The organism is Nonomuraea sp. MTCD27 (genome assembly GCF_041950495.1).
Classification (GTDB): domain Bacteria; phylum Actinomycetota; class Actinomycetes; order Streptosporangiales; family Streptosporangiaceae; genus Nonomuraea.
This window is the reverse complement of record NZ_JBGNUW010000042.1, coordinates 1-56,237: the sequence shown is the minus strand read 5'-3', so window position 1 is coordinate 56,237 and position 56,237 is coordinate 1. Positions and strand designations below refer to the sequence as shown.

Sequence of the window (56,237 nt, the reverse complement as noted above, 5' to 3'; positions counted from 1 at the left end):
TTTCGTCGGCGCCGTCGACCAGGGCACCACCAGCACCCGCTTCATGATCTTCGATCACGAGGGCGCCGAGTACGCCAAGTTCCAGCTCGAGCACGAGCAGATCCTGCCCCGGGCCGGCTGGGTGGAGCACAACCCGATCGAGATCTGGACCAGGACCGCCGCCGTCGTCCAGACGACGCTGCAGCGCACGGGGCTGCACGACAACGACCTGGCCGCGCTGGGGGTGACCAACCAGCGGGAGACCACGGTGGTGTGGAACCCGCGCACCGGACGCCCGTACTACAACGCGATCGTGTGGCAGGACACCCGCACCGACCAGATCGCCGCCGCCCTCGACCGGGACGGCCGAGGCCAGGTCATCCGCGACCGTACGGGCCTGCGGCCGGAGGCGTACTTCTCCGGTGGCAAGATCCAGTGGATCCTGGAGAACGTCGACGGCGTCCGCGAGGCGGCCGGCCGGGGCGAGGCCGTCTTCGGCAACACCGACACCTGGACCCTGTGGAACCTCACCGGCGGCGTCAACGGCGGCGTGCACGTCACCGACGTGACCAACGCCAGCCGCACCATGCTGATGGACCTCGACACGCTGGACTGGGACGACGAGCTCCTGTCGTACTTCGGCATCCCGCGCGAGATGCTGCCCGAGATCCGCCCGTCCGCCGACCCCACCGGCTACGGCGCCACCGTCCGGTACGGTCCGTTCGGCGGCGAGGTGCCCGTCACCGCCATCCTCGGCGACCAGCAGGCCGCCACCGTCGGCCAGGTCTGCTTCGCGCCCGGCAAGGCCAAGAACACCTACGGCACCGGCAACTTCCTGCTGCTCAACACCGGCACCGACCGCGTGCGCTCCGAGAGCGGCCTGCTCACCACCGTGGCCTACAAGTTCGGCGACGAGCCGGCGGTGTTCGCGCTGGAGGGCTCGATCGCGGTGACCGGCTCGGCCGTGCAGTGGCTGCGCGACCAGCTCCACCTGATCACGTCCGCGGCCCAGAGCGAGCCGCTGGCCCGGCAGGTGGAGGACTCCGGGGGCATGTACTTCGTGCCGGCGTTCTCCGGCCTGTTCGCCCCCTACTGGCGCGCCGACGCCCGCGGCGCCATCGTCGGCCTGTCCCGCTACAACAACGAGGCCCACCTCGCCCGCGCCACCCTGGAGGCCATCTGCTACCAGAGCCGGGACGTGGTGGAGGCCATGCAGCAGGACTCAGGGGTCGTCCTGGACGTGCTCAAGGTGGACGGCGGGGTCACGGCCAACAACCTGTGCATGCAACTCCAGTCCGACATCCTCGGCGTGCCCGTCAGCCGCCCGGTCGTCGCCGAGACCACGGCGCTCGGGGCCGCGTACGCGGCCGGGCTGGCCGTGGGCTACTGGCGGGACACCGACGAGCTGCGCGCCCACTGGGCGGAGGACCGCCGCTGGGAGCCGGGGTGGAGCGAGGAGCAGCGGGAGCGGGGGTACGCGGGCTGGAAGAAGGCCGTGACCAAGGCCTTCGACTGGACGAACTGACCTCGCCACGGCCGAGGACCGTGGTACAGACGGCGCCGGTCAAGGCGTGGGCGGTGTGGCGCAGGGTCGAGGCCGACCCACGTCCGGACCTGGGCCCCCGTCCGGGCCCGGACGACCATCCGGGCCCGGATTCCCCGCCGACGCCCTAACTGACCACGTCCTTGTGGCGGAAGCGCCGGAACGCGATCGCGATCAGAACGGCCGCATACGTGATCGAGACCGAGGCGCCCTTGGCCATCCCGCTCCAGTCCAGTTCCGGCGCCAGGGCATCCAGCCAGGCGTTGTTCCAGAACGTCGGCAGGAACTCGCGCAGCACCCCCAGGGCCTCGACGGCCTGCAGGATGTTGCACACGATCCACAGGCCGACCGCCCCGCCCACGGCCCCCAGCGGGGAGTCGGTCATCGTGGAGACGAGGAAGGCGAGGCCGGCGACCACGAGCTGGCTGACCAGGGCGTACCCGATCACGATCCCGAAGCGCGGCAGCACGTCGAGCGCCGGGATGGTCTCACCCGTCCCGGGCACCTGGATGTCGTCCCAGCCGAACGCCAGCGTGCCCGCGAGCAGCGCCATCAGCGGCAGGCAGATCACCGCCGCCGCCGAGTAGCCGAGCGCCACGATCAGCTTCTGCCGCAGCAGCCGGTCACGGGGGACCGGTGCCGCCAGCAGGTAGCGCAGTGACGACCAGTTGGCCTCGCTGGCCACGGTGTCCCCGCAGAACAGCGCGACCGCCACCACCAGCAGGAAGCTGGCCGACACCGACAGGGCGAAGGCGGCGAAGTTCAGGCCGCTCGCCGTGGCCAGGTCCGAGATGCGCAGCGCCGACTGTCCCTGCCCGCTCGACTGCGGCCCGAACTGGAACGCGATCACGAGGATCCACGGCAGCGCCAGCAGCAGCCCGAACATGACCAGCGTCCGCCGCCGCTTGAACTGCCTGACGATCTCCACCCGCAACGGCAGCGTGCGGTTCGGCGCGTAGCCGGTCGCGGCGGTCATGACTTGTCTCCGATGAGGTCGAGGAACACGTCTTCCAGGCGCGGCCCGTGCCCGTTGGCGCCGGCGGCCGAGCTGAGCAGCAACGACACCGGACCGGTCGAGACGAGCTGCCCGCGCCGCATGACCACGACGTGGCTGCAGGTCTGCTCCACCTCGGCCAGCATGTGGCTGGAGACGATCACGGTACGGCCGTCGCGCGCGTAGCGCTTGAGCACCTCGCGCATCTCCCGGATCTGGGGTGGGTCGAGCCCGTTCGTGGGCTCGTCGAGCACGAGCAGGTCCGGCAGCCCGAGCATGGCCTGGGCGATGGCCAGTCGCTGGCGCATGCCCTGCGAGTAGGTGCGTACGGCTCGTTCCAGGGCCTTGCCCAGGTTCGCGATCTCCAACGCCTCGTCGAAGCGCGCGTCCGCCGTGGGCCGGCCGGTGGCGGCCCAGTAGAGCTCGATGTTGTCGCGTCCGGACAGGTGCGGCAGGAAGCCGGGCCCTTCGACGAACGACCCGAGCCTGGACAGTACGGGGGCGCCCGGGGTGACGCGCTCGCCGAAGATGCGGATCTCGCCGGCGTCCGGCTGGATGAGACCCATCATCATCCGCATCGTCGTCGTCTTGCCCGCGCCGTTGGGCCCGAGCAGGCCCAGGACCTGACCCTGCTCGACCCGGAACGACAGGCCGTCGACGGCCAGCTCGCCGTTGCGGTACGCCTTCGTCAGGCCACTGATCTCCAGCGGCACCTCGTCGGGTCGGGAGCCGAGCCCGTCGCGGCTCGTCCCACCATCCGACCGCAGCCCCGAGGCACCGTCGCCACCTCCGTGGCTGCCGTTCGCGCCGGTGGCACCGGCGCGGACGGCCCCGACGCCGATGGCGGTGGTGGAACCGGTGCCGGCGGCGGTGGTGGAACGCGTGCCGGTGGCCTCGGTTGCGGCGGCCTCGGTGACGGTGGAGTCGGTGGCGGCGGACACGAGGGCCGGGGAGTCCTGCGGCTGCCCGAGCTCCTGGCCTGCCGTGACCACGGTGGGGCGGCGGCGCAGGCGGGAGCGGCCCGTGGAGCGGCCCGTGGCCAGCAGGATGGCGGCGGCCACCACGGCGGCCAGCGGCATCGCCCACACCCACCACGCCACGCCCGTCGGAGCGGCGGCCAGGGTGCGGACCGTGGGGACCGTGAGGGTGGGAGAGGCCAGCGCGACCTGGTACGTGGCCGGCTCGGCAGGGGTCGCGAACCCCATGTCGGTCGTGGTCACGACCAGGCGCAGCCGGTGGCCCACGGCGAAGCGGTAGTCCACGGCGGGCAGGTTGACCGTGGCCTCCGCGCTGCCCGCCCCCTCGGGGATCGTCACCCGGATGGGCGCCACCAGCCCGGCGGGCAGGATGGGCATCTGGGTGCTGTCCGCCACGTCGTACAGCTTGGCGAACAGCGTCGCCTCGCCCTTGCCCGACACCTTGACCTTGACGGTGGAGCTGCCGGTGAGCTGGAGCGGGGCGGTGAGCGGGCCGGACTCGAACGTGGCGCTCTGGCCCGGCATGTCGATCGAGACACCGCCGGTGCTCTGGCCACCCAGCAGGCCGCCGATGCCCGGCACGGTCGAGATGGAGGCGGGGGCACCGCCGGGCGGGTTGACGATGTTCTGCGCGGGGCCGCTCAGCTCCACGTCGGAGGTGTCGGTCCCGGCGAGGCCCGGATAGGAGGTGGCCTCCGGGTGGAGACGGATGCGCTGGCGGGTGCCGGGGTCGCGGCCGCCGTCACGTGTCACCGTGAACGCGCTCACCGGCGGCGCCGCCTCGGCCGAGCCCTCACCCTTCAGGTAGCGGGCGAACCAGGCCGAGGACTGGTCGAAGAGCCAGTCGACCTCGCCGTTGCCGCCGTCGTGCCCGCCGTCGAACCAGGCCAGGCTCACCGGCGTGCCGGCGGCCGCGATGGCCTTGGCGTTGGCGTCGGCGTGGCCGAGCGGGAACAGCGAGTCGCGCTGGCCCTGGATCAGCAGGGTCGGCGCCTTGATCTGGCCGGCCACGGTGATCGGGCTCGACTTGCGCAGCAGCTCGACGGCCTCCGGCGTGGCCCTGCCGTCCTTGGCGACCTGCTGGTAGATGTCGCAGATCGCGGGCAGGAACCGGCCGCACCGCGCCTGCTCGGGCGTCAGCGGAGCGCCGGCCTCCCGCCGGCCCAGCAGCGACATGGTGTCCAGCGAGACGCCCTGGCCGAAGAAGATGCCGGCCCACATGCGCTTGAAGACCCCGCTCGCGGCACCGGAACCCTGACCGGCCGGGGCGGCGGCGCCGGAATCGGTGCCAGTGGTGGTGCCGGTAGTGGTGCCGGTGCTGTCAGCGGTGGTGCCGTCGGCGGTGGTGCCGTCTGTGGCGGTGGCCTGGGTGGAGGCGTTGGGGAACAGCGCGTCGGCCAGGTCGGACCAGGTGATCTGCGGCACGATCGCGTCGACCCGCTGGTCGTGGGCCGCCGTCATCAGGGCGATGGCGCCGCCGTACGAGCCGCCCGCGATGCCGACGCGCGGGTCGTTCGAGGCGTCGAGCTGGACCTCCGGCCGCTTGGCCAGCCAGTCGATCAGCTGCTTGACGTCCTTGACCTCGTAGTCGGGCGAGTTGAGCGCGATCTCGCCGGTCGAACGGCCGAAGCCGCGCGCCGACCACGTCATCACGGCATAGCCCTGCTGGGCCAGGCGGACCGCTTGATCCCTCATGCTCTGCTTGCTGCCGCCGAAACCGTGGGCGAGCAATACGGCAGGTGCCTTCCCGCCGTCGGGCGGCGGGAAGAACGTCGTATCGAGCTCGACCCGTTGGTCGTCGGCTGGTCCGTCGACGACGGTTATCTTCTGGTCCTGGCCCCGCACCGCAGGAGCCGACGGCCACACGAGCCACGTCGTCACCCCGATGAGGGCGAGTGCCACAACCAGTGCGGCCACACGCTTCATGCGGTGAGCCTACTTTCCGCACCTGAGAGATCCCTGAGACGGCGCTTTCGCCGGACCTGCGAAGAGGTGCTCTAGGGGGCTGAACTGGGCGATCTTGGAACCGGCTGATCGGGTAACCGGCGGATCACGACGCCTGCCGCTCGTCCTCGTCCGTGCCCGAGAGGGCCCGGGCCACGGTGAGGCTGTCCTCGTAGATGTGGTAGCGGGTGATCCGGCCGTTCTCGACCGTGAGGTGCAGGGCGAAGGGGGAGGTGTAGGCGGCACCGGTGGCCTTCACGGTCTGGACGATGTCGCCGAGGACGACCGCGTCGTCCCCGTCGGCGAGGATCCGCGTCACCGACGTGCCGTTCAGCTCACCCACGTGGTACGCGTCCAGCATGCGGAAATGCTCTGCCACGTCATGGCGGGTCGAACGGGGCCGGATCCACGGCACGGACGGGTGCCCTTCGGCGGGCCAGTTGAACCGCCAGTCACTCCGCTCCGCGAACAGCTCGGCGATCCGGTCGAAGTCGCCCTCACCCATACGGCGCAGCAGCTCTTGCACGGTCTCGCGAGTCGTCATGATTCGTCCTTGAAGTCTGTTTCGGTGGGCGTTGCTGCCACAGTCTCCTCTGGATCGCGCGGGTTGACGATTACCCGCGAGATAAGGGGCATGCCTATCTCGCCTGCCCGGTCAGGCCAGGATCGCGTAGACAGTCGTGGCGTGGGCCGCTGTTTCGGGGCTGCCCTCGGGCGTGAGGGTGATCTCCGAGAAGGCCAGCGTGCGGCCCAGCTTCGTGATGCGTACGTCGAGCAGGACGTCCTTGCCCACCACCGGGCGCTGGAACGTCGTTGACTGCTGAACCGTGGTCATCGGCACGAACTCACCGCGCGCCGAGGCGATGGCGATGGCCGTGGCCGTGTCGGCGGCTGCCATCATCGCCTGGCCGGACAGCCCGCCGCCCTCTCTGGCCAGGTCGTCGGACCAGGGCAGCCGCACGATCGCGTGGCGGTCGCCCACCTCCTCGACCCGCAGGCCGAGCTGCTGGATCCAGGGGGCGAAGTATTCCTGGAGGATCGCCTCTGCGTCTTCTGGAGTCACGCGGCCATCATGCACGCTGGAGTTCGTGCGCGGGCGGCCGTGCGAGAGAGCGGGAGGGTGAGATGTCGGAGATCGACGGCGGTCACCAGGCGGCAGGGCGGTCGGTGGTGGAGGTCTTCATCCCGGCCACCTACGACAGAGCCGTACCGTACGAGCTGTTCGCCCGGCTACGAGCCGAATCCCCCGTCTGCTGGATCCCCGAACCACCGCTGGGCCCCTGGCGGGAGGGGCCCGGTTACTGGGCGGTCTTCCGGCATCCCGACGTCAAGCACGTCCTCCGCAGCCCGCAGGACTTCTCCTCGCACCTCGGCGCCACCCAGATCCGCGACCCCGACACCCCTGCCGACCTCGAGTTCGTCCAGGTCCAGATGCTGAACATGGACCCGCCCGACCACTCCAGGCTGCGCAGGATCGTGGCGGCGGCGTTCACCCCGCGGGCCGTGCGCGCCCTGGAGCGGACGATCGCCGAGCGGGCGGCGGCGCTGTTCGATGAGGGCGAGTGCGACTTCGTGGAAGTGGCCGCCGACCTGCCCGTATGGACGCTGGCCCACGTCATGGGCGTCCCGGCGCAGGACAAGCGGCTGCTGTACGACTGGGCGTCGCGCGTGATCGGCTACCAGGACGACGACTACGCGGGCCTGTCCACGGCGGACGTCGAGTCCCTCAGCCCCATGGGCCGGCTCGCCCTCGCGGCCAGGCCCGAGCTCCGGCCGGGTGTCAACCCGCGATCGAGGGCGGCCCTGACCGACATGTTCGCGTACGCCCACGCCCTGGCCGAGACCCCCGCGGACGGCGAATCCGTCATGTCGGCCATGCGGAAGGGCGGCCTGACGGAGGCCGAGTTCGAGAACATGTTCTTCCTCTTCGCCGTCGCCGGCAACGAGACCCTGCGCAACGGCATCCCGGGTGGCCTGCTCACGCTCCTCCAGCACCCCGCCGAGCTGGCCCGCCTGCGCGAGAACCCCTCCCTGCTGGACTCCGCCATCGAGGAGATGCTCCGCTTCTGGCCCCCGGTCATGCACTTCAGGCGTACGGCGGCCCGCGACCTCACCCTCGCCGGGCAACCCGTCCGGGCAGGCGACAAGGTGGTCGTCTACCACGCCTCCGCCAACCGCGACCCGTCCGTCTTCCCCGATCCGGACCGCTTCGACATCGCCCGCACTCCGAACGACCACGTCAGCTTCGGCTTCGGCCCGCACTTCTGCCTGGGCGCCCACCTGGCCCGCGCCCAGTTCCGCTCGGTCTTCAGGGAACTGCTCGCCTGGGACGTCGAGCTCGCCGGCAGCCCGCGACGGCTCACCTCCAACTTCCAGAACGGCCTCAAACACCTCCCCGTACGACTCCGCCGCCGCCGCTGAAGAGGCCGCCGAGAAGCCGGTGAAGGAGACCGTGGGACACGTGGAAATGCTGGTGCGCCGACGCCGGTCGCGTGCCTACGATCACGGCCATGGACGACTACCTGCAGGTCAACCGGGCCAACTGGAACGCCCGCGTCCCCATCCACGTGAGCAGCGCCTTCTACGACGTCGACGGTTTCAAGGCGGGCCGGAGCAGGCTGCGGGAGTTCGAGGTCGAAGAGGTCGGTGAGGTGGCGGGGCGCCGCCTGGTGCACCTGCAGTGCCATTTCGGGCTCGACACCCTCTCATGGGCCAGGCTCGGCGCCGAGGTGACCGGCCTCGACTTCTCCGACCCCGCCATCGAGCAGGCCAGGAAGATCGCCGGCGAATGCGGCATTCCGGCGAAGTTCGTCACCGCCGACGTGTACGACGCCCCGGAGGCGCTCGGTGAGACCTACGACATCGTCTACACGGGCATCGGCGCCCTCGTCTGGCTGCCGGACCTCACCCGCTGGGCCGAGACGGTCACCGCCCTCCTCAAGCCGGGCGGATTCCTCTATGTCGCCGAATTTCACCCGTTCGCCGACATCCTGGATGGCGAAACGGGCACCACCGTCACGTACGACTACTTCCACCGCGGCCCCCACCTCTGGGAAGTGCCGTACACCTACACCGGTGGCGAGCCCCTCGAACACCGGACCACGATGGAGTTCCGGCACGGCCTCGGCGAGATCGTCAGCGCCGTCGCGGCCGCCGGGCTGCGGGTGGAGTTCCTGCACGAGCACGACCACACGCTGTTCCGCCGCTTCGCCACTCTCGTCGAGGACGGAGGCGCGTACCGCCCGCCCGGCGAGGCCCCCGGAATCCCGCTCATGTTCTCCCTGCGAGCCTCAGCCGATAGTGCACCTCCTCCAGCGGCGGATCCGGCAACATCTTCGCCCGCCCCGACCACGTGAACCCGTACCGCTCGTAGAACCGCCGCGCCCGGGCGTTGTCCGCCGTACCCACAGCCTGGCCTCCGCCATCGCCTCTATGGTGGCGGCCATCAAGGCCCGTTCCATGCCGGTCGAGAACTCCGCCGGCAGCACGTAAATGGCGTACACCTCCATGCCCGGAACGGCCCCGCACCACCTCGGGCCGCACCTCAAGCCCTGCCAGGTACGCCTCCGGCATGACCCCGCTGTAGGCCACGCGCCAGGTGGCGATCCGCACCGCCTCGACGGCCGCGGAGTCCTGGGGGAGGGCGGGGCGGATTTCGAATGACATGGGTGGCGTTGTGGCGACCACAGCGGCCCATGGGGCAGGGGACCGGGTCGTCGCGGGTCAGGGGGACGGTAGACCGTAAGATTCTCTGCCGTGAAGTCTCCAGCATCGTTCAAGAAGGCCGCCGCGTGGGCCCTGCCGTACTGGACCAGAGGCCAGGCAGGCCGCGAGACGCCGCAAGACCTGTTCAGGGTGCTCTATTACGGCTGGCTGCTGGCGCTCACGCTCAAGCTGCTCGGCTCCGCCTGGGACGTCTCGTGGCACTTCAAGTGGCTGCGCGACGACCTGGCGCCGCCCCACCTGCTCAACTCCGCCGGCACGGCCCTCGCCGTCGCCCTGACCCTCGTCCACGGCTACACCGGTTACGGCGTGGACAAGGCGGCGCTCAGGCTCATCCAGTGGGGCACCGGGATCTTCCTCGTCGCGGTGCCGCTCGACCTGATCAACCACCGCGTCAACGGGCTCGACATCACCTCGTGGAGCCCGTCGCACATCATGCTCTACGTTGGAACGTTCTTCATGATCGCGGGCGTCATCCGCGGCTGGTTCATGGGCGCGCCGCCGGGCCGCGAGCGGACGGTCGTGCTGGGCGCGCTCCTGGCGTTCTTCCTGGAGAACGTGCACTTCCCCGAGCAGCACCAGGAGTACGGCATCCTGTCCCTCGGCGCCTGGGACAACAACGCCACCTACGCCGAGCAGATCCTGCTCCAGTTCGCGGCCGACCAGATGGACCGGCCGGTGGACCGGACGATGATGGCCGGGTTCACGCTGCCGGTGCCCGACTACCTCTACCCGGTCTACGCGGTGGTCGCCGGGCTGTCGGTGCTGGTGGTGGCCAGGCTGCTGATCGGCCGGTTCGGCGCGGCCACCCTCGTCGCCGCCGGCTACGTGGGGTTCAGGACGCTGATCTGGCCGCTGCTGACCTTCACCGGGTTCCCGCCGTCCGCGGTGCCGTTCTTCCTGGTCGTGGCCGGGGTGCTGGTGGACGTGGCGTTCCTGGTACGCATGCGCGCCGCCCGGGCGGTGCTCGGCGCGGTCGTCGTGACGGCCGCCGCCTATGGCGCGCTGGTGGTGCAGAGCGCGGCGATGGGGCCGGTGTACGGCGCGCTCAAGGGGCAGGAAGGGTTGCTGGGGGCGCCCCCGCTGGCCACGTCGTCGGCGGTGTGGGCCGGGATGGGGCTGCTCGTCGTCTGGCTGGCCATCGAGTGGATCGCCGCCCGCCGCGGCCTCCAGCCGGTCACCTCCCCACCCCCGCGCGTGGCCGCCCCGGCCACAACCTAGAAACGCCCCTCACCACCCGACCGCGCCGCCCGGCACCGCACATCCGACCGGTTGCCGCCCGATCGGTTGTCGTCCGGCCGGTCGGCCTCCGGTCGGTCGGCGTCCGGCCGGTCAGGATGCTCGGTGCACAGGGCGTCCGGCGGAGGTCGGAGGGCATGGAGACGGCCGACGCTGGTCCCAACGCTGGGCCTGGGGCTGGGGCTGGGGCTGGGGCTTTCAGGCTATCGAGGCGCGGGTGATCGCCACCGCGACGCCGTACGCCAGCCCCATCACCCCCACCTCGGCCGCCGCCCAGCCCACCAGCGCGGTGGCCCGTCCCCGGCGTACGGCGGGCAGCAGCCGGAAGCGGATGTGCGCCGCCAGCGGCACCAGCAGCGCCACCAGCGCCGTCTTGACCACGACCAGCAGCCCGTAGTGGCTGGTCACGATCGCGTCCGGCAGCGTCACGTCCGGCGTGAGCGCCATCGTCCCCAGCCCCGTGACCAGGCCGGACAGCCCCACCATGAGCAGGCACACGGTGGCCATCCTGGAGAACTTCGGCAGCACCACGGCCAGCAGGCCACGGTGCGGGGCCACGAACACGGCCGTGGCCACCAGCCCGCCCGTCCACGCCGCGGCCCCCATGACGTGGATCTCCATCGAGATCATGATGGGGTCGTGCCAGACCGAGTTCACCGCGTGGCCGGTGACCGGGATCGGCAGCAGCCCGAACAGCGCCACGATCACCCGCAGCTCGGCCGGCACCTTCTCGCCGAACCGCACCGCCATCAGCCCGATGCCGGCCGCCGCCAGCGCGCATGCCGCGCTGAACAGCAGCCCCTGGCCCGTGCCGACGCTCCCGACGTAACCGGCGATCATCCCGAACGTCGGCACGCTGCCGGGGTTGAGCTCGGCGGTCTGGAAGACGATGGTGAGCAGCGCGCAGATGGCCCACGCCCAGGCGGCGATCACGGTCAGCGGGCGGACCCTGATCAGGACCGGCTCGGTACGGTCGGGGGCGTCGAAGCCGAGCAGCTTGGGCAGCAGGCTGAGCCCGACCACGGCCACGGCGGCCAGGTCGAGCAGCACCCGCACGATCGGCAGCCCGATCGACACGACCGGGCCGGGCATCGGGATGCCGGGGACGGACTCCTGGGCGGTGAACGAGCTCGCCGCCACGGCCGCGACGACCGCGCACACGCCGAACGCGCCCACGACGAGCCGCCCGCCGACGCGCTGCCGGGCGAGGGGAAGAGCGGCGACGCTCACGCCCGCGCCCCCTCGGCCCGCGAGGAGTCATCCTCGCCCCGAGCCGCCGGCCCCTCAGCCGCCGGTCCTTCGGCCTCCGCGGTAGCGGCCGCAGGCGTCGCTCGCTGGCCCGTCCCAGTCTCGGCCGTCCCAGCCTCGGCTGTTCCGGCGCGGGCGCCAGGGGCGGAGCGGCGCAGGGCGACGGCTGTGCCGGCGGCCAGGATCAGCAGTGCTCCCACGACCCACACCACGGCCATCCCGGCCCCGCCGTTGGCCGCCGCCTCGGCGGCCTCCGCGCTGGTGCCGCCGGCGGCTGCCCCCGCCGCCACCCCGGAGGCGTCCGCGGCCAGGCTGAAGCGGATCTTCCCGGTCACCGGGTGCCCGTCGGCCGACAGGATCCGGTAACCCACCACGTAAGACCCTCCGGCCGGCAGCGGTTTCACCTTCACCGACACCCGCTCGGCCGCGACGACGGCGCTCCCGTCGGCCCACGCCGACCCGTCCGCCCCGGTGACGCCCACCGACGCGTACCCCTGGCGCACCGCCTGGTCGAACACCAGCGTCACCCGCTCGGGCGAGGCAGCCAGCGTGGCGCCGTCCTTCGGGTCGCTGCCGATCAGCACGTTGTGCGCCTGAGCCGGGGAGTACGCCACCCCCACCGCGGCGCAGGCGAGCAGCAGGACCGTGAGTAGCCGCCTCACAGATCAGAACCTTCCATCGAACACGTCCAGAACCTGTATATGGTCCCATCCATGGAGGACCTGTTCGGCGGCGCGGCGCCCTACTACGCGAAATACCGGTCAGGACACGGCGATCCGGCGATCGAACACCTGGCCATGACGTTCGGGAGCGACAGCACCGTGCTCGACCTCGGCTGCGGCCCGGGCACCGTGGCCATCCCGCTGGCCCGGCGCGTACGCGAGGTGCTGGCCGTGGACCCCGAGGAGGAGATGCTCGCCGAGGGCCGGCGCCAGGCGCCCGACCGGGCGAACATCCGCTGGCTGAAGGGTGACTCGACGAGGCTGCGCGAGCTGCCGGCGTTCGACCACGTCGTGATGGGCAGGTCGTTCCACTGGATGGACCGCCGTACGGTGCTGGCGGAGCTGGACGAGCTGCTGCCGCCGGACGGCGTCGTGGCGCTCCTCGGCCCGACCCGCGAGGACAGGGAGCAGCCCTGGGAGCCCGCCATGCGACGGGTGCGCGACGAGTTCGGCGTGAACACGTTCACCGCGAGCAACTCCTATCAGGCCACCGGTGAGCACCACGAGGAGGTGCTGGCCACCTCCCCCTTCGGCGACCTGGACGCGGCCCGCTACGAGGAGCACCTGACGTACGACCTCGACGCCGTGATCGGCCTGCAGCTGTCCTACTCCTACACCGCGCCCGCCCGCCTCGGCGACCGGGTCCCGGCCTTCGTCGAGGCGGCCAGGCGGGAGTTGCTCGCGCAGAACCCCGCGGGCACGTGGGAGCTGGTGGCGGTCACCGAGGTGCTGACCGCGAGGCGCCCTCCCAGATCCCCATGACCTGCCAGATCCGCCGGGTGAGCGGGTTGATCAGCCCGATCTCGGCGCACAGCTCGCGCGTCTTGCCGACCGAGTCGCGGATCTCCCGCTTGGCGCCCGGGTTGCGCAGGTAGACCTCGGCCACCACGTTCGCCGGGATCCTGAAGCGCCGGATCATCGGCCCCGGTGGTGCCAGCATGATGCGCGCCATCACGCCGAGGATGATCGGCGAGGCGATGCCCAGCATCAGGCGGCGGTACGCGGGCATCCCCGGCACCCGGTTGCGCAGGTAGTGCCGGGCGAAGGAGATGTGCCTGGCCTCCTCGGCGATGTGGATGCGCATGATGGTCTCTTCCAGCGGGTGGTGCGCCCGCCCGTCCTTCAGCACCTTGCGCTGCACGTGGTCGATCGGGTCCTCGCCGCCCAGCACGAAAACGAAGAACAGCTCGGTCGAGATCAGCGGGATCCAGGGCGCGACCTGGGCGATCACCGACAGCGGCCCGGGCATGCCGCGGATCGGCATGCCGGTACGGTTCACGAACTCCTGGAACATCATCCCGTGATGTCCCTCTTCGATGGTCTCGTGGTAGACGTACCGGAACTCCGGGGACCCGTTCGGCAGCCGGTAGGCGTAGTTGAGCAGCCCGCGCTTGAGCAGGTTCTCGAACTGCAGCCCGATCTTCATGGCGGTGGCCACCCGCCACAGCCCGATCCGCGCGCGCACCTCGGGGGAGCGGCTGCGGTACCACGGGTGGCCGCCCAGCTTGTCGACCTCCGGCAGCTCCCACCGCGGGTCGACCGGGTCCACCTGGAACTCCGGGTCGTCCCACGGGATGTCGCGGTAGGGCTCCCAGTGCTTGTCCACCGACGCCTTCGAGAGGCGATCGATGACCGCTCGGTACGCGCTCTTGCTCGCAACCTGCTCGTCGCGTTCCCTGGCGGCGGTAGAGCTCGGTGCGGATGTCATCGCGTGCACTCCTCTCCTCGCCCAGTAATTGTACGGAGAATCCAATAGCACTGGGAAGGTGAGGATCACAGCTTTTCCGCGGGCACCCCCAACTCGTACGCCGCCGCCGTACGGATCAGCACGTTCACCCGCCGCCGTGACAACACCTTGGGATGCGTGTGCGTCTGGACCGCCAGCCCGTCGATGAGCGCGAAGAGCCGCCACGTCGTCGCGTCGGGATCGGCGCACTCGAACTCGCCGCACCGCACGCCGTCCTCGATGATCCCGCGCATGAGCGTGCGGCCCCTGGCGTCGATCCGCCGCGAGGTCTCCTCCAGCTCCGGGCTGCGCATCGCCTCGGACCAGGCGTCGATCCACAGCCGCCAGCCCTCGGTCGGGATCGCCGGCGAGCAGAGCCTGAGCAGGGTGCGCAGGCGGTCGAGCGGCGTGCCCGTGGACCGCTCGACGTCGGCGAGCGCGTCGAGGTGCAGGCGGGCCGCGTAGCCGAAGGCCTGCGCGAGCAGCCGCTCCTTGGTCTCGAAGTGGTAGAAGAGCAGCGCCTGGCTGACGCCGGCGGCCCTGGCGATGTCCAGAGTCCTGGTGTGCCCGAATCCCTGCTCCGCGATCACCTCGCAGGCCGTCTTGAGCAAATCCTCACGCCGTAATCGGCTGAAACCAGTTGTCACAGCGAGTAACTCTAACTTCTGATCACTATTATTTATAGGACAAACCGGACGCCGGTTGTTCTGGTGGGCGGAGCCCCGGTACCGGTCCGGCTGCACTCTTCACCGACAGTCACGTTGATCATGGTAACCAGCGGCACCGAACGGCTTTCGGTGGGGGTCCCAAGATCCGCCTCACTCATTCCTTACCGGCAGCCGCAGGACGAAACGGGCGCCCTTCTCGGAATCCTCGATCCGCAGCGTGCCGCCGTGGGCCACCGCGATCTCGCGGGCGATCGGCAGGCCGAGCCCGGTGCCGCCGGCGTCGCGGTTGCGCGAGGCGTCCAGCCGGGTGAAGCGCCTGAAGACGACCTCGCGCTGCTCCTGGGCGATGCCGGCCCCGTCGTCGAGCACCTCCAGCACGGCCTGGTCGTCCCGCCGCACGGTCACGAGGATGGTGCTCTCGGCGTGCCGCTCGGCGTTGTCCAGCAGGTTCGTCAGCAGGCGGGCCAGCCTGAGCCGGTCGCCCGTGACGACGACCTCGGGCTGCAGCGTGGTCACCATCTGCTTCGACCGCGGCCTGGCGGTCTCGGAGGCGGCTAGCTCGGCCAGGTCGACGGGCTCCAGCCGGCCGGGCTCGCCCGCGTCGAGCCTGGTCAGCGTGAGAAGGTCGGCGACGATGTGCTGCAGCCGCTCGAGGCTGCCCAGCAGCCTGTCGCCGGCCGAGGGCCAGTCGGTCTGCTCGGGGTCGAGCAGGGCCGCCTCCAGCTCGGCGCGCATGGCGGTGATCGGGCTGCGCAGGTCGTGGGAGGCGTCGGAGGCGAACCTGCGCTGCTGCTCCACCGCCTGCTCCAGCCGGGCCAGCGTCTGGTTCGCGGTCTGGGCGAGTGCCCTGATCTCCTCGGCGTTCTCGGGCACGGGCACCCGCAGCGTGCCGTCGCCGGCGGTGATCTCGGCCAGCTTCTCGGTGATCCGGTGTACGGGCGCCAGCGTCCTGGCCACCACCCGCGAGACGCCGAACCAGGTCAGCACCACCACCGCCGCGCAGATCGCGGCCAGCAGGACGACCACGCCGGGGCTGATGTACCAGGGCGGCATGGGGCCGAAGGCGTAGACGGTCAGGTCGCCGTCCGGCTTGTACACGCGGAAGGCGATCATGATCTGGCACTCGCCGCCGAACTCCGGCCGGTCGCAGAGGGAGCCGATGCGGTTGGCGTCGGCCGGCTCGGGATTCGCGTAGGTCAGGCGCGGCGAGTTCGCCAGGTTGGGCGTCGAGGACACCACGCGGCCGTTCGCGTCCACGACCTGGAGGCCGTGCAGCTCCAGGGAGATCACGCGGGGCAGGTCGTGCTCCTTGATCAGGTGGACCACGCGCAGGGCGGTGCTGACCACCTCTCGGGTGCGGATGTCCACGACCGTGCTGTGCACCGCCCACAGCAGCAGCGTGCCGGTCGCCAGGCAGAGCAGCACCATGGCGGCACTGGCGAACAACGCCAGCCGCGCGCGAATGGACCGGCCCAGCCGTGCGATCACACCCATCCCCCTGGTGATCAGGTGATCACACTAGGTGCATCCGGCTCGAATTTGCGGAGATTCCATGACAAACCACGTTAAAGACCTCCAGAGCAATGCTCTATGCGGGCCGCGGTGGCCTGACTAGAGTAAGTGGTCACTGATGCCGAGGAGTCGATGTGAATCTTGCTGATTACCGGCGTGCGGCCGGGGCCTGGCTGCAGGAGAACGTTCCATCCGACGACTATCCGGAGACGGACGGGATCGCGCACGCCAAGGACTTCATGGCCAAGCTCTACGATGCCGGTTACTCCGGCATCACCTGGCCGGAACGGTGGGGCGGCCAGGGGCTGACCCAGGCGGAGGAGCGCGCCTTCGCCGAGGCGGCCGCCGGCTACACCCTGCCCACCTACGTGTTCTCGATCGGCCTCGGCATGACGGGGCCCACGATCGTCGACCGGGGCACCGACGCGCAGCGGGAGCGGTTCGTCCGGCCGCTGCTGCGTGGCGAGGAGATCTGGTGCCAGCTCTTCTCCGAGCCCGGGGCCGGCAGCGACGTGGCCAGCCTCCAGACCAGGGCCGAACGCGACGGCGACCACTGGATCGTCAACGGCCAGAAGGTGTGGACCTCGGTCGCGCACCACGCCGACTGGGGCCTGCTGCTCGCCCGCACCGACGTGGAGGTGCCCAAGCACAAGGGCCTGACCATGTTCGTGGTGGACATGCACCACCCCGGCGTGACGGTCCGCCCGCTGAAGGACATGTCCGGCAGGGCCAACTTCAACGAGATCTTCTTCGACAACGTCACCATCCCCGACGAGCACCGCGTGGGCGAGGTCAACGACGGCTGGAGCGTGGCCGTCACGACGCTGCTGCACGAGCGGCTGTCGATCTCGGCGGGCGTCGGCATGGGCGGGCAGAAGGACAACCCCACCTCGCTGGAGGCGCTGCGCCGGGCCGTCGACACCGCGGACCCGCTGGTCCGCGACCAGCTCGTCGAGCTGCACATCCGCAGCCGCGCACTGGCCCTGTTCAACCAGCGGCTGGCCCAGGAGACCAGGGCCGGGATCTTCCCCGGCGCGCGGGGCAGCGCCGCCAAGCTGCTGCTGGCCGAGCTGACCCTGCTCCAGGCGGACCTGGCCACCCAGCTCGTCGGGCCGGAGGCCGCGCTGGCCGGCCACCCCCTCGCCCGCGCGATCTCCATGGCCCCCGGCATGGCGCTGGGCGGCGGCACCAACGAGATCATGCGCAACATCGTCGGCGACCGCGTGCTCGGACTGCCGCCGGAGCCGCGGGTGGACAAGACCGTGCCGTTCAAGGACCTGAAGGTGGGGACGCAGGCGTGAAGCTCGTACTCAGCCAGGAACAGCAGGAGCTGCGCGAGACCGTACGCGCCTTCCTGCGCACCGCCTCGCCCCTGCGCAAGGCCCGCGAGGGCTACGACCCGCAGGTGTACTCCCGCCTCAACGGCGAGCTCGGCCTGTCGGGGCTGGTCATCCCCGAGGAGTACGGCGGCGCCGGCGCCGGGATGACCGAGCTGGCGGTCGCGCTGGAGGAGACGGGCGCCGCCCTGCTGCCCGGCCCCTTCCTGGCCACCGCGTTCACCGCGCTCGCGCTGTCGCTCGTGCCCGACAAGGAGCTGTGCACCGGCATCGCCGAGGGCCGCGTGGCGGCCACGATCGACGGCACCGAGGTCTCCCTCGACGGCACGGCCGCCAGCGGCACGCTGGCCCAGGTGTTCTCCGGCATGGACGCCGACGTGCTGGTCGTGCCCGCGCGCGGCGCCGACGGCCTGCTCATGGTAGCGGTCGAGCTGGCCGGGCCGGGCGTCACCAGGACCGCGCTGGAGACGCTCGACCTCACCCGCGGCCAGGCGACGGTGGTGCTGGAGGGCGCTCCCGCGCGGGTGCTGGGGGCGGCGCCGGAGACCGGCGTCTTCGACCGGCTCTGCGTGGCGCTGGCGGCCGAGCAGCTCGGGGTGATGCGGGCGGCGCTGGACGCCATCGTGGCCTACGCCAAGATCCGGGTGGCCTTCGGCCGCTACATCGGCTCCTACCAGGGCGTCAAGCACAAGCTCGCCGACATGCACTGCAAGCTCGAACAGGCCGAGTCCATCGTCCGGTACGCCGCCTGGGCCGCCGACGAGTCCCCTGACGAGCTGCCCGAGGCCGCCGCGCTCGCCCAGGTGTACGTCGGCCGCGCCTGCTTCGAGGTGGCCCGCGACCACTTGTTGCTGTACGGCGGGATCGGCTACACCTGGGAGCACGACGCGCATCTGTTCTACAAGAGGGCCAAGGCGGACGAAGTGCTGCTGGGCCCGCCCCGGATCCACCGTGCCCGACTCGCACAACTGCTGGAGCTCTGAATGGACATCAGCGAGCTACCGGGTTTCTACGCCATCGCCGCCGCCGATCCCGGCCGCCTCGCCGTGATCGACACCGACGGCACCGAGACGTCGTACGGCGACCTCCTCGCCCGGGTCAACCAGGTGTCGCACGGCCTGCGGGCCCGCGGGCTCGGCACCGGTGACGTCGTGGCCGGCGTGCTGCCCAACGGGATCGACGCCCTGGTCATGGTCATGGCGACCGGCCAGATCGGGCTCTACTACGTGCCGATCAACTGGCATCTGACCGCCTCCGAGGTGGCGTACATCCTGGGCGACTGCGACGCCAAGGTCGTCGTCACCGGCCCCGATCACGCCGTGCCAGGAGGGGAGATCGGGACCGACGGCCTGGCGGCGGGTCAGCCCTCCGGCGCGCCCGGCGACCGTACCTCCGGGGCCGTCATGTGGTACACCTCCGGCACCACCGGCTTCCCCAAGGGCGTGCAGCGCCCGCTGGCCGGCGCCGAGCCCGAGGCGCTCGTGCCGCTCTACACGTGGTTCTTCGGGGAGGTCGTGGACCTCAAGGCGGGCGACGAGGTGCACCTGGTGACCTCGCCGATGTACCACTCGGCGCCGTGCGCCCACGCCCAGTTCGCCCTGCACCTGGGGCACACGGTGGTCATCACGCCCAAGTTCGAGCCGCTGAACATCCTGGAGCTCATCGAGCGCTACCGGGTGTCCAACGCGATGATGGTGCCGACCATGTTCCACCGGATGTTGCAGCTGCCGGAGGAGGTCCGGGGCAAGTACGACGTGTCCAGCCTGCGCCAGGTCATCCACACCGCCGCCGCCTGCCCGGTCGCGGTCAAGCAGCAGATCATGGACTGGTGGGGTCCGGTGCTGTACGAGTACTACGGCTCCACCGAGTCCACGATCGCCTTCTCCGTCAAGCCGCACGACTGGCTGGCCAAGCCGGGCACCGTCGGCCGGCCCGCGCCCACGTTCGAGGCCAAGATCTGCGACGAGAACGGCATGGAGCTGCCCCCGGGCGAGCCCGGCATGATCTACGTCAAGTCGGGCATGGGCTCGTTCGAGTACCGCAAGGACCCGGCCAAGACGGCCGCCAGCATGCTGGGGGAGTGGTACACGCCCGGCGACATCGGCTTCCTGGACGCCGACGGCTTCCTGTTCCTGTGCGACCGGCGTACCGACCTGATCGTCTCCGGCGGGGTGAACATCTACCCCGCCGAGATCGAGGCCGCGCTGCTCGAACATCCCGCGGTGGCCGACGTGGCCGTCATCGGGGTGCCCGACGAGGAATGGGGCCACAACGTGGTCGCCCTCGTGCAGCCCGCCGAGGGGTACCCGCCCGGCCCCGAGCTGACCGCCGAGCTGCTGGAGCACTGCGGGCCGCGCATCGCCCGGTTCAAGCAGCCCAAGGTGATCGAATATCGCGCGGTGCTGCCCCGTACCCCCACGGGCAAGCTGTCGCGCTCGAAGGTGCGCGAGGACTACCTGGCGGAGGCCGGGAACACCAGCTCCTCGCTGTAACGGTCACCGTCGCCCAGGTAGAAGCGGGTGGACAGGGTGCGGTCGGCGGTGTCGAAGACCGTGGTCCACAGCGTGCGGAACGGCACGGCCGGATCCTCGGCCGGCCGAACCGCCCGCAGGCTGTCGCGCAGCTCCCGCGGTGACAGGGTGGCGCCCTTGCTGCGCTCGTACAGCGAGCGCAGCCGGGCGAAGGACTCGAAGCTCGACTCGCTGTCCCGGGGCAGGTCCATCGGGTCGGGGTGGCGGTGCAGCAGGTGGTTGGTGACGCAGAGCGGGCCGTCGCCGAACTCGATGATGTGCTCGCTGCCGTCCCTGCCCCGCTCCCACACGAACGCCTGCCCGTGCGCGTCGGCGATCAGGTAGTGCAGGGGCGTGCCGTAGTCGTAGTGCTTGGCGCCCAGCAGCGCCTGCTTGGCCTGGTCGGCGTTCGCGCAGGTGTCGATGACGAACCTGGGCAACTGCACGCTGGCCAGGCCCACCTGCGGCGCTATCGGGCCCTCCGGCGGTGCCGCGGTCTCGAAGTCGGCGATCAGCAGCATGACCGCCAGGCCCGCCGAGTTGATGCCGTCCATGCAGCCGTCGAGGTCGTTCATCGTGATCACCGTCGAGGACAGCCCCTCGTCGGGGATCGTCGTGATCACGTACGGCCGGGACGACATGGGCAGCTCGCCGGGCCGGGGCGTGCCGCCCATGATCTCGCTCGCGGTCGTCGGGAAGAAGTCGTAGTTGCGGCCCACCCGACCGTGGCCGTCGGTGGCGGCCGACGGCGGGACCCACATCGCCGAGCAACCGGAGCCCTCGGGGATGAAGCTCAGGCTGTCGAGGGCCAGCTCGTCCTGGTCCGGGTCGAGTCCGAGGGCCGCCGCGGCGCCGTCCATGCGGGCGTGGTGCTGCGGCCAGTGCCGCTCGAACCAGGTGCGCCGGGCCCGGTTCACGATCGGGTCGACCGGTGCGGGCGCCCAGCCCAGCCGGCGGGCCTCCTCGGTGAGCGTCCGGCCGATCTCGACCTGGCTGCCGGTGAGCGTCAGGTGGGTGACGAGCTGGAAGTCGTCCTTGCTCCCCGCCACGTGCGTCATGTTCTTCATGTCCCCGAGCCTGTCCGGGCGCGCTGACCGGGGCCTTACCGGCCGCTGACCGCCCGCCGGTAGCGCTCTGACAGCCGCAGCACGTGCTCGGCCAGCTCCGGCGGGTCGAGCACCTCGAAGTCCACGCCGATGAAGCCGATCCACACCGCCATCCCGCTCAGGTCGTCGCCGCCCAGCCTGAGCAGGCACGTGGCCTCGTCCACCGGCTCGATCTCCAGGCCCAGCGGCAGCGCCCGGACCCGCTCGGCCGGGGCGTGCAGCAGCACCGTGGCCCGGTGGCGCCACATCGCCGTGTTGACGCCCTGCTCCACGTACGCCGCCACGTCGCCGTCCCCCGGCAGCTCGCGCGGGGTGAACCGGGGGCCGGACGGCGTGCGCGGGCTGACCCGGTCGACCCGGAACGTGCGCCAGTCCTGCCGGTCGACGTCGTAGCCGACCAGGTACCAGCGCCCGTGCCGGTGCACCAGGCGGTGCGGCTCGACGTTCCGTACGGTGGACCCGCCCTCGTGGCCGGTGTAGTCGAAGCGCAGGCGCTCGTGGTCGCGGGCGGCGTTCGCGATCGTGGTCAGCACGTCCGGCGCGACGGCGGGCGCGTTGCCGGGGATCTGGACCGTGTACGTGTTGAGCGCGTTCACCCGCCGCCGCAGCCGGGAGGGGAGCACCTGCTCCAGCTTGGCCAGCGCCCGTACCGAGGTCTCCTCGATGCCCTCGACGCCGCCCCCGGCCGCGCGGCCGAGCCCGACCGCGACCGCCACGGCCTCCTCGTCGTCGAGCAGCAAGGGCGGCAGCGCGGCCCCCGCGCCCAGCCGGTAGCCGCCCGCCACGCCCGGTGTGGCGTGCACCGGGTAGCCGAGCGAGCGCAGGCGCTCGACGTCGTTGCGGATCGTCCTGGTCGAGACGCCGAGCCGGGCGGAGAGCTTGGGTCCCGACCAGTCCCGGTGCGCTTGGAGGAGAGACAGGAGCTTCAGCAGGCGAGCCGAGGTTTCCAGCATGCGCACCAGTGTGCCCGCTAATGCGGCAAGGACGCTTCCGTAATGATGATCAGCTTGCCCAGGAAGTGGCCGTCCTCGCTGCGGCGATGAGCGTCGGCCGTACGCTCCAGGGGGAACACCTCGGCGACCGGCACCCGCACACCCGCGGCCGTTCGCCCGTTCCCCGCCGCCGGTTCGCCCAGGGCGGCCGCCACCGGATCGCGCAGCGCTTGCGCCGCGGCGACGGCCCCGACGCCCCTGCCGGTCGAGAACCGTGCCCCGAGCCGGCCCGCCCCGGCCGGGTCCGCGATCGTGACCACCTTCTCCGGGTCGCCGGTGAGCTCGACCGACAGCTCAAGCTCGCCCCTCCCTGAGGCGTCCAGCACCCCGTCCACGGTCTCCGGCAGGCGCTCCTTCAACCCCTCGCCATAGGTGACGGGGTGCACGCCGAGCCCGCGCAGGAAGGCGTGGTGGCGCTCGCCGGCCGTGCCGACCACCCTGACGCCGAGCGCGCGGGCCAGCTGCGCGGCGGCCAGGCCCACGCCGCCCGCGACGGCGTGGATCAGCAGCGTCTGCCCCTCCCGGAGGCCGAGCTCGCGCAGCGTGCGGGCCGCCGTCTCGACGGCGACGGGCAGCGCGGCGGCCTCCTCGTACGTGAGGTCGTCCGGCTTGGGCACCAGCGCGTCCGCCTCGGCGAGGGCATGCGTGGCGGCCGCCCCCTGCGCCACCTGGCCGAACACGGGGTCGCCCAGCCGCCACCCGGTCACCCCGGGGCCGAGCGCGTCGATCGTCCCGGCCAGCTCGATGCCCGTGCCCTGGGGGCCCTCGATCGGCGAGCTGAGGAAGCCCGTGCGCAGCTTCCGGTCGATGGGGTTCACGCCCGCCGCCCTGACCGCCACCCGTACCTGGCCGGGGCCCGGCTGGGGGAGCGGGACCTCGTCCAGCTCCAGCACCTCGGGACCACCGTGCCTGCGGTAGCGGACGGCCTGGCCGGTGACCAGCAGGAGAGCCTTGCCGACCAGCTCCCGGGCCTCCAGCGCGGCGTGCGCCTCGCTCGCGCGCTCCAGGGGCACGGCCAGGCCGACGGCGGCGGTCAGCCTGCCGGCCGCGACCTCCCGCAGGGTCAGCTCGGCCAGCCGCCGGAACTCGGCGGGAGCGAACTGCACCTGCTCCATGCCGATCAGCCGCACCCCGCGCCGCTCGGCCACCGCCGGGTCGACCAGGGCGGTCGAGCCGCTGGGGACGCCGTGGGCGAAGAACCGCCCGCCGCGCCCGAGCAGCTCGAACGCGGCCCCGCCGACCGCACCCCCGACCCCGTCGAACACCACGTCGAACCGCGCCGATCCTGGCTCAGGAGCCGCGGCCTCCCCGGCCCTCGTGGTCACATCCGGGTAGTCGGCGGCCTCCGCCGCCCCCGCCTCCAGGGCCGCCGCGCGCTTGGCCGGGCCGTGCGCCGCGGCCGTCACGCGGGCACCGGCCGCGGCCGCCAGCCGGACGATCGCCAGCCCCAGCGCCCCACCGGCCCCGGTGACCAGCACTCTCGCCCCGGGCTCCAGACCGGCCCCCTCCACCAGGCTCAGCGCGGCGGGCCCCACCTGGATCAGCGCCGCCGCCCGCCACAACGGCACACCATCGGGCACCCCGACGACCGTCTCGGCACTCGCCACCACCCGCTCGGCGTACCCGCCGCCACCGGGGACCTGCGCGGCGACCCGCCGGCCCAGCCACCCGGCGTCCACCCCGTCGCCCACGGACAACACGTGCCCGGCCACCCCGGTGCCCGGCACGAAGGGCGGCTCGGCGGGGAACCACTCGCGCCCCCACCCGCCGCGCAACTGCGCGTCGATGGACATGACGTCCGCCACCGACACGCCGATCACCAGTTGGCCCGGCCCCGCGACGGGGTCCGGTGCCTGACCGGCCACGAGCACCTCGGGGCCGCCGAACTTCGTTACCTCGACCACGTTCATGGCGCCGAGTCTGGTACCTCAAGTTCGATTGAGGTCAAGTCACTCCAGGTCGTACGCCGTCTCGTGGCGCGGTTCGTACAGGCAGAGCCGCCCGCCGCCCGGCAGGTTGATCGCCGTGACCCGACCCCAGCTCACCTCGCCGGCCGGCGCGGCGAACTCGACGCCCCTGGCCCCCAGCTCGGCCATCGTCTGGTCCAGGTCGTCGCACATGAGGTAGAGCTCGTGGATGTCGGCGCCGTCCGTGGGATGGACGGCCATCTCGGCGGGAGGCAGCTTGAAGATCAGCCAGCCACCTCCCGCGTCGACGTGCGGGTAGCCGAGAACGTCGCGGATGAACGCCCGGTCGGCGTCCGCGTCCCGGCTGTAGATGATCAGATGAGCGCCGTTGATCATCTGTACATCATCCGCCGAACAGCCTCTGCGCCTGCTGAATGAGCACGATCACGGTCAGCGTGCCGAAGAACGCCACCGACCAGATCAGCGCCCCCAGCCGGTAGGAGCGGACCTTGATGGCCTCGGGCAGCGCCCGCCGGTTGAGGATGATCAGCAGGATCGAGTAGACGAACATCATCACGGCCGCGAAGCACGCCGAGAACACCAGCAGGATGAGCGGCTGGTCGAGGCCCGCCAGCAGGATCCCGGTGCCGATCAGCGCCATCGCCCAGACCACGAAGAAGTAGACCCGGTTGACGGAGACGGACTTGTCGCGCAGGTAGACCGTCTTGATCGTGTCGGAGGCCAGCCGCGAGGTGTAGTCGACGATGCCCATGGCCGAGGCGAACAGGGCCAGCGCCCCGATCACCCAGAACAGCAGCCCGAACCACGTGCCGACCGTCTCCTGCAGCACCTGGCCCTCGACCTCGAGGAAGGCGATGCTGTTCTCCAGCCCCGACCGGCCGAAGACCGTGGAGTAGGCCAGCATCGACATGAGCGCGATCGTCACGAACGACACCATGGCGAACGTCCACGCCTGCTCGACGTTCGCGAAGCGCCACCACTGCTTCCAGCGCGCCAGGTTCTCCTTCGTCGGCGCGAACTGGAAGCCGGTCGAGGACACCGCCTCCTCGTGGCCGGTGACCGGGCTGACCAGGCGCGGCACGTACAGGCCCATGCCGAAGCCCTTGTCGCGGATCCAGTTGCTCTGGCAGAGGTTCTGGCCACCGCCCGCGCCGGCGTACGCGATGGCGCCCATCAGCACCGCGAAGTCCAGCGGCGGCACCGGGAACCGGGCACCGACGGTCAGGCCCTTGCCCAGCTCCAGCCAGCTCTCGGCGCTGATGGCGACCAGGACCGCGACCACGGCCAGCGTCGCCACCAGGGCGATCTTCACGAAGATCACCTTTTCCAGCATGGTGTAGATCACGGGCGCCAGCGTCAGCCCGAGGGCGATCATGATCAGCATCGCGATCGCGATCCACCGCACGGAGCCCTGGCCGGTGCCCGTCAGGTACGTGACCATGGTCGCGGACGTGGTCACCCAGCCCGGCCAGAGGTTGGAGGCCAGCGTCATCAGCACGAAGACCAGGCCCCAGTGCTTCCACATCCGGCTGAACCCGGTGAGCGCCGTCTCGCCGGTGGCCAGCGTGTAGCGCTCGATCTCCATGTTCAGGAACCACTGGGTGATGATGCCGATCGCGGCGCCCCAGATGAAGATGAGGCCGACCTGCGAGGCGATGTACGGCCAGAGGATGAACTCGCCCGACGCCAGCCCCACACCGGCACCGACAAGGCCGGGGCCGATGATGCGCCAGGTCGATCGGGGCGGTTCGGGAAGGTCGCGGACAGCGACGGGGGGTAGGACGCGCGAAGGAACGGTGGGGGTGAACTCCGCCATGCGGATCTCCCTTGTTCGACTTACCTATCCGTCACATTACAGAGACCCGAAACGCTAGTGGAATAGCTAGTTGATCGACACCACGTATTCTCCGCGATCGGTGAATCCGACCACCTGCCCACCGGCCTCCATCGCCCCGCCGAGCACCTCCCGGACGGCCGCCCGCCACGCTTTCGCCGCCCCCGGATCCGCCCGCCGCAGCCTCTCGACATCCCGCGGCGTCCCCACCAGGACCCGCGCCCCCGGCTGCCCGTTCACCGCGCCGCCCGGAGCGGCCCCACCGACGAGCACCGGCCCGCCGTCCGCCCCTTCCTCCAGCACGGGCCGCGCCCCACTCACCTCGGGGCAACCCTCCCCACGTCCCTCCCCTATGTGCCACACCGCCAGCAACCGATCGGACGCGTCCCCCTCGTTGATCGCATCCGCCATGACGCCGTAGAAATCCGTCAGGTACGCCTCCGGCCGGGCGCCCAGCTTGACCAGGTTGAACCGGGCATTACGCCGTACGAGCGGATCGAAGGTCCAGGTGATCTTCTCCAGCCCCCGCTCCAGGCACCAGTCCCGCTGGTGGAGCTTCAGCGCGTACCCGACCCCCTGCCCGACGACGGCCCCGGTCACGTGCGAGTGCAACGCCCGCCCCCTGGCCAGAAACCCGACGGACGCCCCCACCATCGTCTCCCCGGAGAACGCCCCCGCGACGTAGTTGCCCGTGCGCGCGAACCCGACCATCAGTTCCAGCGTCACCGGCACATTGGTCGGCCGCGGATGCCAGATCTCGTCGAAGAGCCGGTAGACCTGCTCGAACTCGCCGATCTCGCGCAACTCCCTGATCACCACACCGGCCACGGCCGCCGCCTCATCCTGACTGCTCATCCCCCCATTTACGCACGCCCCTCGGCCCCGGCACGACAGACCCGGCGACCGTTCCAGGTCCATGACCTGCGCAGACAGCTGTCTGTAGCCACACGAGCACCTCGAGCTGGTCGCATCACCAGTAGTCACATGAGGATCGCCGACTGTAGTCATGGTGGGGTGCGTCGTCCCAGGCCCGGGACGACCGTCGACCAGGGAGGATCCCCATGACGCTCATGCTGACCGCCGCCCGCAGGCTGGCCGCGCTCGGACTGTGCGCGGCCGCGGCCCTCGCGATGCCGTTCGCGGCGCTCCCCGCCGGCGCCGCCACGGGAGCCGAGCTCTTCATCACCGTCACGCCCATCGCGGACGGGGCTTACTCGATGCGTCTGACCTGTGACCCGGACGGCGGCCTCCACCCACGCCCGGAGGCGGCCTGCGCCGTCCTTCGTGACGTGGACGGCCACATACACGCGCTCGACGCCGATCCCGGGCCCTGCCCGCTCAACATCGATCCGGTGCGGGTGGAGGTGGCCGGATACTGGTACGACATGCCGGTGTCGTACCGGGCGGAGTTCCCGAACCGATGCGTCATGGAGCGAAAGCTCGGCCCGCTCGTCTGAAGCACTCCCGGCCTGTCCGCGCACCACACCGCGGACAGGCCTTCCCGGCCCGCACCGCCCGGCGCCGTGCCCGGAAGCTCGTCCAGGCACCGGGAAGCCGAGCGCAACGCCGCTGACCACCATGAGTACGCCGAGCCCCACCAGGCCCTGGTCACGTTGGATCAGCAGAAGACGGCGCCCGTGCCTCAGGCGGGAGCGCAGCTCGCGGGGCAGAACTTGGCCTCGGGGTAGTGCGCGGAGGGCTTGTCCAGGAGGGGTTGCCGTCGCGCCTTGAGGTGCTGGTCGAGGAAGGCGGCCACGTAGGTGCGGGTGAGTTCGGCGGCGCGCGCCGCGGGCAGGACGCCGGGGAGGGACTTGATGCCGAGGGCGTCCGCCAGCAGTGGGGTGTCGGTGAAGGACTGGTGTTCCGCGCCGGTCAGTACGATCCAGCGCTTCCATCCGGTGAGCAGTTTCCAGTCGCGGTCCCAGGTGGGGGCGGGGCCTCCGGGGACGTGCCGGGCCGAGCCCAGGAACATGAACGGCCGGGAGAGCCCGTTTTTGGGGATCCGGGCGTAGGTGGTGCCGTCCATGTCGATCCCGGCGCGTACCCGGGAGTCGTTCACCATGGTTGCCATGGCGCTGGCCCCGCCGATCGACTGGCCGACCATCGCGATGCGGGCGCGGTCGATCCGGTCGGTGCCGTCCCACTTCGATGGCAACTGGTCGAGCACGAAGGAGACGTCGGTGGCCCGGCCCTGAACCAGCCCCGCGCCGAAGCCCGGGTCGGAGTTGCTGTCGCAGGCGAGGCATTCGGCGATCCGCCCGTCGGGGAAGGTGGTGGCGTAGCTCTCGTAGGTGTGGTCGATGCCGGCCACGACGTATCCGCGGCTGGCCAGGTCCTCGGCCAGGGACGTGAGCGTGCTCACCGGTTTGGTGAAGCCGGGGGAGAGCACCACCAGCGGCAGCTTCTCCCCAGCGGGTTCGGCGCCTTCGACGGCGTTCGTGCGGGTCTTGCTCAGGGTGTCGTACGGCGCGGTCGCAATTCTGCTGCCTTTCAGGAGGAGCTCCGATTCCTTGGGTGTCATGTACGGCGCCCGCTGCCCGTTCCGCTGCTGGGTCGGGTACCACAGGGTGACCTTGAGTTCTCTGGCGTCGGCGTCGAGGTTCCAGGGGTCGGGGCGGGAGGTGTCCTTCAGGTACAGGGTGGTGCTGCCGACCGGGTGGGGGCCGGTGGGGGCGGGCAGGGTGGCAGGGCCGGTGGGTGCGGCCGACGGGGTGGCGGCGGAGCGGGGTGGTGCGGGTGCCGAGCAGGCGGACGCGGCGAGGACGGCCAGTCCGGCGGCGGCTGCCAGGAGGTGTCTCATGGGAGGTCCCTTCACTGGTGCAGCAGGGTCAGGGCCTTGGTCAGGGCGGGGTCGTGTCCGGCGGCCGCATCCTTCGGGGTCGGTGGCAGGTGGTGGTCGGGTGGTACGCCGATCCGGTCGATGACCTCGCGGTTGGGCCCCAGGTGGTGCCTGGTGGGGAGGCTCAGCAGGGTGTTGTTGGCGAGCAGGTACGGCTGGGCGGGGCCGGAGATGACGCCGGCGGTTCTGGTGCCGACGAGTGGGCCGAGGTGCAGGTCTTTGACGGCGGAGCTGAAGTGTTCGCAGGCCGAGGCGCAGCCGCGGTCGGTGAGTACTGCCGGTGGCAGGTTGAGCAGGTCGACGGTGTCGTCGGTGCGTAGGGTCGCGCATTTGTCGTCCACGGTGCACAGGTGGGCGGTGGTCTTGCCGTGGGTGAAGGCGCTCAGCAGCCGGATCGCCTCGGTGGGGCTGCCGCCGTTGTTGCCGCGCAGGTCCAGTACGACGCCGGTGAGCGTCCGGCCTTTCCGGAGCCGGGTGATCGCGGTGAAGACCCGGTCGGCGGTGTCGGGTGCGAATGCGCGCACCCGTAGGTAGGCGATGTCGTTGTCCAGCAGTTTGGCCTGCACCGTTTGCAGGGTGGCCGGGTCTTGCTGGTAGAGGCCGGGGGTGAGGGTCACGCTCCAGCGGCGGCCGGTGCTGTGCCGCAGCAGCCGCAGCTGGACGGGGCGCGCTTGCGGGTATTGGGGGTAGAGGGCGTTGATCGCGGGGGTGGGCCGGCCGTCGATGAAGGGGGCTGATCCGTTGATCGATTCGATGAGGTCGCCGGGGCGGAGTCCGGCCTGTTGGGCGGCGCCGCCGTGCACGGTGGTGATGAACAGCGGGGGCAGGGCGGCTTCGGGGTTGCCGGTTGCCTGCCGGCTGGTGAGGTTGGCGTGCAGGCCCAGGCCGTAGCCGTCGCCGTCGTAGCGGTCGGGTGGTTGTTCGATGTGGTGGGTCCAGGAGGCGTGGTTGTCGCCGAGGGCGGCCACGATGGCTTCCAGGGTGGTGACGGCGAGTTTGGTGTGCAGGTGGGGGACCTGGTCGGTGATCTTTCGGTAGGTGGTTTCGAAGGCGGTCCAGTCGGTGGTGCGGTTGCCGGTCAGTGCCGGCATGGTGGCTCCCGGCAGGTCGTGGCCGTGGCGGTTGAGTTCCTGGGTCAGGGCGGCGAATCCGGCGATGAGCAGGGCGCGGGCGTCCAGCGTGGCGCCGCTGTAGTGGTTGCCGAGGATGCAGAAGTAGGCCTGTTCGATCACGTCGATCGTGGTGGCCGTCTGGGCTGCGGGGGGTCCCTGGGGCGGCGCGCAGACCGTAGCGGCCGCCGGGCTGGCCTGGCTGCGGGGTGGCGCCGGGGCCGTGCAGGCCGCGGCCAGGAGGAGGGCGAGCCCGGCGGCGGCGATCCTGACGGCGATCCTGGCGGCGGTGATCCTGGCGGTGGTCATGAGGGTGGTCATGACAGGCGCCTGCGGATCCACCAGAAGGACAACCAGGTGAGGCCGAGGGTGAGCAGGGCGTAGATCCCGGTCTCGATCCACTGGAAGGGCCAGAACCGGTCGAGGGGATGGTAGGTGGCCTGCTGCCGGTAGCCGAGCCGGTTGATCTCCGCGGTGCACGCGTCCGTGCCCTGTCGTCCTGATGGTGCGCAGGGGCCCGACGTCGTGGAGACCGGGACGGACCGCGCGATCGTCGACGACGGCCCCGAGGCGCCGGCGCCGCCGGCGACGGTACGTCCGGACGGATCGACCAGGTCGCTGGACAGGACCCAGGCCCCAGCATGTCCGGGAACGGCCGACGTGCTCAGGAAGACCTGCATGGCGCCGCCTCCCTGACCCGGCGGCACGAGCCCCTCCACATTCGTCCGGCCGAGCTCGAAAGTCGACGTGACCGGGGGCATCAGGTGGGGCCGGACCAGCAGCGGCATGGCGAGCTGGATCGCGGCGAAGGCGGCCAGGGTGAGGGCCATGGCGGGCAGGGTGCGGCGCACCAGCATGCCCACGGTCACGCCCAGGACGAAGGCGAAGGCCGCGTACCCCATGGGGGCGATGCCGCGCGCCCCGAACACCAGGGGCGCCATCTGGGCCATTTCCGGAACGGCTGACTTGTCCAGGGGTTCGGACCACCAGGTCACCGCCAGGCCGCACAGCCCGGCGGCGGCCACGGCGACCAGGCCGGTGAGCCCGAGCTTGACCGCCAGCCAGCGGCCTCGGGTGACGCTCTGGTTCCACACCAGCAGGTGCGTGGCCGCCTCCAGCTCGCGGGTGATCAGCGGGGCTCCCCAGAAGAGCCCGACCAGCGCCGGCAGGAGCAGCACGACGAGGGCGAGGGCGAGGAAGGGCATCTGGTTCTCGTCGAAGAAGCGGTCGTAGAAGTCGTCGCAGGTGTCGTCCGGGGTGCAGCCGGCGATTCCGGCAGCGTAACGGGAAGCCAGATCCGGGCCGGTCAGGGCCAGCACAGCGGTGAGGACGACGAGGACGGTGGCCGTCATCGCGGCCGAGCCGCGGAACTGGCGCCAGGTCAGCCAGATCATCGCCGCACCTCCAGGGCGACCCGTCGGTTGTCGGCGGTGTGCTTGTCCATGTAGGCCAGCACGAGGTCCTCCAGGCTGAGCCTGCTGACCGTCCAGGCGGGGTCGTGGATCGGGCCGTCGGTCCTGACCACATACGTGCCCTGCCGGGCGGAGATGACGTGCTGGTCGGCGGGCAGCCGGTCGGGATCGCGGCGCGGGCCGGTGAGCCGGTGATGGGTGGCCAGCAGCCGGTCGACCTCCCCGGCCACCCGCACGCGGGAGTCGACCAGGACGATCAGGTAGTCGCAGACCCGTTCCAGATCGGAGACCAGGTGGGAGGAGAGCAGCACGCTCAGCTCGTGCTCGACGGTGGCCTCCATCAGATGCTGCAGGAACTCCCGGCGGGCCAGCGGGTCGAGCGAGGCGACCGGCTCGTCCAGGATCAGTAACTCGGGCCGTTTGGCCAGACCCAGGGTGAGGGCGAGCTGGGCGCGCTGGCCGCCGGACAGCTTGCCCGCCCGGTGCGCGGGATCGAGCCCGAGCCGGGCGATGCGTTCGCGCGCCATCACGCTGTCCCAGCGGGGGTTGAGCCGCGCGCCCAGCCGCAGGTGCTCGGCGACGCTCAGGCCCGCGTACACGGGGGTGTCCTGGGCGACGAAGCCGACCCTGGCCAGTTGCGCCGGGCCGGCGGCGGGCCGGCCGCCGAGCACGGTGATGCCGCCCGCGGTCGGCTCCAGCTGGCCGCCGGCCAGCTTCAGCAGCGTGGTCTTGCCCGCTCCGTTGGGCCCCACCAGGCCGACGACGTGGCCTTGCGGGATGTCGATGGTGCACTCGCGCAGCGCCCAGCGCTTGCCGTACTTCTTGCCCAGCTGCTGGGCCTGCAGGACAGCGGTCACGCCATGTCCTCCTGTGCAGAGGTCCGAAAGGGTGATCAGGAACAGCGCCTCCACCGTCGAGGCGGCGTGGTGCCGGGAACGAAACTAGGCACCGCTCATGCGGGTGCGCGTCGGCCGTCGTACCGAGATCGCCTCCCGCCTGGGAACGAGGCGTCGCCGGCTCATCCCTGCGATGTACTCCCGGAGACCGGGAAGCCATCACGACGGCCGATGCCGGACGAACGGTGCAGGCGTGACAATGTGCCGGTGGAAACCGGTGAACGACGGCCGTGGTGGCGGCAGGTGCTCGACCTGTACAACCGGCTGAACGAGGACTACTCGGATCGGCGCGGCGTACGGGACGCGCCGGTGCGGAGCGGCGACGGACCCCCGAGGCTGTCTCGCAGAGCGCTCGCCGCCGACGTGGTGCTCGCGGTCGTCCTGACCGTCCTCGCCGTGACCGTGTCGGCGCGGGATCCAGCGATCGGCTCCGCCGCGAACCAGCCCGCGGCGATCGAGTACCTGCGGCTGCGGCCCGATCCCGCGGCGATCGAGTACCTGCCGCTACGGCCCGGTCCCGCGGCCGACCACGCAGCACCTCCCGGTGTCCTGCTCCACGGCCCATCCCCACGCGCTGGCGACCCACGTGCCCGGCTTCCGTCCCAGGACCCGCCGCCCGTGTTCCTCGTGGCCCTGACGGCGTTGCCGCTGGCGGCGCGGCGCCGGTACCCGCTCGTCGCCTTCTGGGTGGTGCTGGTGGCGGCCCGGGCCACGCACGGGGATGCGACCTGGATCACCGTACTGACCTGCGCGGTCGCCGCGTACGGCGCCGCCGCCCACAGCCGTCACCGGATCCCGGCGATGGGTGGCATCGTGCTGGCGGCGGGGCTCGCCGGTGCCGGGTTCGGGGACATCGCGCCTGCGCTGCCGGGCTGGATGGGGCCGTTCGTCGTCCTGCTCAGTGTCGGGGTCCTCGGGAGCTTCGTCCGTTTCTGGCGGCGACAGCTGAGAGCCGACCGGCACCGGCTCGCCGAGCTGCAGCAGGCGCAGGCGGACGCCATGCGCAGGGCTGTCGCGGAGGAGCGGTCCAGGATCGCCGCAGAGCTCCACGACGTGGTGACCCACAATGTCAACGTGATGGTGATCCAGGCCGGCGCGGCCCGCAAAGTGATGGACGTGCAGCCGGAGCAGTCGAAGCAGGCTCTGCTCGCGATCGAGTCCGGCGGCCGGGCCGCCATGGCCGAGCTGCGCCACGTCATGGGTCTGCTCGCCGGTCCGGGCGGCGAACACCTCGACGGGCCTTCCAACGGGCCCTCTGACGGGCTCGAACCCCAGCCCGGGCTCGACCAGCTCGACGCCCTGGTGGAACGAGTCCGCGCCGCCGGGGTGCCGGTCCGCGTCGCGGTGTCGCCCCCCGGGCCACTGCCTCCCGGGATCGACCTCGCCGCCTACCGCGTCGTGCAGGAAGCCCTCACCAACACGATCAAGCACGCGCCCGGGGCCGCCGCGTCCGTGACGGTCGGCCATGACGGCGACTGGCTGGAGATCGAGGTGACCGACACCGGCGGGACACGGGGCGCCGGGCCGCGGACCGGCGACGGCAGGGGACTGATCGGGTTGCGCGAGCGGCTCGCCGTCTACGGCGGGACCCTGGACGCCGGACGGACGGCCGAAGGCGGATTCCGGATCAAGGCCCGCGTCCCGTGGAGGTCCGCATGACCGAGCGGTTGCGCGCCGTCATCGTCGACGACCAGGCACTGGTACGCACGGGATTCCGCATGATCCTCGCCGCCGACGGCATCGATGTGGCGGCCGAGGCCGCCAACGGGAGCGAAGCCGTCGCCGCGGTCCGCCGTACCAGGCCCGACGTCGTGCTCATGGACATCCGGATGCCGCAGATGGACGGCCTCGAAGCCACCCGGCGGATCCTCGCGGGCGGTGCCGAGGACACCCGCGTGCTGATCCTGACCACCTACGACCTCGACCACTACGTGTACGCCGCGCTCGCCGCGGGGGCGAGCGGGTTCCTGCTCAAGGACGTCTCACCCGAGCACCTGGTGGCCGCCGTACGCCTGGTGCGCTCCGGCGACGCCCTGCTCGCGCCCACCATCACCCGCCGCCTGGTCGAGCGTTTCGCCCGCCGCGACAACGTCAAGCCCACCCTCCACCGCGACGTGTCCCAGCTGACGCCCCGCGAACTGGACGTGCTGCGCCTGCTCGCCACCGGCCTGAGCAACGCCGAACTCGCCGGCCGGCTGACCCTCAGCGTGGCCACGGTGAAGACCCACGTCGCGAGCATCCTGTCCAAGCTCGGCCTGCGCGACCGCGTCCAGGCCGTGGTGGTCGCCTACGAGACCGGCCTGGTCTCTCCCGGCGGCACCGCCTGACCTCCGAATCCACCGCCGCACCTGCCGCAGCTCGGCGAGCCGGTGCCGGCCGGCTCTCAGCTGTCGCCGCCAGAAACGGACGAAGCTCCCGAGGACCCCGACACTGAGCAGGACGACGAACGGCCCCATCCAGCCCGGCAGCGCAGGCGCGATGCCCCCGAGCCCGAACCCCGACAGGCCGGGAGCGGTTCCGGAGCGCCCCGCGTCCCCAGAACCCACGCGACGGCCCGGCGATCCGCCACCCAACCTCACGCCCTGATGCCTCTCTGCCCCGGTGTGTCGTGGTGCTGCGGCGTTGTGGTGCTCCGGCGTTCTGGTCCTCCGTTGTCGTGGCGCTCCGTTGTCGTGGTGCTCCGGCGTCGCGGTGCTCCGTTGTCGTGGTGCTCCGCTGTCACGGAGCCTCGTTGGCGGCGCCGGATCCGGTCGCCGCCCCGAGGTGCAGCGGGATCTGGCGGGTCCTAGCGGACCGCTTCGATCAGTGCCCGGAGCAGGGCAGTGCGTCCGGGCATCTCGGACACGATGACGTGCTCGTGGTTCGCGTGCGCCCCACCCCCCACGGCCCCCAGCCCGTCGAGCGTCGGACAGCCCACTCCAGCCGTGAAGTTGCCGTCCGAGGCGCCGCCCACAGAAGCCGACGTCAGCGGCTCCAACCCCAGACCCGCTGCCAGCTCCTGCGCCAGGGCGAAGAGCGAGGCCGACATCGCCTCTTCGAGCGGTGGGCGGTTGGGGCCGCCGAGGACCTCCAGGCGGGTGCCCGGTACGACCGGCCGCAGGGACTGCATCGCCGCGTCCACCCGCTGCTGCTCCGCCACCTCCGCCACCCGTACGTCCACCCCGACCGAGGCCGCCGCCGGAACCGTGTTCAGCGTCGTGCCACCCGTCAGGACCGTCGGCGTGACGGTCGTCGGTCCGGCGCCGATGGCGGCGACGGCCAGGATCTGGTGAGCCAGCTCGATGCCCGCGTTCGCGCCCTTCTCCGGCTCGAGCCCCGCGTGCGCGGCCTTGCCGTGCACGTTGACGGTGTAGAGCGAGGTCCCCTTCCGGGATGTCTTCAGCGCCCCCCCGTCGGCGCTGGCCTCCATGACGAAGGCGGCGGCCAGGCCCCGCGCGGTTTCCTGGATCAGTCGCGCGGACGTGATGGAGCCGACCTCCTCGTCCCCGGTGACCAGCAGCGTGATGCCGTCGAGCGAGCCGAGCCCCGCCAGCGCGTGGAACGTCTGCACCAGCCCCGCCTTCATGTCGAACACGCCCGGCCCCCGCGCCACCCCGTCCACCACGGACCAGGGGTGCGTGGTTAGGGTGCCGATCGGCCAGACCGTGTCGTGGTGTCCGAGCAGGAGAACCCGGGGAGTGCCGAACGACCACCGCAGATGCGTGACCCCGTCGATCACCAGGAACTCCGGCGCGGTGCCCAGATGGCGGGTGCCCATCGCGGCCACCACCTTCGCGCTGCGGGCCACCGCCTCCAGATCGCTGGAGAAGGACTCGCACAGGACCAGCTCCTCGAGGTCCGCGAGCATGCCGGCGGTCCCTGGCGAGGTGGTGCCGGTCATGCGAGCCGCTCCCCGAAGAACCGGTGTACGTTCCCGCCGATGATCTGCATGACGTCCTTCTCCGGCAGGCCGCGCGCGAGCAGTCCCTCGGTCACCATGGGCAGCCCGGACGGACCTTCCAGCCCCGGGACGGCGGACTTCGGATCGACGCCCCTGGCATGGACGTCCTCGCAGCACGGCGGCGTCAGGTCGTCCATCACCTCGCGGATGAAGTCGGGGCCGAGCCCCACGTGGTCGATGCCGGCGACGGACACGACGTGCTCGATGTGGTCGAGGAGCCGGTCGAGCGTCATGTCCGCCTTGTCCTCGGCCAGGAACGGGGCGAAGAAGTTGACGCAGATCACGCCCCCGCTGTCGGCCACGCCGCGGAGCTGGTCGTCGGTGAGGTTGCGGTGGTGGTCGCGCAGCGCGCGGGCGGCGGAGTGGGTGGCCATGACCGGCTTCGTGGCCAGCTCCAGCACGTGTGCCACGCCCGAGGCGCCCAGGTGGGAGATGTCGAAGATGATGCCGAGCCGCTCCATCTCCGCCAGGGCGGCGACGCCGTGGGAGGTCAGCCCGCTGCCCGTCGCGTCCTCGGCACTGCCGTCGGCCAGCGGCGTGCGGCCGAAGTGGGCGATGGAGGCCACCCGCACGCCCAGCCGGTGCATGGTGGGGATCAGCTCGACGCTCGCGTCGAGGCCCGGCATGCTCTCCATCGCGAGCACCAGAGCGATCTTGCCGTCGCCGAGCGCCCGGTCGATCCCGGCGGCGTCGAGGCAGAGCCGCACGTGGTCCGCGTTTCCCTCCGCCAGCACGTGGGCGCACTCGATCATGCGCAGCGTCTGCCGCAGCGCGCCCTCGGGCCGGTATTGGTCGTCGATGAAGACGGGCAGCACCTGGAGGTTCACGCCGCCGTCGAGGAGCTGGGGCAGCCATCTCTCCCGGAAGAACGAGGCCCACTGCTGCGGAGGCCGGGCGGATACCGCCATGAGCAGGTCGTTGTGCGTGTCGGCCACGACTGCGCGCTGGTGCAGGGGAAGCGTCATGCTTGGACGTTATCGCGAGGCCACGACCTGCTCCAATGCGTCCCAGGTCCGATCTTCTGGATCAACCGTACGACCGGGGTTCGACGCGTCTGGAACCACGTCCTACCCAGGGTTGACACGCGATGAGCGATACCCGGGGCGCGCAGCAGCCGAGGTCGGGTTCGGGAAGAACGGGATCCCGGCAGAGCGGGGAGCCGTGTCCGGAGGACGCAGCAGCCGGGCAAAGGGTGGGCTGTCGGCCGGGGTCGTGGGTGGTGCTCGGTGTCCCGGGGTGGCGGGCGGTGGGCCGGGAAGCTAGGCCGTGCTGACAGGGCGATAGGCCGGGTGCGGGGGTGAGGCCGTGAGCCGCCGGTAGAGGGTCGTGGGGCCGGGCCAGTTGTTCGTGACGCGCCCGTCCGCAGTCTTGTACCAGCTCTGACACCCCCCGCCCCACACCATCCGCGCCATCGCCGCGTCGAGCCGCGCGCTCCACGCCGCCATCACCTCGGGCCGCACCTCGATGGGCCCGTCGGCGGCCAGGCGCGGCAGGCAGGACATGATGTGGTTCACCTGGCATTCGATCATGAAGACGATCGAGTTGTGCCCGAGGTTGGTGTTGGGCCCGTACAGCATGAACAGGTTCGGGAAGCCCGGCACCGAAATGCCCAGGTACGCCTCCGCCCCGCCCTTCCACTGCTCCTCCAGCGAGCGCCCCTCGCGCCCCACGACCTCCATCGGGACGAGGAACTCCGTGCTCCTGAAGCCGGTGGCGTACACGATCGTGTCCACCTCGCGCAGGCCCTCGGTGGTCTCGACGCCCTTCGTAGTGATCCGTACGATCTTGTCGGTGTCCAGGGACACGTTCGGCCTGGTCAGGGCCGGGTAGAAGGTGCTGTCGATGACGACTCGCTTGCAGCCCGGCGGATAGTCGGGGGTCAGCTTGGCGCGCAGTGCCGGGTCCGGCACCTGGTCGCGCAGGTGGCGCTGCGCCCGCTGCTTGAGCAGTCCCACGCTCCAGCCCTGCGCGAGCGCCGGATAGAGGGTGCCCTCGGCGTACCGGTAGATCCACTCGCGGTACGCCCGCTGCAGCCCCGGGACGAAGTGGAACGCCAGCCTGGCCAGCGGCCCGAACGTGGCGTCCGGCTTGGGGATCACCCAGTTGGGGGTGCGCTGGAAGACGTGCAGGTGCTCCACCCGCTCCGCGATGCGCGGGATGAACTGGGCCGCCGACGACCCGTTCCCGATCACCGCCACCCGGCGGCCGGTGAGATCGTGGTCGTGGTTCCAGCGGGCGGAGTGGAAGCTGACCCCCTCGAACTCCGGCATGCCCGGGATGTCCGGCAGGCGGGGCCGGTTGAGCTGCCCCACCCCCATGACGACCACGTCGTACGCCTCCGTACGCTCGCCGCCGTCCTCCTCCGCCGGAGCCGTGCTGACCTGCCACTTCGAGCCGTCGAAGACGGCGCGCCGAACCTCGGTGCGGAAGCGGATTTTCCCCCTGACGTTGTATTTATCGGCGCAATGGTGGAGATAGCCAAGGATTTCGGGTTGTTCGGGGTAGCGGCGGGTCCAGCTCGCGTACTTCTCGAAGGAGTAGGAGTACAAGTGCGATGGAATATCGCACCCCGCCCCCGGATAGCTGTTGTCGCGCCACGTGCCGCCCAGGTCGCCGGCCTTCTCGAAGACCGTGTACGAACGGATCCCGGCCCGTTCGAGCTGGATCGCCATGCACAGCCCGCCGAACCCCGCCCCAATGATCGCGACGCTAGGTGACATGCCATCCTCCGCACGCAAGTCAGGATCCACTTACATTACGCCGAACCCCGTTCTGGCGACACCCCTCCCGACGCCCGCCGCGCCCCACCCCGCGGGCCGGTAGTCTGCGCAGGTGGCTGCTGTGACGTTGACAGACGTGATCGAGGTGCTGGAGGCGGCCTACCCGCCCGCCCGGGCAGAGTCGTGGGACGCGGTGGGGCTGGTCAGCGGGGATCCCGCACAGCAGGTGCGACGGGTGCTGCTCGCGGTCGACCCGGTCGCCGCCGTGGCCGAGGAGGCCCTCGACTGGGGCGCCGACCTGATCGTCACCCACCACCCTCTCTACCTGCGCGGCACCACCTCCGTGGCCACGACCACGCCGAAGGGCCGCCTCGTCCACACCTTGATCAAGAACGACGTCGCCCTCTACACCGCCCACACCAACGCCGACGTCGCCAACCCGGGCGTCTCCGACGCCCTGGCCAGGGCCGTGGGGCTGGTCGGCGACCTGGTCCCGCTCCAGCCCTTCCCCGACGACCCGTGGCGCGGCCTGGGCCGCATCGGGGAGCTGCCCGAGGGGACGACGCTGGGGGAGTTCGCGGCGCAGGCGGCCAAGGGGCTGCCGCGCACGTCCTGGGGGATCCGCGTGGCGGGCGACCTGTCCCGCCCGGTCACGCGCGTGGCGGTCAGCGGGGGAGCGGGCGACTCGCTCCTCGGTACGGCCGCGGCCGCCGGGGTCGACGTGTTCCTCACGGCCGACCTGCGGCACCACCCGGCCAGCGAGTTCGTGGAGTCGGGCGGGCCAGCGCTGATCGACGCCGCGCACTGGGCGACGGAGTGGCCCTGGCTCGACAGCGCGGCGTCGATCCTGCACGCCAGTGGCGTTACCGTTGAAACGCGTGTCTCCGCCACGGTCACCGATGCTTGGACAAGAGGATATTGATCATGAAAGCAGCCCCTGAGGCCCAGAAGCGACTGCTCGACCTGGCAGAGCTCGACTCCGTGATTGATCGGCTGGCCCACCGCCGCCGCACCCTGCCCGAGCTGGCCGAGATCGACGAGCGCTCGAAGCTGTTCGCCCGGCTCGCCACCCAGGTGATCGAGGCCGAGACCGAGGCCGGCGACCTCGCGCGCGAGCAGACCAAGGCCGAGAGCGACGTCGACGCGGTCCGCACACGGGCCGACCGCGACCAGAAGCGCCTTGATTCCGGAGCCGTGACCTCGCCGCGCGACCTGGCCGGCCTCCAGTCCGAGATCGCCTCGCTGCAGAAGCGCCAGGGCGACCTGGAGGAGATCGTGCTGGAGATCATGGAGCGCCGGGAGGCCGCCGACACCAAGGTGACCGACCTGGTGGCCAAGCGCGACGAGATCCGCGGCGCGCTCTCCGCCGCCGAGGACCGCCGTGACGCCGCGCTCAACGAGATGGAGAAGGAGTCGGGCGAGCTCCAGGGCCGCCGCACGGGCGTCGCCGCCGAGATCCCCGCCGACCTGCTCGCGCTCTACGAGAAGCTCAGGGACCAGTACGGCGTGGGCGCCGCCATGCTGCGCGGCGGCCGGTGCCAGGGGTGCAAGGTGGCCCTGTCCATCGCCGAGATGAACCGCATCAAGGCCGCTCCCCACGACGAGGTCATCCGGTGCGACGAGTGCCGGCGCATTCTCGTACGTACCGCAGAGTCGGGCCTGTGAGCCCCTACGTCATAGAGGCCGACGGCGGCTCGCGGGGCAACCCCGGGCCGGCCGGTTACGGCGCGGTCGTCAAAGACGCCTCCGACGGCCAGGTGCTGGCGGAGGCGGCCGAGGCGATCGGCGTCACGACCAACAACGTCGCCGAATACCGCGGCCTGATCGCCGGCCTCAAGGCCGCCCTGGAGCTGGGCGGCGACGGGGCGCAGGTGGCCGTCCGGATGGACTCGAAGCTGGTCGTCGAGCAGATGGCGGGCCGCTGGAAGATCAAGAACGAGGGCTTGCGCCCGCTGGCCGCCGAGGCCGGGGCGCTGGTCAGGCGGCTGCGGGTCACGGAGTGGACCTGGATCCCCCGCGAACGCAACAAGCACGCCGACCGCCTGGCCAACGAGGCCATGGACGCCGCCGCCAAGGGCCTGTCCTGGAAGGCCGGCGGCACCACCGCATCAGGCACCACCGCATCAGGCACCACCCCATCAGGCACCACCGCATCAGGCACAGAGGCACCGGGCACGGACGCGTCCGGAGGCGGCGCAAAGGGCACGCAGACCGCCCCCAAAGCCGCGAAGACCGCCCCGAAGACCGCTCCGAAGACCGCCTCGAAGAGCGCCCGGCAGACGGACCTCCTGGATGCGGGCGACATTTCCGAACTGTCCGCCCCCACCGCCTCCGTCGCCACCGCCCAGCAGCGCGCCACCCGCACCAAGGGCACCGGCACCGGCTGGGCCCCGCCCACCCGCGTCGCCACCTCACTGTTGCTGCTCCGGCACGGCGAGACCGAGCTGTCCCTCGAACGCCGCTTCTCCGGCCGCGGCGACGCCGAGCTCACCCCCAACGGCCTGGCCCAGGCGTCGGCGGCCGCCGCGAGGCTGTCGCGGGACCCGTACCGGCTCGACGTGATCCTCACCTCGCCGCTCAAGCGCGCCCGGCAGACCGCGGAGGCGGTCGCCCAGCAGGCCGGCCTCGAGGTGGAGGTGTACGAAGACCTCAGGGAAGCCGATTTCGGCGCCTGGGAGGGGCACACCTTCACGGAGGTGCAGCGCCGCTGGCCCGCCGAGCTGGCCGCCTGGCTGGCCGACCCCGAGGCGGCGCCGCCGGGCGGCGAGAGCTTCGCCACGACCGCGCGCCGCGTGCAGGCGGCCAGGGAAGAGCTGGTGGAGCGGTACGAGGGCAAGACGGTGCTCGCGGTCTCCCACGTGACGCCCATCAAGCTGCTCCTGAGGGACGCCCTGCTGGCGCCCCTGGAGTCCCTCTACCGCATGCACCTCGACCTGGCCTGCCTGTCGCTGGTCGAGTACTACGCGGACGGGCCCGCCGTGGTGAAGTCGTTCAACGACACCTCGCACCTGCGCTGACCGGGGCCGTGCCGGGTACCGCCAGTGAACACCCGGCACGGCCACCTGAAGCCACCGCCCCCCTCAGGCGATGACCAGCCCATTCCAGCGGGTCGATCTTGTCGTTGGCTTGGGAACGACTTGAGATTTGATAATCTTCAGCAGATGAGTCGGCCGGGCGACCGCGTCGGGCCCACGGGCCCGCCGAGGAAGGTCCGGGCTCCACAGGGCAGGGTGGTCGGTAACGCCGACCCGGGGTGACCCGCGGGACAGTGCCACAGAAAGCAGACCGCCTCTCGGTTCCACCGGGAGGTAAGGGTGAAAGGGTGGTGTAAGAGACCACCAGCGCCCACGGTGACGTGGGCGGCTAGGTAAACCCCACCCGGAGCAAGGTCAAGAAGGGACGCTCTCCGGAGCGTTCCGCGCGCGACGTTCGAGGGCTGCCCGCCCGAGCCGCGCGGGTAGACCGCTTGAGACCGCCGGCAACGGCGGTCCTAGATGGATGGTCGCCCCTTCGTACGAAGGACAGAACCCGGCCTACAGGCCGACTCGTCACCCCTCCCCCGACGGGGGGCTCAGGGCCTCGGCCAGTTTGCGCATGGCCGAGGCGGCGCTCTCGCTGGCGGTGGGCCCGAGGACGGCGAGGCTGGAGATCAGCGCGGCCGCCTCCGGCAGGTCGAGCACGAGGTGGATCGCGGCCCCGGTGGACAGCAGGCGCACCCCGCCCCCATGGCCCCGGTACGCGTCCAGGGGCACCCCGCTGAGCCGGAGCCGTTCCACGTCGCGGGCGACCGTTCGCGGTGAGACGCCCAGCTCGCGCGCCAGCTCGCCCATCCGCACCCGCTCGCCGCGGGCGGCGTGCAGCCGTTCAATCAGCGCCTGCTGGCGTTCGACGCGCCGCAGCGCCAGGTGCCCGTCGCGCGAGGATGCGGCGAGCCGGAGGACTCGGTCCACGGATTTCGCCTTTCAAAGGAGACATCGGCCCGTCTGGTTCGGACCCTAGCGTGGGAGCATGAGCAACGATGACGACAAGGTGAACGGATTCTTCCAGCGTTACGCGGCCGCGCTTCTGGCCCGCGACGCGAAGGCGATCGCGGGGATGTACGCGGTGCCCTCGCTCATCCTCTTCCCCGGCGCCTCGATCGCCGTCAGCGACGCCGGCCAGACCGAGAGCTTCTTCGCCGCCTCCTGGGACCAGTACGACGGGATCGACGAGCTCGATCAGCAGGTCGTGATCATGGCGGAGGCGCCGGGCAGCGTCTGGGCCGACGTCACCTGGTCCTACTCGGGCCGGCCGCGCGAGCGGTTCTGCTACCAGTTGGTCGAAGGCGGCGACGGGTACCGGATCGCGGTGCTCACGCCCCTGGAGTAGAGGCGGCCGGCCGTGCCTGCCCCAGGATGTGCGTGAGCGGGGGGATGACCGGCTGCGGGGCGAAGGCGAACCGGTCGGCCTCCGACACGGCGAACCCGGCCCGCTCGATCGCGGCCAGCGTGTCCCGGTTCGGGTGGCAGCCCGCCGCGACGCGCCGCCACGCGGGCGTGATGACGTCCTGGAGCAGGCCGAGCACGGGATTGGCCGAGCGTACGTGCTCGTAGAAGAGCAACTGCCCGCCGGGCCGGAGCACGCGTACGATCTCCGCCAGGGCCCGCTCCAGCGACGGCACCGAGCACAGCACCAGGGACACCACCGCCGTGTCGAAGGCCGCCTCGCCACCGGGCAGCGCCTCGGCGTGGCCGGCCACCACCGAGACCGGCACCGGCGCCGACGCGGCCGGCTCCCGCGCCAGCGCCCGCAGCGTGTCGTCCGGCTCCACCGCGACCACCTCCGTCACCCGCGCGGGGTAGTGAGGGAAGTTGCGGCCGTTGCCGGCCCCGATCTCGATCACCCGCCCTTCGGCCGCGGCCAGCAGGCGCCGCCGGTGCTCGTACGCGCCGCGCCGGTCGGCGAGCTCGGACGCCTCGGCGTACGCCCGCGCGAAGCGGGGGTGCTGCAAGTCGGACAACCGGGTCATCGAATCACCTCAGGAAAGGCAGGCACACCTTCCAGCATGCACCCGGGTCACCCCGCCTTGGCGATGGCCCGGGCGACCATCTCGCTCACGCGCTCGACCGCCTTGACCCCCGAACCCATCGAGCGGTTGCGCCGGGAGACGACGGCGATCAGGTACGTACGGCCGCGCTCCCGTACCCGGCCGATGCTGTTGACCGTCCACCGCCCGCCGTCCCGCTCCCGGGGGAGCCAGCCGTTCTTGAGCGCCACGTCCGCCCCCTTGCGACCGGCCGCGCTCACGCCCCACGCCTGCTCGGGCGCCACGTCGCGCATGAGACCGAGGACGTAGCGGCGGTTCTCGGCCGACAGGGGGCTCTTGGCCGAGACGAGCGCTTTCAGCAGGCGTACCTGGTCGGCGGCGCTGGTCGTGGTCGAGCCCCAGGAGCCGCCTGGGCCGGGGCGCGTGTGCCGCAGGCCGAGCTTCTTGTTCACGGCGGCCAGGCCGGACGCGCCGCCGATCGCGCCCCACAGGGAGGACGCGGCGGCGTTGTCGCTGACCTTGATCGCCTGCGCCGCCGCGCGCCGTTCCCACCCCGTCAGGCCGCGCCGCTGCCGCTGGGCGCGCAGCAGCAGCGCCACCACGATGTTCACCTTGACGATGCTGGCCGTGGCCGTCCTGAGCCCGCGGTTGTAGGAGAAGGACAGGCCCGAGGAGAGCTCCCGTACCGAGACCGCGAGATCGTCCGACAGGCCGTCCAGGGACCGGGTCAGGGACTTGCCGTAGGAGGGCTTGCGGGGCTTCTTCGCCGGCTCCGGGGTGGACGCCACCGCGACCGGGTCGTGCTCGAAGGGAGTGGATACGGGTGCGGCGAGGGGGACGGGGACGGGTGCGGGGATGGAGGTGCCGCTTGACGTCAGGAGGGCCAGCGACGCAACCGCGGCCCCCAGCGCGACCCGCCTCCCGGGCTTCGCGGGCACGACGGCCTACGCGAAAGCGGAGGGAAGCGGCGAAGGGTCGTGTACTGCCATGAAAGTCATGGCAGGCAGCATTACGGGACGGGTGTTTCCACAGTGTTAGCAGCGGGCTGCGGTCACCGTACGGGGCGATAGCGCAGGTGCGTGACCAGAGCGGTGCCCCACGCGTCGCCCAGCGGTTCGAGGGTGATGTCCCCGACCCCGTCGAACAACCGCTCGCCCCTGCCCAGGATCACGGGAGCTACGTGCAGGCGGAGCTCGTCGATGAGCCCGGCGGCGAGGTACTGGTTCACGGTGTGCGCGCCGCCCGCGATGGCGACGTCGCCGTCGCCGGCGGCCTCGCGCGCCCGCTCCAGGGCCGGCCCGATCCCGTCGGTCACGAAGGAGAACGTCGTGTCGCCCTGCATCGTCACCGGCTCGCGCGAGTGGTGGGTGAGGACGAAGACCGGAGCGTGGTACGGCGGCTCGGCACCCCACCAGCCGTTCCAGCCGAGGTCCCAGTCGCCGCGGCCGGGGCCGAACATGTTGCGGCCCATGATGAAGGCCCCCGCCGCGGTGATGCCCTCGATCACCGCGGCGTGTGCCTCGGGCTCATCGAACATCCACTGGTGCAGGCGATCGCCCACTCCCTCGCCGAACGGCTGATCCAGGCTCTGCCCGAGCCCTGCCACGAAACCGTCGAGGGACATCGCCATGTCGCAGGTGACCTTGCTCATCTGACTACCTCCGGTGCTTCGGCGCTCCTTTTTGCGCCGCTCACGAGGAAGTCGGAGCCGTCTGCCCGCCCTCTACATCCTGGCTGCTTCCCGGCGGGAAAATCTCCGGGAAGGTGAGGGGCGGAGGTGGCCGCCCGCCGTCTCGCCACCATCGGCGGCCCCCGTCAAGGGGGACATGGCTCGACGGCGGGCACCTCCGCCCCTCCGGCCCCTGGGAGTCAGGACCGGCACCGCGAGGTGCGCCGTGGGCAACGGGAGAACCTCGCTGGCACCGCGACCCTAACCCCGCCCAAACCGCCCGGTCTGCGCAGGATTACGCAGAACGCGCCTCCCGCACGAAATCGAACTACGCCGAACGCGCCTCCCGCGCGGAACCCCACTACGCCGAACGCGCCTCCCATGCGGCGAGGATGGTCGCCTCCTTCTCCGGGGCCATCCCGTGCCGGGTCTTCGCGCCGTAGCTCCGCTCGTCCTCCGGGATCTCCCGCAGCCAGGCCCACGTGTCGCGCACGGTCTCCGCCACCGGCCGGGTGCGCAGCCCGGCCGCCTCCGCCCGGGCCGTCGGGACGCTCCAGAAGTTGGCCGTCACCGCCGACGGCGGCCCGCCCCACAGCGGCAGCTCCACGAACGTCCCCGCCCCCTGATCCACCAGGAACCGGTCGTCCACCCACACGAACTCCGCGTCCGACCCGGTCGCCTCCTTGCAGAAGCCCAGCCACTCGCCGTAGGTGGCGTTGCCCGCGGGACCCGTCACCAGGAACTGGCCCGACGTGCCGCGCTCGGCCTGCTCGAGGGTGAAGGCGGCCACGTCGCGCGCGTCCACGAGCTGCATCGGCGCGTCGGGGTCGCCCGGCGCCAGCACCTTGCCGCCGTGCGAGATCCTGGTCAGCCACCACGGCAGCCGCGCCACGTCCTCGTGCGGCCCCAGGATCAGGCCGGGCCGGACGATCAGCGCGTTGCCGTCGAAGCCCTGCTCGACCGCCCGCTCGCAGCCCGCCTTCAGCACGCCGTAGTCGCCGTCGTCGGGCCCCGCGTCCGGCTCGCAGGCCCACCCGGCCGCCTCCTCGGTGGCCGGCTTGCCGGGGAAGCCGTCGACGGCCGAGATGCTGGAGACGAACGCGTACGTCGCCGCCTTTCCCGACAGCGCCCGCACCGACTCGCCCACCACCCGCGGCACGTAGCCGGAGGTGTCGACCACGAAGTCCCACGACCGCCCCCCGGCCAGCCGCTCCAGGTCGGCGGCCACCTCCCGGTCGCCGCGCACGGCCTCCACGCCGGGCACGTCGGCCCCGCTGCGCCCCCTGTTGAACGTCGTGACCTCATGCCCCCGGGCCAGCGCCGCGAACACGATGGCGCGCCCCAGGAAACCCGAACCGCCCATGACCAGAACTCTCATGGGCTCATTCTTCGCTCGCGAGCACCGTCCGATCAGACGTCTTCACGGAGAGCGTAGAGCGCAGCGGCGGCACCATGTGCACCCGCGCGGACCCGATGTCGAAGAACAGCCCGACCAGCTCCAGCTTGCCGGCCCTGACCTGCTCGTCGACCTTCCGGTAGGTGAGCAGGTTCTCCAGCTGCTGCTGCACGTTGACCCGGCACAGCACGTCCAGCGCCCCGCTGTGCAGCCGGTCGCCCTCGGTCTCGATGAACGTGGCCAGGCTGTGGTCCCCGTGCCGCAGCCACCTGCGCAGCCCCGGCAGGCTGCCCGCCTGGACCCCGCCGCTCAGCACCCCCGCCATCGCGCCGCACCCCGAGTGGCCGCACACCGTGATGGTGTGCACGCCCAGCACCTGCGTCGCGTACTCGATCGCGGCCACCACCGAGTCGTCCTGCGGCTCGGAGCCCCTGCGCGGCACCAGGTTGCCGATATTGCGCACCGTGAACAGGTCGCCGGGGCCGCTGGCCGTGATCAGGCTGGGCATGATCCTGGAGTCGGCGCAGGTGATGAAGAGATGCGTGGGCTGCTGCTTGCGGGCCAGCTCGGTGAAGATCGGCCGGACGAGCGGCGCCGTACGCCGGTGATATTCGCGCGCCCCCGCCGTGAGCAGGCACTCCGTCGGCGCGGCGGTGCCGTCCGTCGGCACCTGGATCGGCACGTCACGCCGGCGCCGCTGCGCCCACGGCAGCCACCAGCGGTCCGGCGCCTGGGGCGGCGACTTCACGGGGAACATGCGCGCCCCGCTGGCCGCCAGCGCGTACCACTCGTCGTGCAGCTCGTCGATGACCACCGCGCCGCCCATGCGCTCGTGGTCCAGCCGCCACGAGTGGATGGCCTCGAAGGCGCCGTTGTCCATGAAGTCGATGTTCAGGTCGAGGTCCACGGGCGTGCCGGCCGGGATCGTACGCAGCTCGTGCGTCAGCCGCGGCACCCCCAGGAACGTCAGCGACCCCGAGATCGTCACGTGCAGCCGCCCGTCGCGGTCCTCGCGCTTGCGCACCGTCACCCAGGTCAGGCGGCGCAGCGCCAGCAGCGCGGCCAGGGCCAGCCCCGCCAGCACGCCCTCGGCCAGCCCGAGCAGGATCACGGCCGCCATCGTGACCACGTACACCGGCACCTCGCCGTGTCCGTGCACCTTCCTGATGTGGCCCAGGTTCACCATCTGCACGCCGATGAACACCAGCAGCGCGGCCAGCGCCTCCAGCGGGATCAGCGTGATCGACCAGCCGAACCCCAGCGCGAACACCAGCACCCACACCCCGTGCAGGATCGTCGACCAGCGCGTACGTGCCCCGGCCTGCGCGTTCGCCGTGCTGCGCACGATCACCCCGGCCACGGGCAGGCCGCCGAGCGCGCCGGTGACCATGTTGGCCACGCCCTGGCCGGTCAGCTCCTGGTCGAGGTCGGCGCGGCGCCCGCCGTGCATCCCGTCGACCGCCACCGAGCACAGCAGCGACTCGCACCCGGCCAGCAGCGCCACCAGCAGCACCGAGGACACCACCAGATGCCAGTCACCCTGCGGCAGCACCGGGAAGGCCCACTCGGTGAAGCTCCCGGACAGGTCGACTCGCGTGACGTCCCAGCCGAACATCCACGCCGTGAGCGCCGCCACCAGCAGCGCCGCCAGCGGCGCGGGCACCGCCTTGACCCGTTTCGGCAGCCGGGTCCACAACGCCAGCACCATGATCGTGAGCAGGCCCACGGCGACCTTGTGCCCGTGCAGGTCGACGATCTGGCCGGGCAGCTCCACCAGGTTCGCGATGGCCGAGCGCTGCGAGCTGCCGCCCAGCACGATGTGGAGCTGGGAGAGGGCGATGATCACGCCGACCGCGGCCAGCATGCCGTGGATGACGGCCGGCGAGACGGCGAGCGCCGCCCTCGCCGCCTTGAACACCCCGAGCACGAGCTGCACGGCGCCCGCCAGGAGGGTGATCATGCAGGTGGCACGCCATCCGTACGTGTGCACGAGGTCCACGACCACCAATGACAGACCGGCGGCCGGCCCGCTCACCTGCACGGCCGAGCCGCCGAGGGCGCCCGCCACGATCCCGCCCACCACGGCGGCGATCAGTCCGGCGGCGAGGGGCGCCCCGGAGGCCATCGCGATGCCCAGGGAGAGGGGCACCGCGACGAGGAAAACCACGAGCGAGGCTGGCACATCATGCCGGAGGGTGCTCAGCCAGCTACTCTGCGTGTCGCGGAACATGGTGCAAACCCTAATGCTCCGTCGACCCTGCTTTAAGGGGGCGTCGCGCGGGTTTTACGGATTAATGAGCGCTGGAGATCATCGGTAGTAGTCGTGCGGATAGTCCTGCTCCGGGCCCCGGCGGTGGTCGTTACGGCCGCCGTCCTGCGGCTGCGGCTGCTGGCCGCCGTACGCCGGCCAGCTGCCCGGGGCGCCGTTGACCGACGACGGGGGCTCGGGCCAGGCGGCGGCGGGGCTGGTCGTGATGTCGCCCGTCTCGTAGGCGCCCACCCCGAAGGGGGAGGCCGGCGGTGTCGGGGCCGACAGCACGTCGTCGTAGTTCGAGACCGCGCGCCCCGGCACGGTGGGGGTGCCGGCGGCGTGGGAGGGGCCTGTCAGCGGGTCGGTGTCGTCGGCCACGGCCCAGCCGGAGCGCACCTCGTACGAGGCGGGGTAGGACGAGCGCGCGGCGGGCTGCTCGAACGCCGGCCACGAGCTCGCCGAGCCGTAAGGGGTCGGCGTCGGGGCGGGGGCCGGGTCGTCGAGGATGTCGGGAGAGGCGGACCACGAACCGGACGTGGTCGCCGCGGGCTGGTTGCTGGTCCAGGTCGTCTCGAGCGGGTCGGCCACGCCGCCGTAGGCGGGGAACGGGTCGCTCGTCGGGGCGCCGTGGATGGGGGCGGGGGCGACCGGGAAGCTGCCGCTGGAGGTCGGGCTCACCGCGGGGAAGGCGCCGCTGCCGGTCACGGCCGGCGTGGCGGGGAACGAGCCGCTGCCGTTGGACACCGGGTAGGCGTTGGACGACACCGACGCGGGCCGGGTGACAGGGGCCGGCTCGGAGCGGGTGGGGGCGGGCACCGGCTGGGCGCCCGCGCCGAGGATGGTCATCACGTCGGCCGTCGGGGCGGCGAACGTCACGGTGCGCTGGTCGGCCAGATCGGCCTGCGAGGGAGTGGCACGCTTCTGCGGCTCGACCAGGTCGGCGAGATTGGCGGCCGCCGCGGCGGGCTGGCGCTGCGGCAGGGGGGCCTGGACGGTGGCGGCGTTGGGGTCGGCGGCGGCCGCGGCCGCGGGCTGCGGCTTGGCCGGACGCTGGGGCCGCTTGGCGGGACGCTCGGACTCGGCCGGGCGCTCGCGCTCGACGGGGCGGGAGGCGGCCTTCCTGGCGGCCACCGTGCCACCGGCGCCGAAGCCGCCCTCTTCCGCGTCGCTGCGGATGTTGGCCCAGAACTCCTCGTCGTCGTCGTCCGTGGACGGGTTGCCCCACTCGTCGACGCCACGCCTGCCGCGCTGACCAGTGCGCACCGGTTTCTGCTTGGGCTCGTCTATGGGACTGAAGTCGGGACTGAAATTGGCCATTCGCGGCTCATGCGCCGCGAACTCGTCCGTGGAACGAGCATGGGTCATCTCCTCCTTCTCGGCCATCTCCTTCAGCCGTTCCGGGGGAAGCGAGCTCTCTCTGCGGTTCATCGAACGCATGCCCAGTGCCACGACGACGAGCACGAGGAGCACGACAGCGACCAAGCTCACTACGACCGCGATCATTGCACCACCCTCAAAGCCATGGCCTCCCTCTGGCACCGATGAGATCGCGCGGCCATCGACGCGATCTGCCCCCTTTGATCACCAGTGCCTAACAATTGGATCTGATTGTGTCGGACCACTATGAGAGTTGTCACACCCTACGTGAAGAATTGGTACACCAGCACTACATGTCGTATTTGACCGCTCACTCGATGTTCACCACCGTGAGCCGGCCGCGGGCGATGGTCTGGTCCGCGATCTTCTTGAGGATCTCGGGGAGCTCGGAGCCCTCCGGGAGGTCGACCTTGCCGTTCAACGTGTAGACGGTGAGCCGGTAACTGGCCCGGTCCTGGCAGGGGGGCTCGTAGCCCACCTTCCCACTGGTCACCTTCGCCTGCCCGGACCCCTCGGGGGGGTCGGCGGCGGCGTTGGGACCCAGCTCGGTCGTGGTCGCCGGGATGTTGTAGAGCACCCAGTGCACGGCCGAATCGGATGACGTATGGCTGTCGATCACGATCGCGATCGACTTCGCCTCGGACAGTGGCTGGCTCGACCAGCGCAGCGGCGGGCTGCCCTGATCGCCATGGCAGGAGTATTCGCGCGGCAGCGGTTTGCCCTCGCGCAGCTCCGGGCTCGTGACGTTCATCTCCGCGATGTCCAGAGCCTGTGACCTGCCGATGAAGCTGCCGCAACCTGACAAGGCGAAGACGACAGCCACCGCTGTCACACTGACAGCGATGCGTCGCACGCGTGATGCCGTGTTACACAGCCCCATGCCGGACGATGCTACGCGGCTCTCGGCGGTGCGCAGACCGTTTCTCGATGGTCGGTGGTCGGTAAAGGATCCGAAAACGGCCAGAATGTGGGCATCCGCGTAGTGAAGTTGACCACAGCGACGGCCGCCGCGAGGGCCCGGGGATCCGGATGCCGCCGTACCGAGGAGACCTGTCCGCCTGCTGCTCCGCGGCGGAGGGGCACGGGCGGGGCCGCCCGTGCGGCGGGCCGGCGAAACGGGCATCGGTTTCGGTCGCGCGTCGCGGCGAAAACCAGGTGCGCCAGATCGCGGCGGAAGGGTATGCGGGACGGCGGTCGTGGGTCTGCATGCGGGGGGACGCGCCCATGGCGGTGGGGGACGGAGGTGGGGACGGCGGTGGGGGTGCGCGGGCGACGTCGGGCGGGGCGCGGACGGCGGCGGGAGGGGCGCGGACGGCGGCTGCCACGTTGCGTGAGGCGCTCGCGCTGTGGTGCGGTCACGCGCTGGCCGGGCCTGGCTGGCACGAACGTGGCGCCGCCGACGTGGCCAAGCTCGACAGCCTGCGGCCGGCCGCCACCGAGCATGGCACCGGGGCCGGGCAGGGGCTCGGCAGACACGCCGGGACCGTCGGCGGATCTTTACCGGTCCGCCGGCAGATCGCCTTCCGGGTTCGCGCCCTAAGCTGGGCTTGTGACGTCAAATGGCCCGCTACGTGACCCGGCGAACCGCGTCTCGCCCAAAGCCGTCCGGATGTGGTTGCTGGAGTCGCTGATCGCGTTCGCGTTCTTCCTGGGTGGCGCGCTGCTGGTGTCGCGTTGGGTCGGGGGGAGCGGGTGGTCGTGGGTGCCCGGATGGTTCGCCCGGGACCCGTGGCTGCTGCCCGTCGCGGTGGTCGTGCTGCTGCTGCCGTTCCTGGCGGCCGAGCCGTTCGTGCGGTACGCCGTGCATCGCTGGGAGCTTTCTGGAGACGTCGTCTACGCCAGGTCGGGGTTCCTGACCAGGGAGTGGGTGTTCGTGCCCGTGAGCCGCATCCAGACGGTCGACAAGGGCCAAGGATGGTTCGAGAGGATGCTCGGTCTGGCCACGCTGGAGATCAGGACGGCCTCCCACGCGGGGTCCTCGACGATCAAGGGGCTCGACTACCGGGTGGCGGCCGGGCTCGCCGAGCAGCTGGCGCGCCGGGCCGAAGAGCTCAGAGACGACGCGACATGACCGAGCCTCGTCAGGACGGCCCGGCGCCCATCCCGGAGGGCGCCCCCGGTGGCATCCCGCCGTACCCCGGCCCGGCGGGCGGGCCGCCTCATCCCGGCCCGGCGGGCGGGCCGCCGCCCGTGGTGCGGCTGCCGCAGCGGCTCAGCCCCAAGGTGCTGCTCATCGACCCCGTGCGCATGCTGCCCTCCCTCCTCCTCCCCCTGGTCGGGGTCCTGTTCGTGGGCGGCTTCTCGGCCCGCTCGTACGGTTACGCGGCCGCCGGGGTCGTCGCCGCCGTGGTGTTCTCGGTCATCAGGTGGGTCACCTTCACCTACGAGATCGTCGGCGACCGCCTGGAGACCAAGCGGTCGCTGGTCAGCCGCTCCGTCCGCACCATCCCCCTGGAGCGCATCCGCGGCGTAGACGTGTCCACCCCGCCCATGCACCGGCTGCTCGGCCTGACCGTGCTCAAGATCGACACGGGGGCGAGCGGCGACACGGAGGAGGCCAAGCTCGCCGGGGTCACGCTGGAGGAGGCCGAACGGCTCAAGGCCGTGCTGCTGCGCCGCGCCGCCGTCCCCGAGACGCACGTCACCGGCGCCGTGCCACCTTCCGGGCCCACCGAGCGGCCGATCATCGACGTGCCGCGCAGGTGGCTGCTGTACGGGCCGCTGTCGGGCGCGTACCTGCTCACCCCCTTCGCCTTCGCCGGCGGCGCCGTGGGGCTGGCGTTCCAGTGGGGGGACGAGCTGGGAGTCAGCCAGGACGCCGCCTGGACCGCGGGGCAGTGGCTCTGGGAGCGCCCCTACCTGCTGCTGGCCGTGGCGGTGCTGCTCGTGCTGGCGATGCCGTTCACCGGCGGGCTGATGTACGCAATCTTCAACTGGAACTTCCGGCTCAAGCGCCGCGACGGCTACCTCGTGGCGGAGCGCGGCCTGATCAACCGGCGCAGCGTGTCGCTGGAGTCGCAGCGCGTACGCGGTTACGAGATCGTGGACGGCCTGGCCGAACGCTGGGCGGGGGTCGCGCGCGTCTGGGCCATCGTGACCGGGCTCGGCGACTCGGAGACGCGCGGGCAGCTCCTGCCCGACGTGCCGCGCGAGGTGGCCTTCCAGGTGACCCGCGACGCCATCGGCCCCTACCACGCCGAGCTCCGGCCCCACCCGCCGGTCGCGCGGAACCGCCGCCTGTTCCGCGCCGTCTTCCCCTGGCTCCTGCTGGCGCTGGTGGGCGCCGCCGGGGTGTGGGTCGCCGGGACGATGCTCTGGTGGATCCTCCTGGTGCTGGCGCTGCTCCTGGCGGGCGTCGGGGTGCCGCTGGGGCTCGACCGGTACGCGTCGCTCGGGCACGGCTACGACGGCGTGCGCGTGGCGGTGCGGTCGGGGTCGCTGCGGCGCGCCCAGGCCGTGGTCGAACGCCGGGCCGTGGTGGGCTGGCGGATGCGGCAGACGTGGTTCCAGCGGCGGGCCGGGGTGCTCACGCTGATCGCCGGGGTCGGGGCCGGCAAGGGGGGTTACTCGGCGATCGACGTGTCGGAGGCTCAGGCGGTGGAGTTCCCCGCCGAGGTGACGCCGGAGTGGCTGGCGCCCTTCCTGGAGCGCGCCGAACCCTGACGCGGGCGGCGGGCGGGGCCAGGGAGGGGTTTCCCGGCGCCGGCTCGCTCGTCACCTTGGTGCCGGGCGTCCCGGCGGTGACTCGGTCGTCTCCTGCTCTGCTGCGGTCAGTCCTGCTCTGCTGTGACGGTCAGTCCTGGCGGCGGGCGCCGAACATGATCTCGTCCCACGTCGGTACGGAGGCGCGACGGCCCCTCGAACTCTTGCGCGCCTGGCGGGCGGCCGGGGCGGGCGGCGGGGACGGCACCGGCACGGCCGGGTCCTCCTTGCCCTCGTCCTTGCCCGCCCGCGCCGCCGGCACCGAGGGTGCGGGCTTCGGCTTGGGCGCCGGAGGCTTGGCCTCCTGCACGGGCTGCTCGGGCTCCGGCTCCGCCGCCTTCTTCTCGGGGACGGCCGGCTTGTCGGCAACGGCGGGCTCCGCCGAAGCGGCGGGCTCGGTTGCCACGGCGGGTTCGGTCGACGGGGCAGTCCCGGTCGAAGGGGCGGGCTCGGCTGCCGCGGCAGGCTTCGTCGCGGTGGCAGGCTTGGTCGCGGTGGCGGGCTCGGTTGTAGTGGCGGGCTTCTCGGGAGCAGCGGGCTTCGAGGGAGCGGTCGCCGTTGTGTCGGGAGTGGCCGTCGCGGGTTCGGGGACGGTCGCGGTGGGTTCGGGGACAGCCGTCGCGGTCGTCTCCGTGGCGGTCGTCTCCGTCGCGGTCGTCTTCCCTGCGGTCGTCTTCGTCGCGGTCGCGGCGGATTCCGGTGCGGGCGCCAGAGCCTCCGGCGCCGCCGTTGGCTCCGGCGGCGTGGTTGACGTAGCTGCTGCGGGCTCCGATGCGGTTGCCGTGGGTGCGGGTGTGGATGCCTGGGAGGCGACGGCCTTGCCGTTCTCCGCAGTTTCCGTCTGCGCGATCTCCTCGGTCTTGCGGGGCTGTTCGGCCTGCTCGGTCCGCTGCGTCGGCTCGGCGGCCTCGGCCTTGGGCGCCTCGGCCGTCGCGGCAGGGGCGGCCGCCGTCTCCGGCTGGGCCGGGGCGGTGACTTCGCTCTTGGGCTCCGCTGCGGTCGTGGGCTGCTCGGGCGCTTCGTCGGTGACGTCGGGCGAGACCGGCGCCGGGGCAGCTGCTTCCGTGGCGGAAGTTGTGGCGGCGGTCGGCGAGGTGGTGGCGGTCGAAGGGGTCGCGTCGGTGCTCGCCGCCGTGCCGGGTTGCGCGGCTGTGTGGCCTTCGGTTGCGGCGGACGACACGGCGGCGGCGGGCTCTGCGATGCCGCCGGCCTGGATGGGCGCCTCCGTGGTGGAGCTCGCGACCGGTGAAGGCTGCGTGCCAAGAGTGGTGGCCGGGGACGCGTCCGGCTGCGCGGCGTCGGCCGCATCCGGGGTGGCCGTCTCCGGGGTGGCCGTCTCCGCGACCAGGGCCGTCTCCGCGATTGGCGCCGTCTCCGCGACCGGGGCGGGCTCGGAACTTGGGGCAACCGCCGCTGCGGCCTGGGCGGCCGGGGCGGTCTGAGGCGTCTGACCGGACTGAGCAGTCTGACCGGACTGAGCAGTCTGACCGGACTGGGCCGTATCGGTGGCAGGCTGCGCGCTGACCGGTTGTGCCTGGGCGGTCGTTGACTGCGCCGACACGGCGGTCGGTTGCGTCGGCGGGGTGGCCGTCGGCGCGGTGATGGGCTGCGCCTGCGCCGATACCGGGCTCGGCGCCTGCGCGGAGGCCGGGCTCTGCGCCACGGCGGCAGGTGATCCCTGGGCGGCTGGGACCGGCGACTGCGCGACAGGCTGAGCCGACGCCTCGGCGGCCGGCTGGCGCTGGGCGGGCCGCTGGTCCTGGACCTCTGGCCGGTCTGGGGCGGGCCGCTGGTCCTGGGCCTCCAGCCGATTCTGGCCGGAGTGCTGGTCCTGGGCGGAGTGCCGGTCCTGGGTGGGGGCCGGGGGTGCCGGGGCGTCGGTGGTGGGGCGGGTGGGCGGTGCGGAGGCGCCGGCGGA

50 protein-coding genes and 1 other RNA gene (1 of these 51 running past the window's edge) are annotated in these 56,237 nt (G+C 71.7%); 20 read left to right on the top strand and 31 right to left on the bottom strand.

Going from position 1 to position 56,237, the window contains the following annotated elements:
* Positions 1-1,504, top strand: partial view of a glycerol kinase GlpK gene (glpK, locus tag ACBJ59_RS60000; protein WP_375118883.1) — the 3' portion only. It extends 8 nt beyond the left edge of the window; 1,504 of the gene's 1,512 nt are visible here — the last part of the coding sequence; its start codon lies off the left edge, out of view; it ends in the stop codon at positions 1,502-1,504.
* A 145-nt stretch (positions 1,505-1,649) separates the two neighbouring features.
* Here the strand turns inward: glpK and ACBJ59_RS59995 are convergent, their stop codons facing one another.
* From ACBJ59_RS59995 to ACBJ59_RS59980, 4 genes are all read right to left on the bottom strand, one after another.
* Positions 1,650-2,498 (bottom strand): ABC transporter permease, encoded by an 849-nt coding sequence (locus tag ACBJ59_RS59995; protein WP_375118882.1) that lies wholly within the window; start codon positions 2,496-2,498, stop codon positions 1,650-1,652.
* Positions 2,495-5,419, bottom strand: a complete 2,925-nt coding sequence (locus tag ACBJ59_RS59990; RefSeq protein ID WP_375118881.1) for an alpha/beta fold hydrolase — start codon at positions 5,417-5,419, stop codon at positions 2,495-2,497. Before ACBJ59_RS59990 ends, ACBJ59_RS59995 begins: the two co-directional genes overlap by 4 nt.
* Positions 5,420-5,543: 124 nt before the next feature.
* Complete coding sequence (locus ACBJ59_RS59985; protein ID WP_375118880.1) at positions 5,544-5,981, bottom strand: nuclear transport factor 2 family protein; 438 nt, start codon at positions 5,979-5,981, stop codon at positions 5,544-5,546.
* Between the two features lie 111 nt (positions 5,982-6,092).
* A complete protein-coding gene (locus ACBJ59_RS59980; RefSeq protein WP_364125197.1) occupies positions 6,093-6,500 on the bottom strand; it encodes a PaaI family thioesterase in 408 nt (135 codons plus the stop codon).
* A 62-nt stretch (positions 6,501-6,562) separates the two neighbouring features.
* Between ACBJ59_RS59980 and ACBJ59_RS59975 the strand changes: the two genes are divergently transcribed.
* The 3 genes from ACBJ59_RS59975 (at position 6,563) to ACBJ59_RS59965 (ending at position 10,381) form a co-directional block, all read left to right on the top strand.
* The gene (locus tag ACBJ59_RS59975; RefSeq protein ID WP_375118879.1) at positions 6,563-7,858 is read left to right on the top strand and encodes a cytochrome P450; all 1,296 of its coding nucleotides are present in this window, start codon (positions 6,563-6,565) and stop codon (positions 7,856-7,858) included.
* Between the two features lie 89 nt (positions 7,859-7,947).
* Complete coding sequence (locus tag ACBJ59_RS59970) at positions 7,948-8,793, top strand: class I SAM-dependent methyltransferase (protein WP_375118878.1); 846 nt, start codon at positions 7,948-7,950, stop codon at positions 8,791-8,793.
* 400 nt (positions 8,794-9,193) lie between these two features.
* The gene (locus ACBJ59_RS59965) at positions 9,194-10,381 is read left to right on the top strand and encodes a hypothetical protein (protein WP_375118877.1); all 1,188 of its coding nucleotides are present in this window, start codon (positions 9,194-9,196) and stop codon (positions 10,379-10,381) included.
* A 216-nt stretch (positions 10,382-10,597) separates the two neighbouring features.
* Here ACBJ59_RS59965 and ACBJ59_RS59960 read toward each other — a convergent pair whose 3' ends face one another.
* The gene (locus ACBJ59_RS59960) at positions 10,598-11,629 is read right to left on the bottom strand and encodes a copper resistance D family protein (RefSeq protein WP_375118876.1); all 1,032 of its coding nucleotides are present in this window, start codon (positions 11,627-11,629) and stop codon (positions 10,598-10,600) included.
* Positions 11,626-12,309, bottom strand: coding sequence for a copper resistance protein CopC (locus ACBJ59_RS59955; protein WP_375118875.1), 684 nt, complete (start codon positions 12,307-12,309; stop codon positions 11,626-11,628). Before ACBJ59_RS59955 ends, ACBJ59_RS59960 begins: the two co-directional genes overlap by 4 nt.
* A 51-nt stretch (positions 12,310-12,360) precedes the next feature.
* Between ACBJ59_RS59955 and ACBJ59_RS59950 the strand changes: the two genes are divergently transcribed.
* Positions 12,361-13,131, top strand: a complete 771-nt coding sequence (locus ACBJ59_RS59950; RefSeq protein ID WP_375118874.1) for a class I SAM-dependent methyltransferase — start codon at positions 12,361-12,363, stop codon at positions 13,129-13,131.
* On the opposite strand, the gene ACBJ59_RS59945 is transcribed toward ACBJ59_RS59950, so the two are convergent.
* The 3 genes from ACBJ59_RS59945 to ACBJ59_RS59935 form a co-directional block, all read right to left on the bottom strand.
* Positions 13,088-14,077 carry a diiron oxygenase gene (locus tag ACBJ59_RS59945; RefSeq protein WP_375118873.1) on the bottom strand — a complete coding sequence of 330 codons (990 nt, stop codon included), beginning with the start codon at positions 14,075-14,077 and terminating at the stop codon, positions 13,088-13,090. The two genes, ACBJ59_RS59950 and ACBJ59_RS59945, sit on opposite strands and share 44 nt — an antisense overlap.
* A 65-nt stretch (positions 14,078-14,142) precedes the next feature.
* The gene (locus ACBJ59_RS59940) at positions 14,143-14,742 is read right to left on the bottom strand and encodes a TetR/AcrR family transcriptional regulator (protein ID WP_375118872.1); all 600 of its coding nucleotides are present in this window, start codon (positions 14,740-14,742) and stop codon (positions 14,143-14,145) included.
* A 171-nt stretch (positions 14,743-14,913) separates the two neighbouring features.
* Complete coding sequence (locus tag ACBJ59_RS59935) at positions 14,914-16,251, bottom strand: sensor histidine kinase (RefSeq protein ID WP_375118871.1); 1,338 nt, start codon at positions 16,249-16,251, stop codon at positions 14,914-14,916.
* A 158-nt stretch (positions 16,252-16,409) separates the two neighbouring features.
* Between ACBJ59_RS59935 and ACBJ59_RS59930 the strand changes: the two genes are divergently transcribed.
* The 3 genes from ACBJ59_RS59930 to ACBJ59_RS59920 are packed head-to-tail and all read left to right on the top strand — an operon-like array spanning position 16,410 to position 20,104.
* A complete protein-coding gene (locus ACBJ59_RS59930; protein ID WP_375118870.1) occupies positions 16,410-17,576 on the top strand; it encodes an acyl-CoA dehydrogenase family protein in 1,167 nt (388 codons plus the stop codon).
* Positions 17,573-18,595, top strand: a complete 1,023-nt coding sequence (locus tag ACBJ59_RS59925) for an acyl-CoA dehydrogenase family protein (protein WP_375118869.1) — start codon at positions 17,573-17,575, stop codon at positions 18,593-18,595. Before ACBJ59_RS59930 ends, ACBJ59_RS59925 begins: the two co-directional genes overlap by 4 nt.
* A complete protein-coding gene (locus ACBJ59_RS59920; RefSeq protein ID WP_375118868.1) occupies positions 18,596-20,104 on the top strand; it encodes an AMP-binding protein in 1,509 nt (502 codons plus the stop codon).
* Here the strand turns inward: ACBJ59_RS59920 and ACBJ59_RS59915 are convergent.
* From ACBJ59_RS59915 to ACBJ59_RS59890, 6 genes are all read right to left on the bottom strand, one after another.
* Complete coding sequence (locus ACBJ59_RS59915; protein ID WP_375118867.1) at positions 20,065-21,189, bottom strand: C45 family autoproteolytic acyltransferase/hydolase; 1,125 nt, start codon at positions 21,187-21,189, stop codon at positions 20,065-20,067. The genes ACBJ59_RS59920 and ACBJ59_RS59915 overlap by 40 nt on opposite strands.
* A 35-nt stretch (positions 21,190-21,224) precedes the next feature.
* Positions 21,225-22,181, bottom strand: coding sequence for a helix-turn-helix transcriptional regulator (locus tag ACBJ59_RS59910; RefSeq protein ID WP_375118866.1), 957 nt, complete (start codon positions 22,179-22,181; stop codon positions 21,225-21,227).
* Positions 22,182-22,198: 17 nt separating this feature from the next.
* Entirely contained in the window at positions 22,199-24,130 is a 1,932-nt protein-coding gene (locus tag ACBJ59_RS59905) for a zinc-binding dehydrogenase (RefSeq protein WP_375118865.1), read from the bottom strand.
* Between the two features lie 39 nt (positions 24,131-24,169).
* Positions 24,170-24,523 carry a VOC family protein gene (locus ACBJ59_RS59900; RefSeq protein WP_375118864.1) on the bottom strand — a complete coding sequence of 118 codons (354 nt, stop codon included), beginning with the start codon at positions 24,521-24,523 and terminating at the stop codon, positions 24,170-24,172.
* A 7-nt stretch (positions 24,524-24,530) separates the two neighbouring features.
* Positions 24,531-25,964 carry an Nramp family divalent metal transporter gene (locus tag ACBJ59_RS59895; RefSeq protein WP_375118863.1) on the bottom strand — a complete coding sequence of 478 codons (1,434 nt, stop codon included), beginning with the start codon at positions 25,962-25,964 and terminating at the stop codon, positions 24,531-24,533.
* Between the two features lie 66 nt (positions 25,965-26,030).
* Positions 26,031-26,837 (bottom strand): GNAT family N-acetyltransferase, encoded by an 807-nt coding sequence (locus tag ACBJ59_RS59890; RefSeq protein ID WP_375118862.1) that lies wholly within the window; start codon positions 26,835-26,837, stop codon positions 26,031-26,033.
* Positions 26,838-27,043: 206 nt separating this feature from the next.
* On the opposite strand from ACBJ59_RS59890, the gene ACBJ59_RS59885 reads away from it, so the two are divergent.
* On the top strand, positions 27,044-27,439 hold the full coding sequence (locus tag ACBJ59_RS59885) for an SSI family serine proteinase inhibitor (protein WP_375118861.1): 396 nt from the start codon (positions 27,044-27,046) through the stop codon (positions 27,437-27,439).
* Positions 27,440-27,624: 185 nt separating this feature from the next.
* Here ACBJ59_RS59885 and ACBJ59_RS59880 read toward each other — a convergent pair whose 3' ends face one another.
* From ACBJ59_RS59880 to ACBJ59_RS59865, 4 genes are read right to left on the bottom strand one after another with little or no spacing between them, the layout of a single operon-like run.
* Positions 27,625-28,782: an alpha/beta hydrolase family protein gene (locus ACBJ59_RS59880; protein WP_375118860.1), complete on the bottom strand. Its 1,158-nt coding sequence runs from the start codon at positions 28,780-28,782 to the stop codon at positions 27,625-27,627.
* Between the two features lie 11 nt (positions 28,783-28,793).
* Positions 28,794-30,251 (bottom strand): S41 family peptidase, encoded by a 1,458-nt coding sequence (locus ACBJ59_RS59875; protein ID WP_375118859.1) that lies wholly within the window; start codon positions 30,249-30,251, stop codon positions 28,794-28,796.
* Positions 30,248-31,324: an ABC transporter permease gene (locus ACBJ59_RS59870; RefSeq protein ID WP_375118858.1), complete on the bottom strand. Its 1,077-nt coding sequence runs from the start codon at positions 31,322-31,324 to the stop codon at positions 30,248-30,250. Before ACBJ59_RS59870 ends, ACBJ59_RS59875 begins: the two co-directional genes overlap by 4 nt.
* Positions 31,321-32,199, bottom strand: a complete 879-nt coding sequence (locus ACBJ59_RS59865; protein ID WP_375118857.1) for an ABC transporter ATP-binding protein — start codon at positions 32,197-32,199, stop codon at positions 31,321-31,323. Before ACBJ59_RS59865 ends, ACBJ59_RS59870 begins: the two co-directional genes overlap by 4 nt.
* 246 nt (positions 32,200-32,445) lie before the next feature.
* Between ACBJ59_RS59865 and ACBJ59_RS59860 the strand changes: the two genes are divergently transcribed.
* Both ACBJ59_RS59860 and ACBJ59_RS59855 read left to right on the top strand, forming a co-directional pair.
* Positions 32,446-33,897 (top strand): sensor histidine kinase, encoded by a 1,452-nt coding sequence (locus ACBJ59_RS59860; RefSeq protein ID WP_375118856.1) that lies wholly within the window; start codon positions 32,446-32,448, stop codon positions 33,895-33,897.
* On the top strand, positions 33,894-34,565 hold the full coding sequence (locus ACBJ59_RS59855) for a response regulator (protein ID WP_375118855.1): 672 nt from the start codon (positions 33,894-33,896) through the stop codon (positions 34,563-34,565). The genes ACBJ59_RS59860 and ACBJ59_RS59855 overlap by 4 nt, the downstream gene beginning before the upstream one ends.
* A 458-nt stretch (positions 34,566-35,023) precedes the next feature.
* On the opposite strand, the gene ACBJ59_RS59850 is transcribed toward ACBJ59_RS59855, so the two are convergent.
* From ACBJ59_RS59850 to ACBJ59_RS59840, 3 genes are all read right to left on the bottom strand, one after another.
* The gene (locus tag ACBJ59_RS59850; protein WP_375118854.1) at positions 35,024-36,118 is read right to left on the bottom strand and encodes a M20 family metallopeptidase; all 1,095 of its coding nucleotides are present in this window, start codon (positions 36,116-36,118) and stop codon (positions 35,024-35,026) included.
* Positions 36,115-37,143, bottom strand: a complete 1,029-nt coding sequence (locus ACBJ59_RS59845) for a dipeptidase (protein WP_375118853.1) — start codon at positions 37,141-37,143, stop codon at positions 36,115-36,117. The genes ACBJ59_RS59850 and ACBJ59_RS59845 overlap by 4 nt, the downstream gene beginning before the upstream one ends.
* A gap of 294 nt (positions 37,144-37,437) precedes the next feature.
* Positions 37,438-38,898, bottom strand: a complete 1,461-nt coding sequence (locus tag ACBJ59_RS59840) for a flavin-containing monooxygenase (protein WP_375118852.1) — start codon at positions 38,896-38,898, stop codon at positions 37,438-37,440.
* Between the two features lie 121 nt (positions 38,899-39,019).
* Here ACBJ59_RS59840 and ACBJ59_RS59835 point away from each other — a divergent pair, with 121 nt between their 5' ends.
* The 4 genes from ACBJ59_RS59835 to rnpB all read left to right on the top strand — a co-directional run bounded on the left by ACBJ59_RS59835 (position 39,020) and on the right by rnpB (position 42,450).
* Positions 39,020-39,820, top strand: a complete 801-nt coding sequence (locus ACBJ59_RS59835; protein WP_375118851.1) for a Nif3-like dinuclear metal center hexameric protein — start codon at positions 39,020-39,022, stop codon at positions 39,818-39,820.
* A 2-nt stretch (positions 39,821-39,822) separates the two neighbouring features.
* On the top strand, positions 39,823-40,563 hold the full coding sequence (locus ACBJ59_RS59830) for a zinc ribbon domain-containing protein (protein WP_375118850.1): 741 nt from the start codon (positions 39,823-39,825) through the stop codon (positions 40,561-40,563).
* Positions 40,560-41,915 (top strand): bifunctional RNase H/acid phosphatase, encoded by a 1,356-nt coding sequence (locus ACBJ59_RS59825; protein ID WP_375118849.1) that lies wholly within the window; start codon positions 40,560-40,562, stop codon positions 41,913-41,915. The genes ACBJ59_RS59830 and ACBJ59_RS59825 overlap by 4 nt, the downstream gene beginning before the upstream one ends.
* A 145-nt stretch (positions 41,916-42,060) precedes the next feature.
* An RNA gene (gene rnpB, locus ACBJ59_RS59820) (RNase P RNA component class A) lies at positions 42,061-42,450 on the top strand.
* Here rnpB and ACBJ59_RS59815 read toward each other — a convergent pair.
* Positions 42,447-42,848, bottom strand: a complete 402-nt coding sequence (locus ACBJ59_RS59815) for a helix-turn-helix transcriptional regulator (protein WP_375118848.1) — start codon at positions 42,846-42,848, stop codon at positions 42,447-42,449. The two genes, rnpB and ACBJ59_RS59815, sit on opposite strands and share 4 nt — an antisense overlap.
* 58 nt (positions 42,849-42,906) lie before the next feature.
* Here ACBJ59_RS59815 and ACBJ59_RS59810 point away from each other — a divergent pair, with 58 nt between their 5' ends.
* A complete protein-coding gene (locus ACBJ59_RS59810) occupies positions 42,907-43,266 on the top strand; it encodes a hypothetical protein (protein ID WP_375118847.1) in 360 nt (119 codons plus the stop codon).
* On the opposite strand, the gene ACBJ59_RS59805 is transcribed toward ACBJ59_RS59810, so the two are convergent.
* From ACBJ59_RS59805 to ACBJ59_RS59775, 7 genes are all read right to left on the bottom strand, one after another.
* A complete protein-coding gene (locus ACBJ59_RS59805) occupies positions 43,250-43,906 on the bottom strand; it encodes a class I SAM-dependent methyltransferase (RefSeq protein WP_375118846.1) in 657 nt (218 codons plus the stop codon). The genes ACBJ59_RS59810 and ACBJ59_RS59805 overlap by 17 nt on opposite strands.
* A gap of 47 nt (positions 43,907-43,953) precedes the next feature.
* Positions 43,954-44,862, bottom strand: coding sequence for a serine hydrolase (locus tag ACBJ59_RS59800; RefSeq protein ID WP_375118845.1), 909 nt, complete (start codon positions 44,860-44,862; stop codon positions 43,954-43,956).
* A 113-nt stretch (positions 44,863-44,975) separates the two neighbouring features.
* The gene (locus tag ACBJ59_RS59795; RefSeq protein WP_375118844.1) at positions 44,976-45,575 is read right to left on the bottom strand and encodes a dihydrofolate reductase family protein; all 600 of its coding nucleotides are present in this window, start codon (positions 45,573-45,575) and stop codon (positions 44,976-44,978) included.
* Between the two features lie 379 nt (positions 45,576-45,954).
* Positions 45,955-46,971: an NAD-dependent epimerase/dehydratase family protein gene (locus ACBJ59_RS59790; protein WP_375118843.1), complete on the bottom strand. Its 1,017-nt coding sequence runs from the start codon at positions 46,969-46,971 to the stop codon at positions 45,955-45,957.
* 4 nt (positions 46,972-46,975) lie between these two features.
* Positions 46,976-49,219: a SulP family inorganic anion transporter gene (locus ACBJ59_RS59785; RefSeq protein ID WP_375118842.1), complete on the bottom strand. Its 2,244-nt coding sequence runs from the start codon at positions 49,217-49,219 to the stop codon at positions 46,976-46,978.
* 78 nt (positions 49,220-49,297) lie between these two features.
* The gene (locus ACBJ59_RS59780) at positions 49,298-50,743 is read right to left on the bottom strand and encodes a hypothetical protein (protein ID WP_375118841.1); all 1,446 of its coding nucleotides are present in this window, start codon (positions 50,741-50,743) and stop codon (positions 49,298-49,300) included.
* A 184-nt stretch (positions 50,744-50,927) separates the two neighbouring features.
* Positions 50,928-51,440: a YbhB/YbcL family Raf kinase inhibitor-like protein gene (locus tag ACBJ59_RS59775; protein WP_364114763.1), complete on the bottom strand. Its 513-nt coding sequence runs from the start codon at positions 51,438-51,440 to the stop codon at positions 50,928-50,930.
* A gap of 206 nt (positions 51,441-51,646) precedes the next feature.
* Between ACBJ59_RS59775 and ACBJ59_RS59770 the strand changes: the two genes are divergently transcribed.
* From ACBJ59_RS59770 to ACBJ59_RS59760, 3 genes are read left to right on the top strand one after another with little or no spacing between them, the layout of a single operon-like run.
* On the top strand, positions 51,647-52,192 hold the full coding sequence (locus ACBJ59_RS59770) for a BTAD domain-containing putative transcriptional regulator (RefSeq protein ID WP_375118840.1): 546 nt from the start codon (positions 51,647-51,649) through the stop codon (positions 52,190-52,192).
* Positions 52,167-52,688 (top strand): PH domain-containing protein, encoded by a 522-nt coding sequence (locus ACBJ59_RS59765; protein ID WP_375118839.1) that lies wholly within the window; start codon positions 52,167-52,169, stop codon positions 52,686-52,688. Before ACBJ59_RS59770 ends, ACBJ59_RS59765 begins: the two co-directional genes overlap by 26 nt.
* Entirely contained in the window at positions 52,685-54,280 is a 1,596-nt protein-coding gene (locus ACBJ59_RS59760; RefSeq protein WP_375118838.1) for a PH domain-containing protein, read from the top strand. Before ACBJ59_RS59765 ends, ACBJ59_RS59760 begins: the two co-directional genes overlap by 4 nt.
* A gap of 130 nt (positions 54,281-54,410) precedes the next feature.
* On the opposite strand, the gene ACBJ59_RS59755 is transcribed toward ACBJ59_RS59760, so the two are convergent.
* On the bottom strand, positions 54,411-54,725 hold the full coding sequence (locus ACBJ59_RS59755; protein WP_375118837.1) for a hypothetical protein: 315 nt from the start codon (positions 54,723-54,725) through the stop codon (positions 54,411-54,413).
* A gap of 70 nt (positions 54,726-54,795) precedes the next feature.
* Between ACBJ59_RS59755 and ACBJ59_RS59750 the strand changes: the two genes are divergently transcribed.
* Positions 54,796-55,761, top strand: a complete 966-nt coding sequence (locus ACBJ59_RS59750; RefSeq protein WP_375118836.1) for a hypothetical protein — start codon at positions 54,796-54,798, stop codon at positions 55,759-55,761.
* Positions 55,762-56,237: the final 476 nt, after the last annotated feature.

Excerpts from the sequence above, each read along its gene's own strand:
- ACBJ59_RS59995 (WP_375118882.1), bottom strand. The coding sequence starts at position 2,498 with ATGACCGCCGCGACCGGCTACGCGCCGAACCGCACGCTGCCGTTGCGG.
- ACBJ59_RS59990 (WP_375118881.1), bottom strand. The coding sequence starts at position 5,419 with ATGAAGCGTGTGGCCGCACTGGTTGTGGCACTCGCCCTCATCGGGGTG.
- ACBJ59_RS59985 (WP_375118880.1), bottom strand. The coding sequence starts at position 5,981 with ATGACGACTCGCGAGACCGTGCAAGAGCTGCTGCGCCGTATGGGTGAG.
- ACBJ59_RS59975 (WP_375118879.1), top strand. The coding sequence starts at position 6,563 with ATGTCGGAGATCGACGGCGGTCACCAGGCGGCAGGGCGGTCGGTGGTG.
- ACBJ59_RS59970 (WP_375118878.1), top strand. The coding sequence starts at position 7,948 with ATGGACGACTACCTGCAGGTCAACCGGGCCAACTGGAACGCCCGCGTC.
- ACBJ59_RS59950 (WP_375118874.1), top strand. The coding sequence starts at position 12,361 with ATGGAGGACCTGTTCGGCGGCGCGGCGCCCTACTACGCGAAATACCGG.
- ACBJ59_RS59945 (WP_375118873.1), bottom strand. The coding sequence starts at position 14,077 with ATGACATCCGCACCGAGCTCTACCGCCGCCAGGGAACGCGACGAGCAG.
- ACBJ59_RS59920 (WP_375118868.1), top strand. The coding sequence starts at position 18,596 with ATGGACATCAGCGAGCTACCGGGTTTCTACGCCATCGCCGCCGCCGAT.
- ACBJ59_RS59915 (WP_375118867.1), bottom strand. The coding sequence starts at position 21,189 with ATGAAGAACATGACGCACGTGGCGGGGAGCAAGGACGACTTCCAGCTC.
- ACBJ59_RS59910 (WP_375118866.1), bottom strand. The coding sequence starts at position 22,181 with ATGCTGGAAACCTCGGCTCGCCTGCTGAAGCTCCTGTCTCTCCTCCAA.
- ACBJ59_RS59905 (WP_375118865.1), bottom strand. The coding sequence starts at position 24,130 with ATGAACGTGGTCGAGGTAACGAAGTTCGGCGGCCCCGAGGTGCTCGTG.
- ACBJ59_RS59900 (WP_375118864.1), bottom strand. The coding sequence starts at position 24,523 with ATGATCAACGGCGCTCATCTGATCATCTACAGCCGGGACGCGGACGCC.
- ACBJ59_RS59895 (WP_375118863.1), bottom strand. The coding sequence starts at position 25,964 with ATGGCGGAGTTCACCCCCACCGTTCCTTCGCGCGTCCTACCCCCCGTC.
- ACBJ59_RS59890 (WP_375118862.1), bottom strand. The coding sequence starts at position 26,837 with ATGAGCAGTCAGGATGAGGCGGCGGCCGTGGCCGGTGTGGTGATCAGG.
- ACBJ59_RS59885 (WP_375118861.1), top strand. The coding sequence starts at position 27,044 with ATGACGCTCATGCTGACCGCCGCCCGCAGGCTGGCCGCGCTCGGACTG.
- ACBJ59_RS59880 (WP_375118860.1), bottom strand. The coding sequence starts at position 28,782 with ATGAGACACCTCCTGGCAGCCGCCGCCGGACTGGCCGTCCTCGCCGCG.
- ACBJ59_RS59875 (WP_375118859.1), bottom strand. The coding sequence starts at position 30,251 with ATGACCACCCTCATGACCACCGCCAGGATCACCGCCGCCAGGATCGCC.
- ACBJ59_RS59870 (WP_375118858.1), bottom strand. The coding sequence starts at position 31,324 with ATGATCTGGCTGACCTGGCGCCAGTTCCGCGGCTCGGCCGCGATGACG.
- ACBJ59_RS59855 (WP_375118855.1), top strand. The coding sequence starts at position 33,894 with ATGACCGAGCGGTTGCGCGCCGTCATCGTCGACGACCAGGCACTGGTA.
- ACBJ59_RS59850 (WP_375118854.1), bottom strand. The coding sequence starts at position 36,118 with ATGACCGGCACCACCTCGCCAGGGACCGCCGGCATGCTCGCGGACCTC.
- ACBJ59_RS59845 (WP_375118853.1), bottom strand. The coding sequence starts at position 37,143 with ATGACGCTTCCCCTGCACCAGCGCGCAGTCGTGGCCGACACGCACAAC.
- ACBJ59_RS59840 (WP_375118852.1), bottom strand. The coding sequence starts at position 38,898 with ATGTCACCTAGCGTCGCGATCATTGGGGCGGGGTTCGGCGGGCTGTGC.
- ACBJ59_RS59830 (WP_375118850.1), top strand. The coding sequence starts at position 39,823 with ATGAAAGCAGCCCCTGAGGCCCAGAAGCGACTGCTCGACCTGGCAGAG.
- ACBJ59_RS59810 (WP_375118847.1), top strand. The coding sequence starts at position 42,907 with ATGAGCAACGATGACGACAAGGTGAACGGATTCTTCCAGCGTTACGCG.
- ACBJ59_RS59805 (WP_375118846.1), bottom strand. The coding sequence starts at position 43,906 with ATGACCCGGTTGTCCGACTTGCAGCACCCCCGCTTCGCGCGGGCGTAC.
- ACBJ59_RS59795 (WP_375118844.1), bottom strand. The coding sequence starts at position 45,575 with ATGAGCAAGGTCACCTGCGACATGGCGATGTCCCTCGACGGTTTCGTG.
- ACBJ59_RS59790 (WP_375118843.1), bottom strand. The coding sequence starts at position 46,971 with ATGAGAGTTCTGGTCATGGGCGGTTCGGGTTTCCTGGGGCGCGCCATC.
- ACBJ59_RS59785 (WP_375118842.1), bottom strand. The coding sequence starts at position 49,219 with ATGTTCCGCGACACGCAGAGTAGCTGGCTGAGCACCCTCCGGCATGAT.
- ACBJ59_RS59780 (WP_375118841.1), bottom strand. The coding sequence starts at position 50,743 with ATGATCGCGGTCGTAGTGAGCTTGGTCGCTGTCGTGCTCCTCGTGCTC.
- ACBJ59_RS59770 (WP_375118840.1), top strand. The coding sequence starts at position 51,647 with ATGCCGCCGTACCGAGGAGACCTGTCCGCCTGCTGCTCCGCGGCGGAG.
- ACBJ59_RS59760 (WP_375118838.1), top strand. The coding sequence starts at position 52,685 with ATGACCGAGCCTCGTCAGGACGGCCCGGCGCCCATCCCGGAGGGCGCC.